This window comes from Stenotrophomonas sp. FR024, from assembly GCF_047500745.2.
Lineage (GTDB): Bacteria > Pseudomonadota > Gammaproteobacteria > Xanthomonadales > Xanthomonadaceae > Stenotrophomonas > Stenotrophomonas maltophilia_A.
Genome location: NZ_JAXAXM020000024.1, coordinates 1 through 55781 on the forward strand (window position 1 = coordinate 1; position 55781 = coordinate 55781).

At 64.5% G+C, this 55781-nt stretch carries 57 protein-coding genes and 5 tRNA genes (1 of these 62 running past the window's edge); 6 read left to right on the forward strand and 56 right to left on the reverse strand.

The annotated features are described in order from the left end of the window. Nucleotides 1-274 precede the first annotated feature (274 nt). Complete coding sequence (locus ACMZ91_RS19370; protein ID WP_049421673.1) at nucleotides 275-1666, reverse strand: class II 3-deoxy-7-phosphoheptulonate synthase; 1392 nt, start codon at nucleotides 1664-1666, stop codon at nucleotides 275-277. A 221-nt stretch (nucleotides 1667-1887) separates the two neighbouring features. Here ACMZ91_RS19370 and ACMZ91_RS19375 point away from each other — a divergent pair, with 221 nt between their 5' ends. Further along, nucleotides 1888-4014, forward strand: a complete 2127-nt coding sequence (locus ACMZ91_RS19375) for a TonB-dependent receptor (RefSeq protein ID WP_049463316.1) — start codon at nucleotides 1888-1890, stop codon at nucleotides 4012-4014. Nucleotides 4015-4109: 95 nt separating this feature from the next. On the opposite strand, the gene ACMZ91_RS19380 is transcribed toward ACMZ91_RS19375, so the two are convergent. The 47 genes from ACMZ91_RS19380 to ACMZ91_RS19610 form a co-directional block, all read right to left on the reverse strand. Then, nucleotides 4110-4616: a disulfide bond formation protein B gene (locus tag ACMZ91_RS19380; RefSeq protein WP_049463317.1), complete on the reverse strand. Its 507-nt coding sequence runs from the start codon at nucleotides 4614-4616 to the stop codon at nucleotides 4110-4112. Between the two features lie 186 nt (nucleotides 4617-4802). After that, entirely contained in the window at nucleotides 4803-5186 is a 384-nt protein-coding gene (gene rplQ, locus ACMZ91_RS19385) for a 50S ribosomal protein L17 (RefSeq protein WP_005408217.1), read from the reverse strand. Nucleotides 5187-5377: 191 nt separating this feature from the next. After that, nucleotides 5378-6376 (reverse strand): DNA-directed RNA polymerase subunit alpha, encoded by a 999-nt coding sequence (locus ACMZ91_RS19390; RefSeq protein ID WP_010483975.1) that lies wholly within the window; start codon nucleotides 6374-6376, stop codon nucleotides 5378-5380. Between the two features lie 55 nt (nucleotides 6377-6431). Continuing rightward, nucleotides 6432-7061 carry a 30S ribosomal protein S4 gene (gene rpsD / locus ACMZ91_RS19395; protein WP_004145446.1) on the reverse strand — a complete coding sequence of 210 codons (630 nt, stop codon included), beginning with the start codon at nucleotides 7059-7061 and terminating at the stop codon, nucleotides 6432-6434. A 15-nt stretch (nucleotides 7062-7076) separates the two neighbouring features. Then, nucleotides 7077-7466: a 30S ribosomal protein S11 gene (gene rpsK / locus ACMZ91_RS19400; RefSeq protein WP_004145443.1), complete on the reverse strand. Its 390-nt coding sequence runs from the start codon at nucleotides 7464-7466 to the stop codon at nucleotides 7077-7079. Between the two features lie 11 nt (nucleotides 7467-7477). Continuing rightward, a complete protein-coding gene (gene rpsM / locus ACMZ91_RS19405) occupies nucleotides 7478-7834 on the reverse strand; it encodes a 30S ribosomal protein S13 (RefSeq protein ID WP_004154500.1) in 357 nt (118 codons plus the stop codon). A 347-nt stretch (nucleotides 7835-8181) separates the two neighbouring features. Continuing rightward, nucleotides 8182-9549 (reverse strand): preprotein translocase subunit SecY, encoded by a 1368-nt coding sequence (gene secY / locus ACMZ91_RS19410; protein ID WP_005408215.1) that lies wholly within the window; start codon nucleotides 9547-9549, stop codon nucleotides 8182-8184. 7 nt (nucleotides 9550-9556) lie between these two features. Then, nucleotides 9557-10000 (reverse strand): 50S ribosomal protein L15, encoded by a 444-nt coding sequence (gene rplO, locus ACMZ91_RS19415; RefSeq protein WP_004154498.1) that lies wholly within the window; start codon nucleotides 9998-10000, stop codon nucleotides 9557-9559. Nucleotides 10001-10006: 6 nt separating this feature from the next. Further along, a complete protein-coding gene (rpmD, locus tag ACMZ91_RS19420; protein WP_005408214.1) occupies nucleotides 10007-10198 on the reverse strand; it encodes a 50S ribosomal protein L30 in 192 nt (63 codons plus the stop codon). Further along, nucleotides 10191-10733, reverse strand: a complete 543-nt coding sequence (gene rpsE / locus ACMZ91_RS19425) for a 30S ribosomal protein S5 (protein ID WP_005408213.1) — start codon at nucleotides 10731-10733, stop codon at nucleotides 10191-10193. Before rpsE ends, rpmD begins: the two co-directional genes overlap by 8 nt. Before the next feature lie 161 nt (nucleotides 10734-10894). Next, nucleotides 10895-11254, reverse strand: a complete 360-nt coding sequence (rplR, locus tag ACMZ91_RS19430; RefSeq protein WP_024957318.1) for a 50S ribosomal protein L18 — start codon at nucleotides 11252-11254, stop codon at nucleotides 10895-10897. Between the two features lie 80 nt (nucleotides 11255-11334). Next, the gene (rplF, locus tag ACMZ91_RS19435; RefSeq protein WP_005408211.1) at nucleotides 11335-11859 is read right to left on the reverse strand and encodes a 50S ribosomal protein L6; all 525 of its coding nucleotides are present in this window, start codon (nucleotides 11857-11859) and stop codon (nucleotides 11335-11337) included. An 18-nt stretch (nucleotides 11860-11877) separates the two neighbouring features. Further along, the gene (gene rpsH, locus ACMZ91_RS19440; RefSeq protein ID WP_005408210.1) at nucleotides 11878-12276 is read right to left on the reverse strand and encodes a 30S ribosomal protein S8; all 399 of its coding nucleotides are present in this window, start codon (nucleotides 12274-12276) and stop codon (nucleotides 11878-11880) included. Between the two features lie 259 nt (nucleotides 12277-12535). Next, complete coding sequence (gene rpsN / locus ACMZ91_RS19445) at nucleotides 12536-12841, reverse strand: 30S ribosomal protein S14 (protein ID WP_005408209.1); 306 nt, start codon at nucleotides 12839-12841, stop codon at nucleotides 12536-12538. Between the two features lie 18 nt (nucleotides 12842-12859). Continuing rightward, a complete protein-coding gene (rplE, locus tag ACMZ91_RS19450) occupies nucleotides 12860-13402 on the reverse strand; it encodes a 50S ribosomal protein L5 (protein ID WP_004154491.1) in 543 nt (180 codons plus the stop codon). 11 nt (nucleotides 13403-13413) lie between these two features. After that, nucleotides 13414-13731: a 50S ribosomal protein L24 gene (gene rplX / locus ACMZ91_RS19455; RefSeq protein ID WP_004154490.1), complete on the reverse strand. Its 318-nt coding sequence runs from the start codon at nucleotides 13729-13731 to the stop codon at nucleotides 13414-13416. A gap of 16 nt (nucleotides 13732-13747) precedes the next feature. Further along, nucleotides 13748-14116, reverse strand: a complete 369-nt coding sequence (gene rplN, locus ACMZ91_RS19460) for a 50S ribosomal protein L14 (RefSeq protein WP_004145357.1) — start codon at nucleotides 14114-14116, stop codon at nucleotides 13748-13750. Nucleotides 14117-14127: 11 nt separating this feature from the next. Further along, complete coding sequence (gene rpsQ, locus ACMZ91_RS19465; RefSeq protein ID WP_004154489.1) at nucleotides 14128-14397, reverse strand: 30S ribosomal protein S17; 270 nt, start codon at nucleotides 14395-14397, stop codon at nucleotides 14128-14130. Between the two features lie 11 nt (nucleotides 14398-14408). Next, the gene (gene rpmC / locus ACMZ91_RS19470; RefSeq protein WP_004154487.1) at nucleotides 14409-14594 is read right to left on the reverse strand and encodes a 50S ribosomal protein L29; all 186 of its coding nucleotides are present in this window, start codon (nucleotides 14592-14594) and stop codon (nucleotides 14409-14411) included. Continuing rightward, complete coding sequence (gene rplP, locus ACMZ91_RS19475) at nucleotides 14594-15007, reverse strand: 50S ribosomal protein L16 (protein ID WP_004154486.1); 414 nt, start codon at nucleotides 15005-15007, stop codon at nucleotides 14594-14596. The genes rpmC and rplP overlap by 1 nt, the downstream gene beginning before the upstream one ends. 5 nt (nucleotides 15008-15012) lie before the next feature. Then, complete coding sequence (rpsC, locus tag ACMZ91_RS19480) at nucleotides 15013-15747, reverse strand: 30S ribosomal protein S3 (RefSeq protein ID WP_004145350.1); 735 nt, start codon at nucleotides 15745-15747, stop codon at nucleotides 15013-15015. A gap of 18 nt (nucleotides 15748-15765) precedes the next feature. Then, nucleotides 15766-16101: a 50S ribosomal protein L22 gene (gene rplV / locus ACMZ91_RS19485; RefSeq protein WP_004145348.1), complete on the reverse strand. Its 336-nt coding sequence runs from the start codon at nucleotides 16099-16101 to the stop codon at nucleotides 15766-15768. 12 nt (nucleotides 16102-16113) lie between these two features. Continuing rightward, on the reverse strand, nucleotides 16114-16383 hold the full coding sequence (rpsS, locus tag ACMZ91_RS19490) for a 30S ribosomal protein S19 (RefSeq protein WP_004154485.1): 270 nt from the start codon (nucleotides 16381-16383) through the stop codon (nucleotides 16114-16116). A 6-nt stretch (nucleotides 16384-16389) separates the two neighbouring features. Next, nucleotides 16390-17217, reverse strand: coding sequence for a 50S ribosomal protein L2 (rplB, locus tag ACMZ91_RS19495; RefSeq protein ID WP_004145339.1), 828 nt, complete (start codon nucleotides 17215-17217; stop codon nucleotides 16390-16392). 10 nt (nucleotides 17218-17227) lie between these two features. Further along, on the reverse strand, nucleotides 17228-17527 hold the full coding sequence (gene rplW, locus ACMZ91_RS19500) for a 50S ribosomal protein L23 (protein ID WP_004145338.1): 300 nt from the start codon (nucleotides 17525-17527) through the stop codon (nucleotides 17228-17230). Next, entirely contained in the window at nucleotides 17524-18129 is a 606-nt protein-coding gene (gene rplD / locus ACMZ91_RS19505; RefSeq protein ID WP_004145337.1) for a 50S ribosomal protein L4, read from the reverse strand. Before rplD ends, rplW begins: the two co-directional genes overlap by 4 nt. A 12-nt stretch (nucleotides 18130-18141) precedes the next feature. Then, nucleotides 18142-18792 (reverse strand): 50S ribosomal protein L3, encoded by a 651-nt coding sequence (rplC, locus tag ACMZ91_RS19510; RefSeq protein WP_004145336.1) that lies wholly within the window; start codon nucleotides 18790-18792, stop codon nucleotides 18142-18144. Between the two features lie 11 nt (nucleotides 18793-18803). Then, on the reverse strand, nucleotides 18804-19115 hold the full coding sequence (gene rpsJ / locus ACMZ91_RS19515) for a 30S ribosomal protein S10 (RefSeq protein ID WP_005408208.1): 312 nt from the start codon (nucleotides 19113-19115) through the stop codon (nucleotides 18804-18806). 332 nt (nucleotides 19116-19447) lie between these two features. Next, on the reverse strand, nucleotides 19448-20638 hold the full coding sequence (gene tuf / locus ACMZ91_RS19520) for an elongation factor Tu (protein WP_049416993.1): 1191 nt from the start codon (nucleotides 20636-20638) through the stop codon (nucleotides 19448-19450). 52 nt (nucleotides 20639-20690) lie between these two features. Further along, a complete protein-coding gene (gene fusA, locus ACMZ91_RS19525; protein ID WP_049422946.1) occupies nucleotides 20691-22832 on the reverse strand; it encodes an elongation factor G in 2142 nt (713 codons plus the stop codon). Nucleotides 22833-22973: 141 nt separating this feature from the next. Beyond that, nucleotides 22974-23447: a 30S ribosomal protein S7 gene (gene rpsG / locus ACMZ91_RS19530; protein WP_004145321.1), complete on the reverse strand. Its 474-nt coding sequence runs from the start codon at nucleotides 23445-23447 to the stop codon at nucleotides 22974-22976. Between the two features lie 12 nt (nucleotides 23448-23459). After that, a complete protein-coding gene (gene rpsL, locus ACMZ91_RS19535; RefSeq protein ID WP_004145320.1) occupies nucleotides 23460-23834 on the reverse strand; it encodes a 30S ribosomal protein S12 in 375 nt (124 codons plus the stop codon). Nucleotides 23835-24117: 283 nt separating this feature from the next. Then, a complete protein-coding gene (gene rpoC, locus ACMZ91_RS19540; protein ID WP_049462863.1) occupies nucleotides 24118-28341 on the reverse strand; it encodes a DNA-directed RNA polymerase subunit beta' in 4224 nt (1407 codons plus the stop codon). Between the two features lie 89 nt (nucleotides 28342-28430). Next, nucleotides 28431-32585 carry a DNA-directed RNA polymerase subunit beta gene (gene rpoB, locus ACMZ91_RS19545; protein WP_049462864.1) on the reverse strand — a complete coding sequence of 1385 codons (4155 nt, stop codon included), beginning with the start codon at nucleotides 32583-32585 and terminating at the stop codon, nucleotides 28431-28433. A gap of 328 nt (nucleotides 32586-32913) precedes the next feature. Beyond that, nucleotides 32914-33282, reverse strand: a complete 369-nt coding sequence (rplL, locus tag ACMZ91_RS19550; protein WP_010480374.1) for a 50S ribosomal protein L7/L12 — start codon at nucleotides 33280-33282, stop codon at nucleotides 32914-32916. Nucleotides 33283-33345: 63 nt separating this feature from the next. Beyond that, nucleotides 33346-33882 (reverse strand): 50S ribosomal protein L10, encoded by a 537-nt coding sequence (gene rplJ, locus ACMZ91_RS19555; protein ID WP_010480377.1) that lies wholly within the window; start codon nucleotides 33880-33882, stop codon nucleotides 33346-33348. A 386-nt stretch (nucleotides 33883-34268) separates the two neighbouring features. After that, on the reverse strand, nucleotides 34269-34967 hold the full coding sequence (gene rplA / locus ACMZ91_RS19560; RefSeq protein ID WP_004154350.1) for a 50S ribosomal protein L1: 699 nt from the start codon (nucleotides 34965-34967) through the stop codon (nucleotides 34269-34271). 4 nt (nucleotides 34968-34971) lie between these two features. Beyond that, entirely contained in the window at nucleotides 34972-35400 is a 429-nt protein-coding gene (rplK, locus tag ACMZ91_RS19565; protein ID WP_004145248.1) for a 50S ribosomal protein L11, read from the reverse strand. A gap of 259 nt (nucleotides 35401-35659) precedes the next feature. Next, a complete protein-coding gene (gene nusG / locus ACMZ91_RS19570; RefSeq protein ID WP_004154362.1) occupies nucleotides 35660-36220 on the reverse strand; it encodes a transcription termination/antitermination protein NusG in 561 nt (186 codons plus the stop codon). A gap of 10 nt (nucleotides 36221-36230) precedes the next feature. Further along, nucleotides 36231-36644, reverse strand: coding sequence for a preprotein translocase subunit SecE (gene secE, locus ACMZ91_RS19575; RefSeq protein ID WP_049462865.1), 414 nt, complete (start codon nucleotides 36642-36644; stop codon nucleotides 36231-36233). Between the two features lie 49 nt (nucleotides 36645-36693). Further along, nucleotides 36694-36769: transfer RNA gene (locus ACMZ91_RS19580), tRNA-Trp, on the reverse strand. Between the two features lie 103 nt (nucleotides 36770-36872). Next, a complete protein-coding gene (gene tuf / locus ACMZ91_RS19585) occupies nucleotides 36873-38063 on the reverse strand; it encodes an elongation factor Tu (protein ID WP_049416993.1) in 1191 nt (396 codons plus the stop codon). Between the two features lie 41 nt (nucleotides 38064-38104). Next, nucleotides 38105-38180: transfer RNA gene (locus ACMZ91_RS19590), tRNA-Thr, on the reverse strand. A 49-nt stretch (nucleotides 38181-38229) separates the two neighbouring features. Next, nucleotides 38230-38303, reverse strand: a tRNA-Gly gene (locus tag ACMZ91_RS19595). A 24-nt stretch (nucleotides 38304-38327) separates the two neighbouring features. Then, a tRNA-Tyr gene (locus ACMZ91_RS19600) sits at nucleotides 38328-38413 on the reverse strand. A gap of 137 nt (nucleotides 38414-38550) precedes the next feature. Beyond that, nucleotides 38551-39567: an isoaspartyl peptidase/L-asparaginase family protein gene (locus ACMZ91_RS19605; protein WP_049462702.1), complete on the reverse strand. Its 1017-nt coding sequence runs from the start codon at nucleotides 39565-39567 to the stop codon at nucleotides 38551-38553. Between the two features lie 104 nt (nucleotides 39568-39671). Beyond that, a complete protein-coding gene (locus ACMZ91_RS19610; protein ID WP_049462704.1) occupies nucleotides 39672-40691 on the reverse strand; it encodes a cyanophycinase in 1020 nt (339 codons plus the stop codon). 170 nt (nucleotides 40692-40861) lie between these two features. On the opposite strand from ACMZ91_RS19610, the gene ACMZ91_RS19615 reads away from it, so the two are divergent. Next, nucleotides 40862-43594, forward strand: coding sequence for a TonB-dependent receptor plug domain-containing protein (locus ACMZ91_RS19615; RefSeq protein ID WP_049462701.1), 2733 nt, complete (start codon nucleotides 40862-40864; stop codon nucleotides 43592-43594). Nucleotides 43595-44198: 604 nt separating this feature from the next. Here ACMZ91_RS19615 and ychF read toward each other — a convergent pair. The 8 genes from ychF to ACMZ91_RS19655 all read right to left on the reverse strand — a co-directional run bounded on the left by ychF (nucleotide 44199) and on the right by ACMZ91_RS19655 (nucleotide 51157). After that, nucleotides 44199-45290: a redox-regulated ATPase YchF gene (gene ychF / locus ACMZ91_RS19620; RefSeq protein WP_049462700.1), complete on the reverse strand. Its 1092-nt coding sequence runs from the start codon at nucleotides 45288-45290 to the stop codon at nucleotides 44199-44201. Between the two features lie 117 nt (nucleotides 45291-45407). Further along, entirely contained in the window at nucleotides 45408-45986 is a 579-nt protein-coding gene (gene pth / locus ACMZ91_RS19625; protein WP_014036086.1) for an aminoacyl-tRNA hydrolase, read from the reverse strand. A 48-nt stretch (nucleotides 45987-46034) separates the two neighbouring features. Next, nucleotides 46035-46652: a 50S ribosomal protein L25/general stress protein Ctc gene (locus ACMZ91_RS19630; protein WP_005415401.1), complete on the reverse strand. Its 618-nt coding sequence runs from the start codon at nucleotides 46650-46652 to the stop codon at nucleotides 46035-46037. A 109-nt stretch (nucleotides 46653-46761) separates the two neighbouring features. Continuing rightward, nucleotides 46762-47721, reverse strand: a complete 960-nt coding sequence (locus ACMZ91_RS19635; protein WP_005415400.1) for a ribose-phosphate diphosphokinase — start codon at nucleotides 47719-47721, stop codon at nucleotides 46762-46764. Nucleotides 47722-47861: 140 nt separating this feature from the next. Continuing rightward, nucleotides 47862-47938: transfer RNA gene (locus tag ACMZ91_RS19640), tRNA-Gln, on the reverse strand. 11 nt (nucleotides 47939-47949) lie between these two features. Then, nucleotides 47950-48819 carry a 4-(cytidine 5'-diphospho)-2-C-methyl-D-erythritol kinase gene (gene ispE, locus ACMZ91_RS19645; protein WP_049462699.1) on the reverse strand — a complete coding sequence of 290 codons (870 nt, stop codon included), beginning with the start codon at nucleotides 48817-48819 and terminating at the stop codon, nucleotides 47950-47952. Continuing rightward, nucleotides 48816-49475 (reverse strand): lipoprotein insertase outer membrane protein LolB, encoded by a 660-nt coding sequence (lolB, locus tag ACMZ91_RS19650; RefSeq protein ID WP_049462698.1) that lies wholly within the window; start codon nucleotides 49473-49475, stop codon nucleotides 48816-48818. Before lolB ends, ispE begins: the two co-directional genes overlap by 4 nt. Continuing rightward, nucleotides 49472-51157: a tetratricopeptide repeat protein gene (locus ACMZ91_RS19655; RefSeq protein ID WP_177179528.1), complete on the reverse strand. Its 1686-nt coding sequence runs from the start codon at nucleotides 51155-51157 to the stop codon at nucleotides 49472-49474. The genes lolB and ACMZ91_RS19655 overlap by 4 nt, the downstream gene beginning before the upstream one ends. Nucleotides 51158-51220: 63 nt before the next feature. On the opposite strand from ACMZ91_RS19655, the gene hemA reads away from it, so the two are divergent. The 4 genes in view from hemA to ppk2 are tightly spaced (at most 46 nt apart) and all read left to right on the forward strand, a layout consistent with a single transcriptional unit that may run on beyond the window. Beyond that, nucleotides 51221-52504, forward strand: coding sequence for a glutamyl-tRNA reductase (gene hemA, locus ACMZ91_RS19660; protein WP_010481752.1), 1284 nt, complete (start codon nucleotides 51221-51223; stop codon nucleotides 52502-52504). After that, nucleotides 52482-53564, forward strand: a complete 1083-nt coding sequence (gene prfA, locus ACMZ91_RS19665) for a peptide chain release factor 1 (RefSeq protein WP_049462696.1) — start codon at nucleotides 52482-52484, stop codon at nucleotides 53562-53564. The genes hemA and prfA overlap by 23 nt, the downstream gene beginning before the upstream one ends. Nucleotides 53565-53569: 5 nt before the next feature. After that, on the forward strand, nucleotides 53570-55276 hold the full coding sequence (locus ACMZ91_RS19670) for an O-linked N-acetylglucosamine transferase, SPINDLY family protein (protein WP_049462695.1): 1707 nt from the start codon (nucleotides 53570-53572) through the stop codon (nucleotides 55274-55276). Between the two features lie 46 nt (nucleotides 55277-55322). Further along, nucleotides 55323-55781 carry the 5' portion of a polyphosphate kinase 2 gene (gene ppk2 / locus ACMZ91_RS19675; protein WP_049462703.1) on the forward strand. Its footprint extends 324 nt past the window's final position, so the window shows 459 of its 783 coding nt (coding positions 1-459); it begins with the start codon at nucleotides 55323-55325; the stop codon falls past the right edge of the window.

The window sequence follows — 55781 nt, forward strand, 5'->3', positions numbered from 1 at the left end:
GGAAGCGAAATGCATCCACGCATGGCGTGGATCTACCGTGTCGACCAAGGTCGACACCTACCAACAGCCGCCGGAATCTGTCAGAGGCGGGGCGGTGTCGGAGTGCGGGGTGTCAGCCGCATGGATGCGGCTGCCAAGCCTACAAGGACGTACTTGCGGCGCCCCCGCACTCCGATACCACCCCGCCATCCCACGGAATGCATGCCGTTGTCGTTGCTTCGGCCGTTGCCGTTGCGTCAGCAGGTGCAGGGCTGCAAGCCCTGCCGAAGCCCCCTTACCGCACTTGCTCCTGCTTGCGCACGATCGCCATCGCGATCTCCAGCGACTGCTCGTAGTTCAACCGCGGGTCCACGGTCGAACGGTATGCACGCTCGAGGTCACGCTCGGTCAGTTCGCGCGCGCCACCGGTGCATTCGGTCACGTCTTCGCCGGTCAGCTCCAGGTGCACACCGCCCAGTCGCGTGCCTGCGGCCGCATGCAGATCGAATGACATCTCCACTTCGCCACGCACGTTGTCGAAGCGGCGCGTCTTGAAGCCATTGGCGGTGCTTTCGGTATTGCCATGCATCGCGTCGCACACCCACAGCACGCGACGGCCATCGCGCTTGACCGCGTCCAGCAGCGGCGGCAGCTTCTCGGCAATCTGCGCCGCACCCATGCGGTGGATGAAGCTCAGTCGACCGGGCTCGTCATGCGGGTTGAGCACATCGATCAGGCGCAGCAGCTGGTCCGGCGTCACCGACGGGCCCACCTTGATCGCAATCGGGTTGCGCACGCCACGCAGGTATTCCACGTGCGCGCCATCGAGCGCGGCCGTGCGCATGCCAATCCACGGGTAATGCGTGCTCAGGTTCAACCAGCCCTGCTGGCGCGGCACCTGCCGGGTCAGCGCCTGCTCGTAGGGCAGCAGCAGCGCTTCATGCGAGGTGTAGAAGTCGATGCGGTTGAGGTTGTGCACGCGGGCCCCGGCCAGGGTTTCCATGAAGTGCACCGCATCGCCGATCGACGCCACCATCTTCTGGTACTCGGCGGCCAGCGGCGAATGCCGCACCCACTCCAGGTTCCAGTACTCCGGATGATGCAGGTCGGCGAAGCCGCCATCGATCAGCGCACGCACGAAGTTCATGGTCATCGCCGAATGTGCGTGGGCCTGCAGCATCCGCTTCGGATCCGGCAGGCGCGCCGCCTCGGTGAACGCCGGCGCATTGATCACATCGCCGCGATAGCTGGGCAGGGTCACGCCGTCGCGGGTCTCGGTATCGGCCGAACGCGGCTTGGCGTACTGGCCGGCAAAGCGCCCAACACGGATCACCGGCTGGCGCAGGCCATGCACCAGCACCAGGCTCATCTGCAGCAGAACTTTCAACCGGTTGGAAATGGTGCCCGATTCGCAGTCGCTGAAGTTCTCCGCGCAGTCGCCGCCCTGCAGCAGGAAGCGCTTGCCTTCCTGCGCCTCGGCCAGCTGCTGCTTCAGCGCCAGGATTTCCCAGGAGGTGACCAGCGGCGGCAGCCGCTTCAGTTCGTGCAGAGCGGCGTCCAGCGCCACCGGGTCCGGGTAGGTCGGCATCTGCAGCGCGGTCTTGCCACGCCAGCTCTCCGGCGACCAGGCGGCGCCAGTGGCCGCTGCGGCGGGATCGGGCACGGGCGGAACGGCGGACAGGCTCATTGCAGACTTCCGGGATGGGGGGCGGTCATGGTCGCAGAGCCGGCCGCTGACGCAAAGGGCCGGTCCGGCCGACCTGCTCGCCTGAACGGCAGAGAAAGGCCGACGCCAGCGGCCAGATCCTGCATGGTCAGCCGCCCGGGACAGGCGCATGCTTTGTTATGGAGTAACACTTCCATGTCATGGACCGGCCCCTTCCACATCCAGCCGCCACCTCTCCCACCATGAAGCCCTCGCCCCTCGCTACCGGCATCACCTTCGCCCTGGCCCTGGCCAGCCTGCCCGCCCTCGCCTCGGCAGCCGACGACACCTCTTCGTCCGTCAAGGATCTGGATGCGGTCACCGTCCACGCCCAGCTCGACCAGGCCCGCAACACGCTGTCGCCGGACATCGGCAGCAGCCAGTACCAGATCACCGCCGAGGACATCCAGAAGCAGCCGCTGGGTGCCTCCGCACCACTCAGCCAGGTACTGCTGCAGGCCCCCGGCGTGGTCCAGGATTCCTATGGCGGCGTGCACGTGCGCGGCGACCACGCCAACCTGCAGTACCGCATCAACGGCGTATTGCTGCCCGAATCGATCTCCGGCTTCGGCCAGACCCTGGATGCGCGCACCATCAAGAGCATCCGTCTGATGGACGGCGCGTTGCCGGCGCAGTTCGGCGAGCGCACCGCGGCGGTGGTCGACATCACCACCCGCAATGGCGCCGAGCTGGGCAACGGTGGCAGCGCCGGACTGACCACCGGCTCGTTCGGCAAGGTGAACCCGAATGCCTCCTGGTGGGGCAACCAGGGACGCTGGAGCTGGTTCCTGACCGGCAACTACGACCAGAACGAAGTCGGCCTGGAGAATCCGACCAACTCGCGCAAGCCGCTGCACGACGATACCCACCAGGGCAAGGCCTTCGCCGACCTGACCTACCTGGTCAACGACAACACCCGCCTGAGTGTGTTCGCCGGTTTCGCCAACAACCGTTTCCAGATTCCGGTCAATCCAGGGCAGACGCCGCAGTTCGGTTACCTGGACACCACCACCTTCGATTCCAGCCAGCTGGATGAGACCCAGCGCGAGACCACCCGCTTCGGCATGCTGGTACTGCAGGGCACGCTGGGCAGCACCGCGTACCAGCTATCGGCCGGGCAGCGCTACAGCGATGCAGCGTTCAACCCGGACGTCGTCGGCGATCTGGTGTTCAGTGGCGTCGCCTCGAAGGTGCAGCGCAGCAACCGTGCCAACACCCTGCAGGCCGACTTCTCCACACCACTGGGCAACGACCACACGCTGCGCTACGGCTTGTACGGCAACTACGAGAACGCACGGGCCAGCAGCAACAGCTGGGTGTTCCCGGTTGATGACGGCGGCCAGCAGTCCAGCACCACGCCGCTGCTGATTCCTGACCACAGCGCCTTCCATGCCAGCACGCTGGCGTTGTACGTGCAGGATGAATGGAAGATCGGCGACGACTGGACCGTCAACTACGGTCTGCGCGGTGACCGCTACAAGGCCTTCGGCCGCACCGAGGGCCAGCTCAGCCCGCGCGTGGGCGTGGTCTGGAATGCCAGCGATAGCACCACCGTGCACGCCGGCTACTCGCGTTACTTCACGCCACCGGCCAGTGAGCTGATCGCCAGCAGCGATATCGCCCTGTATGACGGCACCACCAACCAGCAACCCAGTGGCGGCAACAACACGCCACTGGCCGAGCGCAGCGACTACTACGACATCGGCGTCTCGCAGCAGCTGGGTGAACACCTGACCCTGGGCCTGGACGCTTACGACCGCCGCGTCGCCCGCCTGCAGGACGAAGGCCAGTTCGGCGCCGCCTACATCTACTCGACCTTCAACTACCGCCGCGGACACATCCGTGGTCTGGAGTTCAGTGCCGACTACAGCAACGGTCCGTTCAGTGCCTACTTCAATGCCGCGCTGAACAAAGCCATCGGTACGGATGTCATCACCAGCCAGTACAACCTCGATCCCGAGGCGCTGGCCTATGTGGCCAACCACTGGATCCACCCCGACCACGACCAGAAGCTGACATCATCGGGTGGTCTCAGCTACGCCTTCGCCGGACACAACCGGATCGGTGCAAACTACGTGTTCGGCAGCGGCCTGCGTTCGGACATCGAAGGCGTACCCAACGGCGGCGAGCTGCCGTCGTACCTGCAGGTGAACCTCAGCGCCGGGCACGATTTCAATGCCGACAGCGGCCATCCATTGCACGTGCAGCTGGCGGTGATCAACGCTTTGGACCGCAGCTACCAGCTGCGCGATGGCGGTGGCGTCGGCGTGTTCGCTCCGCAATGGGGACCGCGCCGCGGCGCCTACCTGAGCCTGCAGCAGGATTTCTGAGAACGGACCGTGGTAGTGCCGGCCGCTGGCCGGCATCTACGGGAAAGCTGCCGTCGTTCACGAGGTTGCCGGCCAGCGGCCGGCACTACCTTGCCTCAGCGCTTGACCTTGCGCAGCGGCACCACCAGCGCCCACAGCGCCAGCAGCACGAACCACACGCCCGACCACATCGGCATGGTCAGACCCAGGAAGGTCCAGTCGATGTTGCCGCAGTTGCCAGTGCCGGTCAGCACCGTGCGGAACACTTCCAGCGGCCCCATGGTCTCGCTCAGGAAGGCCAGCGGCGGGCCACAGGTGGACCCCATTTCCGGCGGCAGCATCTGCACGTAGACGTGGCGCGCGGCGATGCCGACACCCACTGCGGCGGCAATGAACGCCAGCACGCCATAGGTCGCGCGTCCCGGGCGGTTGGACGGACCATGCAGTGCACCGATCAGGAACAGCAGGCCAAGCGCGGCGAACGCCAGGCGCTGGAAGATGCACAGCGGACACGGCTCCAGGCCCATCTTCAGCTGCAGGAAGATCGCGTAGCCAAGCAGGCCCGCGCAGATCAGGAAGCCCAGGAAGAACTGGGCGCGGAAGGGCCAGCGCAGTGGATTCATCGTCAACGCTCGAATGGATCAGGCGCCAAGCGTAACCGAGAGTGCGCGCCATTCGAACCGCCACAGGTGACGCCTGTCGGAACGGTGTGGGTCAGAGCCCTGTCCTGCGGAAAGGGATCCGCCCCCGGAAACGCAAAAGCCCGGCAGAGGCCGGGCTTTCGCTGTGTCGCATTTGGAGCGGTCCGATTACTCGGCCACTTCCTCGGCCACGACCGGACGGTCAACCAGCTCGACGTAGGCCATCGGCGCGTTGTCGCCAGCGCGGAAGCCGCACTTCAGCAGACGCAGGTAGCCGCCCGGACGGTTCGCGTAGCGCGGGCCCAGGATGGTGAACAGGTTGCCCACGGCTTCGTTGTCGCGCAGGCGGGCGAAGGCCAGACGGCGGTTGGCGACGGAGTCGACCTTGGCCAGGGTGATCAGCGGCTCGGCAACGCGGCGCAGTTCCTTGGCCTTCGGCAGGGTGGTCTTGATCAGCTCGTGCTTGAACAGCGAGGCGGCCATGTTCTTGAACATCGCTTCGCGGTGGGCGCTGGTACGGCTGAACTTACGGCCAGACTTCTGGTGACGCATGGTGATATTCCTTGGTTAATGATGAGACTGTGCGGATCGTTGTCGCCATCCTGGCGTTGCTGCGCGGACTGCGGTTGGTCCTGGCCACCCGTCCTGGGCGACCTGCCGCGCGAACCTGGGGTTCGTCATGGCATGGTGTGTTGCGTTGAAGGCCCCACCGCGAACGGTGGAGCCTTCAGGCATTACCGATATCAGCCCAGCATGCCGTGGCTGGCGACACCGGCCGGCGGCCAGTTCTCCAGCTTCATGCCGAGCGACAGGCCGCGCTGAGCCAGCACTTCCTTGATCTCGGTGAGCGACTTCTTGCCCAGGTTCGGGGTCTTCAGCAGCTCCACTTCGGTCTTCTGGATCAGATCGCCGATGTAGTAGATGCTTTCAGCCTTCAGGCAGTTGGCCGAACGCACGGTCAGCTCCAGATCGTCGATCGGGCGCAGCAGCACCGGATCCACGCCATTGTTGGCCGGCTTGGCTGCACCGCGGTCGCGGTGGGTGAAGTCACCGAACACCGACAGCTGGTCGCTGAGGATGTCGGCGGCGGTGCGCACGGCTTCCTCGGCGTCGATGGTGCCGTTGGTCTCGATATCGATGACCAGCTTGTCCAGGTCGGTACGCTGTTCGACGCGGGCCGCTTCCACGGCATAGGCGACGCGGCGGACCGGCGAGAACGAGGCATCCAGGACCAGACGGCCGATGGCACGGGTTTCTTCGTCCGGACGACGACGCGCGGCAGCCGGCTGGTAGCCGAAACCACGTTCGATCTTCAGACGCATGTTGATCGCCGTATCCTTGGTCAGGTGGCAGATCACGTGTTCGCCGTTCAGGATCTCCACATTGTGGTCGACCTTGATGTCGGCAGCGGTGACAACGCCCGGGCCCTGCTTGGACAGGGACAGGGTGGCGCTGTCGCCGGAGTGCATACGGATGGCCACGTCCTTGAGGTTCAGCAGGACTTCGAGCACGTCCTCCTGCAGACCTTCGACCGTGGTGTACTCATGCAACACGCCGTCGATTTCGACTTCCGTGATGGCGAAGCCCGGGATGGACGACAGCAGCACGCGACGCAGGGCATTACCCAGCGTATGCCCGTAACCCCGCTCCAAAGGTTCGATAACGACCTTTGCACGGGTGTCGGTAAGGCGTTCGATCTGCGGACCGCGAGGACGCAGAACCTGGTTGGCGGTAACCGTCATGTTGCGGGTTCTCCTAGTGAACCCCCGGCCGTCGCCGGGGGCTCTCCAATGTGAATTACTTCGAATACAGCTCGACGATCAGCGCTTCGTTGATGTCCGCAGGCAGATCCGAACGATCCGGAACAGCCTTGAAGATGCCGGTGAACTTGCCGGAATCCACTTCAACCCACGACGGGCTCAGGTCATGCTGGGCGGCGACGGTCAGGGCTTCCTGGACGCGCAGCTGCTTGGCAGCCTTTTCAGACAGAGCGATGGCGTCGCCAGCCTTGACCTGGTACGAAGCCAGGTTGACCGACTTGCCATTCACGGTGACGCCGCGGTGCGACACCAGCTGACGGGCAGCCGGACGGGTCACGGCGAAGCCCATGCGGTAGACGACGTTGTCCAGGCGGGTTTCCAGCAGCTGCAGCAGGTTCTCGCCGGTGTTGCCCTTCTTGGTCGAGGCCTTCTTGTAGTAGTTGCGGAACTGACGCTCCAGCAGGCCGTAGATACGCTTGACCTTCTGCTTTTCACGCAGCTGGGTGGCGTAGTCGGACAGCTTGCCCTTGCGGGCAGTGGCGCCGTGCTGGCCGGGCTTCTGCTCCAGCTTGCACTTCGAGTCCAGCGCACGCGCCGGGCTCTTCAGGGACAGGTCGGCGCCTTCGCGACGGGCGAGCTTACAGGTAGGACCGATATAACGAGCCATTTCTTATCGCTCCCTTTAGACGCGACGCTTCTTCGGCGGACGGCACCCGTTGTGCGGGATAGGCGTCACGTCGATGATGTTGGTGATCTTGTAGCCGACGTTGTTCAACGAACGCACGGCCGACTCACGGCCCGGACCCGGGCCCTTGATGCGGACTTCCAGCGACTTCACGCCGTAGTCCAGCGCAGCACGACCGGCCTTTTCAGCGGCCACCTGGGCAGCGAACGGGGTCGACTTGCGCGAACCGCGGAAGCCAGCGCCACCGGAGGTCGCCCACGACAGAGCGTTGCCCTGGCGGTCGGTGATGGTGACGATGGTGTTGTTGAACGAAGCGTGGACGTGGGCAACGCCGTCGGTGACGACGCGCTTGATCTTCTTCTTGGTCTTAGCAGCGGGCTTAGCCATTTCTCAGTCCCTTACTTCTTGATCGCCTTGCGCGGACCCTTGCGGGTGCGGGCGTTGGTACGGGTGCGCTGGCCACGCAGCGGGAGGCCACGACGGTGACGCAGGCCGCGGTAGCAGCCCAGGTCCATCAGGCGCTTGATCGCGATGCCGATCTCACGGCGCAGATCGCCTTCCACGATGTACTTGCCGACTTCGGCGCGCAGGCGCTCGATTTCCGGCTCCGACAGATCGCGGATCTTGGTGGTCGAAGCAACGCCTGCGACTTCGCAGACCTTCTTCGAACGGGTACGGCCGATGCCGTAAATGCTTTGCAACCCGACCCAGACATGCTTCTGGGCTGGCAGGTTGACGCCTGCAATACGCGCCATGACGCGGTTCTCCAGCTGAGTGATGGCCGACAGCGCGCCTCGGGCACGCCAATCCGGCAGGATGGATCAAAAAAGTGAACTAGCGATACTAACAAGGTTCCGGTTTACATGGAAGCCCGTGAAACCATTGGTTTCATGAACCCGGCCTGGGGAGTGTGCCCAGGCTCCGGCGCCGGATGGGGTTGGACCTGGGGTTTCCCCCGGGGCCGCCCGCGCTACTCCAGCGCGGGACCACCTCATCACACCCCCACCCGGAACCGCTGCGGGGACCGCCCTTCGTTTGTGTGGCCGGAGTCCGCGAAGCGGAGGGACCATCACGTCAGGAAGACGAAAGTATAACAGGCCAATCAGCCGCGGGCAAAACCGCCGCGGTTGCCGCCCTTCAGGTTGGCCTTCTTCAGCAGGCTCTCGTACTGGTGGGACATCAGGTGCGCCTGCACCTGGGCGATGAAGTCCATCACCACCACCACCACGATCAGCAGCGAAGTACCACCGAAGTAGAACGAGGCGTTCAGCTGCGTGCGCATCAGTTCCGGCAGCAGGCAGACGATCACCAGGTAGGCCGAGCCGGCTGCGGTCAGGCGGGTCAGCACGCCATCGATGTAATCGGCGGTGGCCTTGCCCGGACGGATGCCCGGAATCAGCGCGCCCGACTTCTTCAGGTTGTCGGCGGTTTCCTGCGAGTTGAACACCAGCGCGGTATAGAAGAACGCGAAACCGGTGATCAGCGCAGCGAACACGATCATGTGCAGCGGCTCGCCCGGGCCGAGAGCATTGGCCACCTTCTGCAGGACCTGGCCGAAGCTGCTCTGGTTGGCAGCCTGGCCGGACCACATGGCCAGGGTGGCCGGGAACGCCAGCAGGCTCGAGGCGAAGATCGCCGGGATGACGCCGGCCATGTTGAGCTTCAGCGGCAGGAACGAGGTCTGGTTCATGTACGCGTTACGACCGCCCTGGCGGCGCGCGTAGTTGACCGTGATCCGGCGCTGGCCACGCTCGACGAACACCACGAAGAAGGTGAAGGCGAGCACGACGATGGCGATCAGCAGCAGCTGGATGAACTGGATGTTGCCGTCGCGGTAGGCGTCGAAGGTGTGGATGATCGCACCCGGCAGGCCAGCGACGATACCGGCGAAGATGATCAGCGACACGCCGTTGCCGATGCCGCGTTCGGTGACCTGCTCACCGACCCACATCAGGAACATGGTGCCGGCGGTCAGCGCGACCACGGCGGTGAGCACGAAGCCCATGCCCGGCGCGTACACGACCGGAGCGCCCGACGGCGAGACCTGGCCCTGCAGGGCCAGTGCGATCGAGCCGCCCTGCACCACTGCCAGCAGCACGGCGCCGATGCGCGAATACTGGGTGATCTTGCGGCGGCCGGACTCACCTTCCTTCTGCATCGCCTTCAGGGCGGGGAAGATGTGCACGGCCAGCTGCATCACGATCGATGCCGAAATGTACGGCATCACGTTCAGCGCGAAGATGCTGAAACGGTGCAGGGCGCCGCCCGAGAACATGTTGAACATGTCCACGATGCCGCCGCCCTGCTGTTGCATCATGGCAAGCATGGCATCGGGATTGACGCCTGGCACCGGCACGTAGCAGCCGATGCGATAGACGATCAAAGCCCCGACGACGAACAGCAAACGTTGGCGAAGTTCAGTGAACTTGCCCATTCCGCCCGCGAGGTTACCGATGCCAGCTTGCGCCATGATTTTCTTACTCCGTTACGCTGCCGCCGGCAGCTTCGATCGCAGCCTTGGCACCCGCCGTGGCAGCGATACCCTTCAGGGTGAACGCCTTGGTCACTTCGCCCTTGACGACGACCTTGGCCTTCTTTGCAGTGCTCGGGACCAGCTTGGCAGCACGCAGGGCGGCGAAGTCGATCTCACCGGCCGGCAGCTTGTCCAGCGCGTACAGCAGCACTTCAGCGGTGTCCTTGGCGATCGGCGAACGGAAGCCGATCTTCGGCAGACGACGCTGCATGGGGGTCTGGCCGCCTTCGAAGCCAGCCTTGATCTTGCCGCCACCCTTGCGGGCGAACGAACCCTTGTGGCCGCGGCCGGCAGTCTTGCCCAGGCCCGAGCCGATACCGCGACCGACGCGGGTACGCTCGGTGCGGGCGCCCGGTGCCGGGCTCAGTTCATTGAGACGCAGAGTCATGGTCGATTACTCCTCAACCTGGACGAGGTACTGAACCTTGTTGATCAGGCCGCGCACCTGCGGGCTGTCCTTCAGTTCACGCACATCGTTGAGCTTGTTCAGGCCCAGGGCACGCACCGACAGGCGGTGACGCGACTGGGTGCCACGCAGGCCACGCACCAGGCGGACCTTGACAGTCTTGTTGGACTCATTAGCCATGGTTGAGTTCCTCCACCTTCTTGCCGCGCTTGGCCGCGATGCGGGCCGGCGACTGCGCAGCAGACAGGCCCTTCACGGTGGCACGCACCAGATTGATCGGGTTGCGCGAACCGGTGGCCTTGGCCAGCACGTTCTTCACGCCAACCGCTTCCAGCACGGCGCGCATGGCACCGCCGGCGATGACGCCGGTACCTTCCGAAGCCGGCTGCATGAACACGCGGGCTGCGCCGTGACCATCCTTGATGGTGTGCCACAGGGTGCCGTTGTTCAGGTCAACACTGACCAGGTTCTTGCGGGCCTGTTCCATCGACTTCTGGATGGCGACCGGCACTTCGCGGGCCTTGCCATAACCGAAACCGACCTTGCCTTCGCCGTCGCCGACAACGGTCAGGGCGGTGAAGGTGAACTGGCGGCCACCCTTGACGGTCTTGCTGACGCGGTTGACCGCGACCAGCTTTTCGATCATGCCGTCGTCGATCTTCTCTTCGCGGTTACGGTCGCGATCGCGACCCCGCTGCTGACGCTCTTCTGCCATGTTGATTCCTTGGTTGTTTGGGTATGTACGGCTCGAAGCCGCTTATGGTTGTGGCGTGACGCGGCGTTCCGGTGGGCCGCTGCAGAAGAGCGGCGCCGTCCAGCCTCACTCAGGCTGGCGAGCAGGCAGGCAGGAGGCCAATGGCCCCCTGCCCTTGTCCCTTAGAACTGCAGGCCGGCTTCGCGGGCGGCTTCTGCCAGGGCCTTGATGCGGCCGTGGTAGCGGTAGCCCGAACGATCGAAGGCAACCTTCTCGACGCCGGCGGCCTTGGCGCGCTCAGCGACGATACGGCCGACCTTGGCGGCGGCGTCGGCGTTCTTGCCGTTCTTCAGGCCTTCCATGACGTCGGTCTGGGTGGTGTTGGCAGCAGCCAGCACCTTGGAACCGTCGGCGGTGAAGACCTGGGCGTACAGGTGCTGGCCGGTGCGCAGCACCGACAGGCGGGCGACGCCGAGCTCACGGATGTGGGCGCGGGTCGACTTGGCGCGACGCAGGCGGGCGATGTTCTTGTTCATTTTGATTATTCCTTGAAAGCTGAAGGTTGGGCTTTTCCCTGAGGAGTCCGCACAAGGATGTGCGGGCTCTTGCGAGGGACTCGCACTTACGCCTTCTTGGCTTCCTTACGGATGATGACTTCGTCGGAGTACTTCACGCCCTTGCCCTTGTACGGCTCCGGCTTGCGGAACGCACGGATCTTGGCGGCAACTTCACCGACGACCTGCTTGTCAGCGCCCTGGACCAGGATCTCGGTCTGGGTCGGGGTCGACAGGGTGATGCCTTCCGGCGCCACGAACACGACCGGATGCGAGAAGCCCAGCGACAGGCTCAGGTCCTTGCCCTGCATGGCAGCGCGGTAACCCACGCCGACCAGCTCCAGCTTGCGCTCGAAGCCTTCGGACACGCCCTTGACCATGTTGGACAGGATCGCACGCACGGTACCGGTCAGTGCGACCAGGTCGGCGTTCTCGGTGCTCAGGGTGGCAACGCCGTTGTCGACGTTGATGGCAATACCGGCCGGCTTGGCCAGCGACAGGGTGCCCTTCGGGCCCTTGGCGGTGACGCTGTCCGACTGGACGTTCAGTTCAACCTTACCCAGGTCGATCGGCTTCTTGGCTACGCGGGACATAGTTCTACTCCTTTCGCCTTAGGCCACGAAGCACAGGACTTCGCCGCCGACGCCCAGCTGGCGCGCCTGCGCATCAGTCATGATGCCCTTGGAGGTGGAAATGATGGAGATACCCAGGCCGTTCATGACCTTCGGCAGTTCGCTCTTGCCGCGGTACTGGCGCAGGCCCGAACGCGAGAAGCGCTTCAGGGTCGCGATGACCGGCTTGCCTTCGAAATACTTCAGCACGATTTCCAGCTCGGACTTGTTGTTTTCCAGCTGGGTCACGCGCAGGTCGGTGATGTAACCCTCGTCCTTCAGGACCTGGGCAATCGCAACCTTGATCTTGGACGACGGGGCTTTCACCGTCTGCTTGCCAACCGCGGCCGCATTCTTGATGCGGACCAGCAGGTCGGCGATGGGATCAGTCATGCTCATATGAGTACCTTTGAGTGCACCGATATCCGCTTTCGCGAAAATCTGTTGTCTCCTGGAAACGGGCCAGGTCCCTTGTTGCAGCGGGCCGAAAGCCCACTCCTACAACCCCGTCTGCACAGGGCAAGACGCGGGAGTATACGCCAAAAGAGCCCGGCTTGCGCCGGGCTCTTCGGTTTTTTTTGCGTCGGGAAAGCTGAATGCCTCCCCTGCCCGGTTCAGGCACCCCCGAAGGGGCGCCTGATCGCAGGGCCGGCTGGGATTACCAGCTGGCCTTGCGCAGACCCGGGACGTCGCCACGCATGGTGGCTTCACGCAGCTTGTTACGGCCCAGGCCGAACTTGCTGTAGACGCCACGCGGACGACCCGACAGCTCGCAACGGTTGCGCTGGCGGCTCGGCGACGAATCGCGCGGCAGCTTGGCCAGCTTGGTTGCGGCGTCGATCTTCTCTTCGTAGGTCGCGTCCACGGAGGACACGATCTTCTTCAGAGCTGCACGCTTTTCAGCGTACTTCTTTGCCAGCTTTTCCCGCTTGATGTCGCGGTTGACCATGGAGGTCTTTGCCATTTCGGTTTCCTCGACAGATCAGTTACGGAACGGGAACTTGAACGCTGCCAGCAGCGCCTTCGCTTCCGCGTCGGTCTTCGCAGTGGTGGTGATGGCGATATCCATACCGCGGATCGCGTCGACAGCGTCGAAGTCGATTTCCGGGAAGATGATCTGCTCCTTCACACCCATGTTGAAGTTGCCGCGGCCGTCGAAGGAACGACCGGAAACACCACGGAAGTCGCGCACGCGCGGCAGCGAGATGTTGATCAGGCGATCCAGGAACTCGTACATCTTGTGGCGACGCAGCGTGGTCTTGCAGCCGATCGGCCAACCATCGCGGATCTTGAACGACGCAACCGACACACGCGACTTGGTGACAACCGGCTTCTGGCCGGAAATCTTGGTCATGTCGCCGACGGCGTTTTCCAGGATCTTCTTGTTGGTGGCCGCTTCGCCGACACCCATGTTCAGGGTGACCTTGACCAGCTTCGGCACTTCCATCGGATTGGTGTAGCCGAACTGCTTCATCAGCGCCGGCACCACTTCGTCCTTGTAGAACTTTTCGAGACGGGAACTCATCTTCTCATTCCTCAGGCGTCGAGCGCCTCACCGCTGGAGCGGAACACACGCAGTTTGCGTCCATCCTCCAGCACCTTGAAGCCAACGCGTTCGCCCTTGCCCGAAGCCGGGTTCAGAACATTCACGTTGGAGATATGGATCGAAGCTTCGCGCTCGACCACGCCGCCGGCAACACCTGCCTGCGGGTTCGGCTTGGTGTGGCGCTTGACGATGTTCACGTTGGCGACGACCACACGGTCGCCGTCGACGCGGACGACTTCGCCCTGCTTGCCCTTGTCCTTGCCAGCGTTGACGACAACCTGGTCGCCCTTCTTGATACGGTTAGCCATGATTATCTCCTGTCGCTCACAGCACTTCGGGAGCGAGCGAGACGATCTTCATGAACTTCTCCGAACGAAGTTCACGGGTCACCGGCCCGAAGATACGGGTACCGATCGGCTCCTGCTTGCTGTTCAGCAGAACGGCAGCGTTGCCGTCGAAGCGGATCAGCGAGCCGTCGGCGCGACGCACACCCTTGCGGGTACGCACCACGACGGCGTCATACACTTCACCCTTCTTGACCTTGCCGCGCGGAATCGCATCCTTCACGGTGACCTTGATGATGTCGCCGATGCCGGCGTAACGGCGCTTGGAACCACCCAGCACCTTGAAGCACATCACCTGCTTGGCACCCGAATTGTCCGCGACGTCAAGGTAGCTCTGCATCTGGATCATGATTCAGCTCCTTATTCAGCCGCGCGCGTGATGACTTCCACCACGCGCCAGTTCTTGGTCTTGGACATCGGAGCAATCTCGGTCACGCGGACGACATCGCCTTCCTTGCAGGCGTTGTCGGCATCGTGGGCGTGCAGCTTCGTCGAGCGCTTGATGTACTTGCCGTACAGCGCGTGCTTGACCTGACGCTCAACCAGGACGGTAACCGTCTTGTCCATCTTGTTGCTGACGACACGGCCTTCGACCGTGCGCAGCGTCTTCTTTTCAGTATTGTCGCTCATAGCGGCCATCCTTACTTCGTGCTGCCGAGCAGGGTCTTGACGCGAGCAATCTCGCGGCGGACCCGGCGAATGTCGTGGGTCTTCGGCAGCTGGCCGGTGACCTGCTGCATACGGACAGAGAACTGTTCCTTACGCAGGTCGATCAGGTGGGCCTTGAGTTCGTCAGCCGACTTTTCACGGAGAGTTTTGATATCCATCAGCGCACCGTACGGGTCACGAAAGTGGTGGTGACCGAGAGCTTGGCGGCGGCCAGGCGGAACGCCTCGCGAGCCACTTCCTCGGAAACACCCTCGATTTCATAGATCATGCGGCCGGGCTGGATCTGGGCCACCCAGTATTCCACGTTGCCCTTACCAGAACCCATTCGGACTTCGATGGGCTTCTTGGTGATGGGCTTGTCGGGGAACACGCGGATCCACATCTTGCCGCCGCGCTTGACGTAGCGGCTGATCGAGCGGCGGGCCGCTTCGATCTGACGCGCGGTCAGCTGACCGTGTGCGGTTGCCTTCAGGCCGTATTCGCCGAAGCTGACAGCGTTGGCGCTCCAGCTCAGGCCATCGTTACGGCCCTTGTGTACCTTGCGGTACTTGGTTCGCTTGGGTTGCAACATTGTCGTTACCTCGCTTCACGGGCCGGGCGCTGACGGTCACCACGGTCGCCGCGATCGTGACGATCGTTGCGCGACGGGGTGTCGTCCTGCTTTTCCTGGCCAACCTGGGAGAAATCGAAGACCTCGCCCTTGTAGATCCAGACCTTGATGCCGATGATGCCGTAGGTCGTCTTGGCTTCAGCGAAGCCATAGTCGATGTCGGCACGCAGGGTGTGCAGCGGCACGCGGCCTTCGCGGTACCACTCCGAACGGGCGATTTCTGCACCGTTGAGGCGGCCACCGACGTTGACCTTGATGCCCAGGGCACCCAGGCGCATCGCGTTGCCGACCGAGCGCTTCATTGCACGGCGGAACATGATGCGACGCTCCAGCTGCTGGGCGATCGACTCGGCAACGAGCTGCGCGTCCAGTTCCGGCTTGCGCACTTCGGTGACGTTGATGTGCGCCGGGACGCCCATCATCTCGCTCACTTCCTTGCGCAGCTTCTCGATGTCCTCACCGCGCTTGCCGATCACCACGCCCGGACGGGCGGTGTGGATCGTCACGCGAGCGGTCTTGGCCGGACGCTCGATCAGGATCTTGCTGATGCCGGCCTGAGCCAGCTTCTTGCGCAGCATTTCGCGCACTTTCAGGTCGGCTGCCAGGTAACCAGCGAACTCGGCCTTGTTGGCGTACCACTTGGAGTTCCAGTCCTTGGAAATGCCGAGGCGGATACCAATCGGATGAACTTTATGACCCATGGTCTTTTCCTTATCCGCTTACTTGGCGGCGCCCACAACCACAGTGATGTGGCTGGTGCGCTTGAGGATGCGGGTACCGCGGCCTTTCGCCCGCGCCATGAAACGCTTCAGGGTCGGACCTTCATCAACCATGATGGTCTGAACCTTCAGCTCGTCGACGTCGGCGCCCTGGTTGTTCTCGGCGTTGGCAATTGCCGACTCCACCACCTTCTTGATCAGGTGGGCAGCCTTCTTGTCCGAGAACTTCAGCAGGTTGACCGCACGCTCGGCCGGCAGACCGCGCACCTGGTCAGCGACCAGACGAGCCTTCTGCGGGGAGATGCGCGCAGTGCGCAGGATGGCTTTCGCTTCCATTGTCATCTCTCCTTACTTGCCCGACTTCTTGTCACCACCGTGACCCTTGAAGGTCCGGGTGATGGCAAATTCGCCGAGCTTGTGGCCGACCATGTTCTCGTTGACGAGAACCGGGATGTGGTTCTTGCCGTTATGCACGGCAATGGTGACGCCTACCATGTCAGGCAGGATCATCGAACGGCGCGACCAGGTCTTGATCGGCTTCTTGCTGCCCGCAGCGGCCTCCACCTTCTTGACGAGGTGGTGATCGACGAACGGGCCCTTCTTGAGTGAACGTGCCATGGTCGATTAGCCCCTACGATCGCGGACGATGAACTGCTGAGTGCGCTTGTTATGGCGCGTCTTGTAACCCTTGGTCGGGACACCCCACGGGGTGACCGGATGCGGGTTACCCTGGCCGGCCTTCGCCTCACCACCACCGTGCGGGTGGTCAACCGGGTTCATGGCAGCACCACGAACGGTCGGGCGGACGCCGCGCCAACGCTTGGCACCGGCCTTGCCCAGCTTTTCCAGGCTGTGCTCGTCGTTGCCGACTTCGCCGATGGTGGCGCAGCACTCGACCGGAACCTTACGCATTTCACCCGAGCGCAGGCGCAGGGTGGCGTAGATGCCTTCGCGAGCCACCAGCTGCACGGCCGCACCAGCGGCGCGAGCGATCTGAGCGCCCTTGCCCGGCTTCAGTTCGATGCAGTGGATGGTGGTGCCGACCGGAATGTTGCGCAGCGGCAGGGTGTTGCCAGCCTTGATCGGGGCATCCGAACCAGCGATCACCTGATCACCAGCCTTCAGGCCCTTCGGGGCGATGATGTAGCGACGCTCACCGTCGACGTAGCACAGCAGAGCGATGTGCGCGGTGCGGTTCGGATCGTATTCGATGCGTTCCACGCGCGCCGGGATGCCCAGCTTGTTGCGCTTGAAGTCGATGATGCGGTAGTGCTGCTTGGCACCACCACCGACGTGACGCACGGTGATGCGGCCATGGTGGTTACGACCACCCGAGCGGCTCTGCGACTCGACCAGCGCAGCGTGCGGAGCACCCTTGTGCAGGTCGGGAGTGACCACGCGCACGGCCGAACGGCGGCCGGGGGAAGTGGGCTTGAATTTCATCAATGGCATGGGATGTACCTCAGGCCTTGGCCGTTACATCGATCGACTGGCCATCGGCCAGGCGAACGTACGCCTTGCGCCAATCGCCGCGGCGGCCAGCACGGTTACGGAAGGACTTGTTCTTGCCCTTGACGTTGACCACGTTGACGGCTTCGACCTTGACGTCGAACAGCTGCTCAACCGCGGCCTTTACATCGGCCTTGGTGGCTTCGTTCGAAACTTCGAAGACATACTGGTTGGAGAGTTCCTGCAGGCGCGCGGTCTTTTCGGAGACACGCGGGGCACGCAGCACGCTGAAGATTTTTTCGTTGCTGTTCATGCCAGCCACTCCTCGACCTTCTTGACCGCGTCAGCGGTGATGACGACCGTGTCGGCACCCACCAGCGAGACCGGATCCAGACCCTGGACGTCACGCACCTGCACGTACGGCAGATTGCGGGCGGACAGGTACAGGTGCTCGGACGCTTCTTCGGTGACGATCAGCGGGCGCTTGCCCACTTCCAGGCCGGCCAGCTTGGCGATCAGACCCTTCGTGTTGGTCACTTCGACGTCGAAGGACTCCACGATGGTCAGACGGCCCTGACGGTTCAGCTCGGACAGGATCGCGCACATGGCGGCACGGTACTGCTTGCGATTGACCTTCTGCTCGAAGCTGCGCGGCTTGGCCGCGAAGGTGACACCGCCGCCGACGAAGATCGGAGCCGTCAGTGCGCCATGACGCGCGCCGCCGCCCTTCTGCTTCTTCGACTTCTTGGTGGTACCAGCCACTTCGGAGCGAGTCTTCTGTGCCTTGGTGCCGGCGCGACCGGCGTTGCGGTAGGCAACGACGACCTGGTGGACCAGATCTTCGCTGAAATCGCGACCGAACACGGCGTCGGAGACCGAGACCTTGTTGTTGCTACCCGTGATAACGAGTTCCATCGTCATCTCTCCTTATGCCTTGCTCGCCGGACGGACGATCACGTCGCCACCCGCCGCGCCCGGAACGGCGCCGCGAACGGCGATCAGACCGCGCTCGACGTCGACCTTGACCACTTCCAGGTTCTGGGTGCTCTGCTGCACCGCGCCCATGTGGCCCGACATCTTCTTGCCCGGGAAAACGCGACCCGGGGTCTGGCGCTGACCCAGCGAACCCGGCGCGCGATGCGACAGCGAGTTACCGTGGGTTGCATCGCCCATACGGAAGTTGTGGCGCTTGATGGTGCCCTGGAAGCCCTTACCCTTGGTGACACCCTGGACGTCGACGATCTGGCCGACTTCGAAGATGTCCGCCTTGACTTCGCCGCCAACGGCGAAATCGCCGAGCTGCGCGTCTTCAACGCGGAATTCCCACAGGCCACGACCCGCTTCCACCTTCGCCTTGGCGAAGTGGCCGGCTTCCGGCTTGTTGACCAGGGCAGCGCGACGCGCGCCGACGGTCACCTGCACGGCGCTGTAGCCGTCGGTTTCGACGGTCTTGATCTGCGCGATGCGGTTCGGGGTTGCTTCGATCAGGGTCACCGGGATGGAGCGGCCATCTTCAGTGAACACGCGGCTCATGCCAGCCTTGCGGCCCACGAAGCCCAACGAATACTTCTTCGTCATGGTCGTAGTCCTCAGGTCAGCTTGATCTGAACGTCGACGCCGGCAGCCAGTTCGAGCTTCATCAGCGCGTCCACGGTCTTGTCATTCGGGTCAACGATATCGAGCACGCGCTTGTGCGTGCGGGTCTCGTACTGGTCACGCGCGTCCTTGTCGACGTGCGGGGAAACGAGAACGGTGTAACGCTCGATCTTGGTCGGCAGCGGGATCGGGCCACGCACTTGCGCGCCGGTCCGCTTTGCCGTTTCAACGATCTCGCTGGCCGAACGGTCGATCAGACGATGATCGAACGCTTTCAGCCGGATCCGGATCTTTTGGTCCGCCATGGCGGTAGGTTCCTTCGTTAAAAGAGCGACAGACAAAGCCTCTGGGTTGCTTTGTCCCATGAAATTCCTGAATACGGACAGCCCGCAGTCCTGCAGGCCGCCAAGGTCAATCCATCGACCTCAAAAACGTAGGCAGACCAGTTACCCGGCCTGCCCAGACGTAGAAGCATAATGGCACGCAAGGCAGCTGTCAACAGTCGCCTGTTGACGCCGCCTGAATGGCATTGACCCTTCCTGGTCCGGGGAACACAAGGCACATCCTGTGCCTGCTTTCCCATTTGATACGCCCCGATGCCCTACCCAGGCAACATCGGGGCGCTGATACTACCAGATTACTCGATGATCTTCGAGACCACGCCGGCGCCGACGGTACGGCCGCCTTCGCGGATGGCGAAGCGCAGACCTTCGTCCATGGCCACCGGGTTGATCAGGGTGACTTCCATCTTGACGTTGTCACCCGGCATCACCATTTCGACGCCTTCCGGCAGCTTGGCGGCGCCGGTGATGTCGGTGGTGCGGAAGTAGAACTGCGGACGGTAGCCGTTGAAGAACGGGGTGTGGCGGCCGCCCTCGTCCTTCGACAGGACGTACACTTCGCCTTCGAACTTGGTGTGCGGCTTGATCGTGCCCGGCTTGGCCAGCACCTGGCCACGCTCGACGTCGTCACGCTTGGTGCCGCGCAGCAGCAGGCCAGCGTTGTCGCCTGCCTGACCCTGGTCCAGCAGCTTGCGGAACATTTCAACGCCGGTCACGGTGGTCTTCTGCACCGGACGGATGCCGACGATTTCGATTTCGTCGCCAACCTTGATCACGCCGCGCTCGATACGACCGGTCACCACGGTGCCGCGGCCCGAGATCGAGAACACGTCTTCCACCGGCATCAGGAACGGCTTGTCGATCGCACGCTCCGGCTCCGGAATCCAGCTGTCCAGCGCGTCGACCAGCTTCAGGATGGCCGGCACGCCGATGTCGCTCTGGTCGCCTTCCAGCGCCAGACGGGCCGAACCGGCGATGATCGGGGTGTCGTCGCCCGGGAACTCGTACTTGCTCAGCAGCTCGCGCACTTCCATCTCGACCAGCTCGAGCAGCTCGGCGTCGTCCACCATGTCGGCCTTGTTCAGGAACACGACGATGTACGGCACGCCGACCTGGCGCGACAGCAGGATGTGCTCACGGGTCTGCGGCATCGGGCCGTCAGCGGCCGAGCACACCAGGATCGCGCCGTCCATCTGGGCGGCACCGGTGATCATGTTCTTGACGTAGTCAGCGTGGCCCGGGCAGTCAACGTGGGCGTAGTGACGGATCGGGGATTCGTATTCGACGTGCGCGGTCGAGATCGTGATGCCACGCGCCTTTTCTTCCGGCGCGGCGTCGATCGAGGAGTAGTCCTTGAACTCGCCACCGAAGCGCTCGGCACCGATCTTGGTCAGTGCGGCGGTCAGCGTGGTCTTGCCGTGGTCGACGTGACCGATGGTGCCGACGTTGACGTGCGGCTTGGTGCGTTCGAACTTACCCTTTGCCATTGTTCTATACCTTGATTGTTCGTAAGTGGTTTCAAGAGAGGCTGAGCGAGGCTCAGCCCTTCTTCATGACGGCTTCGGCGATGTTGGTCGGAGCCGGCTCGTAGTGATCGAATTCCATGGTGAAGGTGGCGCGGCCCTGGGTCTGCGAACGCAGTGCAGTGGCGTAGCCGAACATTTCACCCAGCGGGATCATCGCGTTGATGATGCTGGCCGAACCGTCACCGGTGGTGTCGGAACCCTGCAGCACGCCGCGACGACGGCTGACGTCGCCCATCACGTCACCCTGGTAATCCTCCGGGGTCACGATCTCGACCTTCATGATCGGCTCCAGCAGCACCGGCTTGGCCTTGGCGAAGCCCTGCTTGAAGGCCATCGACGAAGCCAGCTTGAACGCCATTTCCGAGGAGTCGACGTCGTGATACGAACCGAACACCAGCTTCACCTTGACGTCCACGACCGGGAAGCCAGCCAGCGGGCCGCTGGTGATGGTTTCGCGCAGGCCCTTCTCGACCGACGGGATGAATTCCTTCGGGATCACGCCGCCGGTGATGTCGTTGATGAACAGGAAGTCGTCCTTGATCATCGGAGCGATCTTCGGATCGGCACGGTCGGCAGCAGTGATCGGCGACAGTTCGATCACGACGTGACCGTACTGACCCTTACCACCGGACTGCTTGGCGTGCTTGTAGTCCGACTTGACGTCAGCCAGGGTGATGGTTTCGCGGTAGGCCACCTGCGGCGCGCCAACGTTGGCTTCAACGTTGAACTCGCGCTTCAGGCGGTCAACGATGATGTCCAGGTGCAGCTCGCCCATGCCCGAGATGATGGTCTGGCCGGATTCTTCGTCGGTCTTGACGCGGAACGACGGATCTTCCTGTGCCAGACGGCCCAGGGCCAGGCCCATCTTTTCCTGGTCCGACTTGGTCTTCGGCTCGACGGCCATCGAGATCACCGGCTCCGGGAACGTCATGCGCTCCAGGATGATCGGGGCGTCCACGGCGCACAGGGTGTCACCGGTGGTGGTGTCCTTCAGGCCCACGGCAGCGGCGATGTCACCGGCCAGAACTTCCTTGATTTCCTCGCGGTTGTTCGAGTGCATCTGCAGGATGCGGCCGATGCGCTCCTTCTTGCCCTTCACCGAGTTCAGCACGGTGTCGCCACCGTTCAGGGTGCCCGAGTAGACACGGAAGAAGGTCAGCGCGCCGACGAACGGGTCGGTGATGATCTTGAAGGCCAGCGACGAGAACGGAGCCTTGTCGTCCGACTTGCGGGTCATTTCGACGGTGTCGTCGTCAACGTCCACGCCCTTCACGTCCGGCACGTCGACCGGCGACGGCAGCAGCTGGATCACGCCATCCAGCATGGCCTGCACGCCCTTGTTCTTGAAGGCCGAGCCGCAGTACATCGGCACGATCTCGGTGGCCAGGGTGCGGGTACGCAGGGCATTGATGATTTCAGCCTCGGCCAGCTCTTCGCCGCCCAGGTACTTTTCCATCAGCTCTTCGCTGGCTTCGGCAGCGGTCTCGACCATGAACTGGCGAGCCTCTTCAGCCGGGCCCTGCAGTTCGGCCGGGATGTCGCCGTATTCGAACTTCATGCCCTGCGAAGCTTCATCCCAGTGGATGGCCTTCATCTTCAGCAGGTCGACGACGCCCTTGAAGTTGTCTTCAGCGCCGATCGGCAGCTGCATCGGCACGGCAACCGCGCCCAGCTTGGCCTTCAGCTGGCCGACGACCTTCTGGAAGTTGGCACCGGTACGGTCCATCTTGTTGACGAACGCGATGCGCGGCACGTGGTACTTGTTGGCCTGGCGCCACACGGTTTCCGACTGCGGCTGCACGCCACCGACGGCGCACAGGACGAAGACGGCACCGTCGAGCACGCGCAGCGAGCGCTCCACTTCGATGGTGAAGTCGACGTGCCCGGGGGTGTCGATGATGTTGAAGCGGTGCTCCGGCAGGGACTTGTCCATGCCCTTCCAGAACGCGGTGGTGGCAGCGGACTGGATCGTGATGCCACGCTCCTGCTCCTGCTCCATCCAGTCCATGGTGGCGGCGCCGTCATGCACTTCACCGATCTTGTGGCTCTTGCCGGTGTAGAACAGGATGCGCTCGGACGTGGTGGTCTTGCCGGCATCGATGTGAGCCATGATGCCGAAGTTACGGTAACGCTCGATGGGAGTGGAACGGGCCACGGGAGCCTCTCAGATTTCTTGGATTTCGGATGGCCGAACGCCGCCTTTCGGCGGCCTTCGGATTGGCGCAGCCCTTCTGGGACCGCGAGGCAGCACGCACCGAAGTGGTGCTGCCCTGCCTGTTTTACAAGGCCGTCAAACTCACCAGCGGTAGTGGGCGAATGCCTTGTTGGCTTCGGCCATGCGGTGGGTTTCTTCGCGCTTCTTGATGGCGCCGCCACGGTTTTCCGAGGCGTCGATCAGTTCAGCAGCCAGCTTCTTCGGCATGGTGTTCTCGCCACGCTTGCGCGCGGAGTCGATCAGCCAGCGCATGGCCAGGGCCATCTTGCGCGACGAACGCACTTCGACCGGCACCTGGTAGGTGGCACCACCGACGCGGCGCGACTTGACTTCGACCGCCGGAGCGACGTTGTCCAGAGCCTTCTGCACCAGTTCAATGGCGTTGGCGCTGCTGTTCTTCTCGGTGATCACGTCCATGGCGCCGTACACGATCTTTTCGGCGACGGACTTCTTGCCGCTCTGCATGACCATGTTGATGAAGCGGGCGATGGTTTCGCTTCCGTGCTTCGGATCGGGCAGGACGGAACGCTGCGGAGTATTACCCTTACGCGACATAGTGCTCTCTCCTTATGCCTTCGGACGCTTGGCGCCGTACTTGGAACGGGCCTGGCGACGCTTGGCAACGCCGGCGGCGTCGAGCGAGCCACGAACGGTGTGGTAACGCACACCCGGCAGGTCCTTGACGCGACCGCCGCGGATCAGGACCACGGAGTGCTCCTGCAGGTTGTGGCCTTCACCACCGATGTAGGAAATCACTTCTTCCTGGTTGGTCAGGCGGACCTTGGCAACCTTGCGCAGAGCCGAGTTCGGCTTCTTCGGAGTGGTGGTGTAGACACGGGTGCAGACGCCACGGCGCTGCGGGCACTTGTCGAGCGCCGGCGAGGCACTCTTGTAGGTGGTCGCTTGCCGCGGCTTGCGGACCAGCTGGTTGATCGTCGCCATCAGTAGGTTCTTCTGATTGGTGGCCGGAAAATCCGACCAGAGATGCGGAAATGTTAAAGCAGGCCGAAATTCTGGCCTGCTGAGACAGACGATTGTAGCAACCTGCCAGGAAAGCAGTCAAACGCCTCCTGTCAAGCCCGTCCCTGATCCCGGGACGTTACTGGGGGGCCTCCATGTACCCCGTTCAGATTGACAGGGTCGATCGCGGACGATCTCCCTGCCCTTTCCCACTCCCATCGATGGACCGACGGGGTGGTCCGGCCTTGCAGCCGGACCGGATACCTCATTCTTCGCCCGACGCCTGTTCAGCTTCGGCTTCAACCACCGGTGCCTCGACCGCGGCCGGGGTGCCGGCAAGGGTCTGCATTTCCGACTCGGTGAGGCCGGAAGCGCCGCGACGGCGGTTGCTGTGGTACGCCAGGCCGGTACCGGCCGGAATCAGGCGACCCACGATGACGTTTTCCTTCAGGCCACGCAGGTTGTCCGAGGTGCCGCGGACGGCCGCTTCGGTCAGCACGCGGGTGGTTTCCTGGAACGAAGCGGCCGAGATGAACGATTCGGTCGCCAGCGACGCCTTGGTGATACCCAGCAGGACCGGATCGAAGTGCGCCGGCAGCTCATTGCGGGCTGCAAGGCGGGCATTCTCCTCGATAACGCGCTGGCGCTCCACCTGTTCGCCGTTCAGGAACTTGCTGCTGCCCTGGTCGGTGATCTCGACCTTGCGCAGCATCTGGCGGGTGATCACCTCGATGTGCTTGTCGTTGATCTTCACGCCCTGCAGGCGGTACACGTCCTGGATTTCCTTCACCAGGTAGGCGGCCAGCGGTTCGACACCCAGCAGGCGCAGGATGTCCTGCGGGCTCGGCTCGCCGTCCACGATGGTTTCACCCTTGGTGACATGCTCGCCTTCGAACACGATGACCTGGCGGTACTTCGGGATCAGCTCTTCGTGCTCCGAACCATCGGTGTCCTTGATGATCAGGCGCTGCTTGCCCTTGGTGTCCTTGCCGAAGCTGATGATGCCCGAACGCTCGGCCAGCACCGCCGGATCCTTCGGCTTGCGCGCTTCGAACAGATCGGCCACGCGCGGCAGACCACCGGTGATGTCGCGGGTCTTCGACGCTTCCTGCGGGATCTTGGCGACCACGTCACCCACACCGACGGCAGCGCCGTCCTGCAGGTTGACGATCGAGCGCGGCGGCAGCAGGTACTGCGCCGGCAGGTCGGTGCCCGGAATCGACAGGTCGTTGCCCTTGGCGTCGACGATGCGCACGATCGGGCGCAGGTCCTTGGCCTGGGTACCACGACGCTTCGGATCGGTGATTTCGCGCGACGCCAGGCCGGTCAGCTCGTCGGTCTTCTCGATGACGGTGATGCCGTCGACGAAGTCGATGAAGCGGATGAAACCGGCCACTTCCGACACGATCGGGTGGTTATGCGGATCCCAGTTGGCCACGGTCTGGCCAGCCTTGATCGCATCACCGTCCTTGGACGTGATGGTCGCACCGTACGGCAGCTTGTAACGTTCACGCTCACGGCCGTGGGCATCGAGCACCGAGATTTCGCCCGAGCGCGACACTGCCACCAGCGAGCCGTTGGCATGCTCGACCGACTTGAGGTTGCTGAACTTGACCGAGCCGGTGGTCTTGACGGTGATGTTGTCGACCGCAGCAGCTCGCGACGCCGCACCACCGATGTGGAACGTACGCATGGTCAGCTGGGTACCCGGCTCACCGATGGACTGGGCGGCGATGACGCCGACCGCTTCACCGATGTTGACCAGGTGGCCACGGGCCAGGTCGCGGCCGTAGCAGCGCGAGCAGACGCCGAAGGCCGATTCGCAGGAGATGGTCGAGCGGACCTTGATGGTCTGCACGCCGGCGTCTTCCAGCTTGGCAACCCAGGCTTCGTCCAGCAGGGTGTTGCGGGTGACGATCGGATCTTCGTCGTTGCCCGGCAGGAACACGTCCTCGGCAACCACGCGACCCAGCACACGGTCCTTCAGCGGTTCGACCACGTCGCCGCCTTCCACGATCGGGGTCATGATCAGGCCTTCGGTGGTACCGCAATCCACCTCGGTGATCACCACGTCCTGTGCCACGTCGACCAGACGACGGGTCAGGTAACCCGAGTTCGCGGTCTTCAGCGCGGTATCGGCCAGACCCTTACGGGCACCGTGGGTGGAGTTGAAGTACTCCTGCACGTTCAGGCCTTCGCGGAAGTTCGCCTTGATGGGCGTCTCGATGATCGAGCCGTCCGGGCGGGCCATCAGGCCACGCATGCCGGCCAGCTGACGGATCTGCGCCTGCGAACCACGCGCACCGGAGTCGGCCATGATGTACAGCGAGTTCATCGACTTCTGGTCGATGGTCTCACCCTTGGCATTGACCACCTTCTCGGTACCGATGGTGTCCATCATCGCCTTGGCGATGCGCTCGTTGGTGCGCGACCAGATGTCGACCACCTTGTTGTAGCGCTCGCCGGCGGTGACCAGGCCCGACTGGTACTGCTCCTGGATTTCCAGCACTTCGGCTTCGGCCTCGGTGAGGATGCCCTTCTTCTCGTCCGGGATCAGCATGTCGTCGATGCCGATCGAGACGCCGGCGCGGGTCGCGTACGCGAAGCCGGTGTACATCAGCTTGTCGGCGAACACGACCGTGTCCTTCAGGCCCAGCTGGCGGTAGCTGGAGTTGATCAGGCGGCTGATGTTCTTCTTGGTCAGCTCGGTGTTGGCCAGCGCGAACGGCAGGCCTTCCGGCAGGATTTCAGCCAGCAGGGCGCGACCGATCGTGGTGTCCACGATCGAGGTCTTGTTCTGCTTGTTGCCGTCTTCGTCGGTCACCACTTCGGTGATGCGGACCTTGACGCGCGCGTGCAGTTCCACCACGCGGTTGTCGTAGGCACGCTTCACTTCGGCGATGTTGGCGAAGGCCATGCCCTCGCCCTTCTTGTTTTCCAGCGAGCGGGTCATGTAGTACAGACCCAGCACGACGTCCTGCGACGGCACGATGATCGGCTCGCCGTTGGCCGGCGACAGGATGTTGTTGGTCGACATCATCAGCGCACGCGCTTCCAGCTGGGCTTCCAGCGAGAGCGGCACGTGGACGGCCATCTGGTCACCGTCGAAGTCGGCGTTGAACGCGGTGCAGACCAGCGGGTGCAGCTGGATGGCCTTGCCTTCGATCAGCACCGGCTCGAACGCCTGGATGCCCAGACGGTGCAGGGTCGGCGCACGGTTCAGCATCACCGGATGCTCGCGGATGACCTCTTCCAGGATGTCCCAGACTTCGGCTTCTTCGCGCTCGACCAGCTTCTTGGCGGCCTTGATGGTGGTGGCCAGGCCACGACGCTGCAGCTTGGCGAAGACGAACGGCTTGAACAGCTCAAGCGCCATCTTCTTCGGCAGGCCGCACTGGTGCAGGCGCAGGTACGGACCGACCACGATGACCGAACGGCCCGAGTAGTCGACGCGCTTGCCCAGCAGGTTCTGGCGGAAGCGGCCCTGCTTGCCCTTGATCATGTCGGCCAGCGACTTCAGCGGGCGCTTGTTGGTGCCGGTGATGGCACGGCCACGACGGCCGTTGTCCAGCAGCGCATCGACCGATTCCTGCAGCATGCGCTTTTCATTGCGCACGATGATATCCGGCGCGCTCAGTTCGAGCAGGCGGCGCAGGCGGTTGTTACGGTTGATGACGCGGCGGTACAGGTCGTTCAGGTCGGAGGTCGCGAAGCGGCCGCCATCCAGCGGGACCAGCGGACGCAGGTCCGGCGGCAGCACCGGCAGCACGGTCATGACCATCCACTCCGGACGGTTGCCCGATTCCAGGAAGGCTTCGATCAGCTTGATGCGCTTGGTGAGGCGCTTGAGCTTGGTTTCCGAACCGGTAGCGGCGATTTCCTCGCGCAGGCGGGTCATTTCCGACTGCAGGTCGATCGTGCGCAGCAGTTCGTACACGGCCTCGGCGCCCATCGCGGCGTCGAAGTCGTCACCGTGCTCCTGGCGGGCCTGCAGGTACTGTTCTTCGGTCAGCAGCTGGCGGCGCTCCAGGGCGGTCAGGCCCGGCTCGGTCACCACGTAGGCTTCGAAGTACAGCACGCGCTCGATGTCGCGCAGGGTCATGTCCAGCATCAGGCCGATGCGCGACGGCAGCGACTTCAGGAACCAGATGTGCGCGACCGGCGAAGCCAGGTCGATGTGGCCCATGCGCTCGCGACGCACCTTGGCCAGGGTCACTTCGGTGCCGCACTTTTCGCAGACCACGCCGCGGTGCTTCATGCGCTTGTACTTGCCGCACAGGCACTCGTAGTCCTTCACCGGGCCGAAGATGGCGGCGCAGAACAGGCCGTCGCGTTCCGGCTTGAAGGTACGGTAGTTGATGGTTTCCGGCTTCTTCACTTCGCCGAAGGACCACGAACGGATCAGGTCCGGCGAAGCCAGCGCGATCTTGATCGCGTCGAAGTCCAGCGTCTGGCGCTGCTGGTTGAAGAGGTTGAGCAGGTCTTTCATGGTGTTCTCCAGAAGGAGGAATGCTGTGTCGATGGGCTTTCAGTTCACTGCCAGCGGCGCGGCGGCGTTGACCGCCGCGCCGGCATGGATCAGTTGTCTTCCAGTTCCATGTTGATGGCCAGCGAGCGGATTTCCTTCACGAGCACGTTGAAGGATTCCGGCATGCCCGCGACCATCTCGTGCTCACCGTCGACGATGTTCTTGTACATCTGGTTGCGGCCCTGCACGTCATCGGACTTCACCGTCAGCATTTCCTGCAGGGTGTAGGCCGCGCCGTAGGCTTCCAGCGCCCAGACTTCCATTTCACCGAAGCGCTGGCCGCCGAACTGCGCCTTGCCGCCCAGCGGCTGCTGGGTGACGAGCGAGTACGGGCCGGTCGAACGGGCGTGCATCTTGTCGTCGACCAGGTGGTTCAGCTTCAGGTAGTGCATGTAACCCACGGTGGTGTGGCGATCGAACGCTTCACCGGTGCGGCCGTCGTACAGCTGGGTCTGGCCACTGCTCGGCAGGTCGGCCAGTTCCAGCATGCGCTTGATTTCCGCTTCGGTGGCGCCGTCGAACACCGGGGTGGCCATCGGCACGCCGTCGGTGAGGTTACGGGCCAGACGCAGCAGTTCCTCGTCGCTGAACTGCGACAGGTCGACACGGTTGGCCACGTTGGTGTCGTCGTGGTTGTAGATGTCGTCCAGGAACTTGCGCAGGTCGGCGACCGCCGCCTGGGCTTCCATCATCGCCTGGATCTTGCGGCCCAGGCCCTTGGCAGCCCAGCCCAGATGCACTTCCAGGATCTGGCCGATGTTCATACGCGACGGCACGCCCAGCGGGTTCAGCACGATGTCCACGGTTTCGCCCGAGGCCATGTACGGCATGTCCTCGACCGGCACCACGTTGGAGACCACACCCTTGTTACCGTGGCGGCCTGCCATCTTGTCGCCCGGCTGGATGCGGCGCTTCACGGCCAGGAACACCTTGACCATCTTCAGCACGCCCGGGGCGAGGTCGTCGCCGGCGGTGATCTTGCCGCGCTTGTCGGCGAAGCGACGCTCGAATTCCTTCTCGTGCGCCTGGATCTGCTTCTGGGCGCGCTCGATGGCTTCCGAAGCGTCCTCGTCCTTCATGCGCAGGGCGAACCAGTCAGCCTTCTTCAGGCCGTCCAGGAAGGCGTCGCTGATCACGTCGCCCTTCTTCAGGCCAGCGCCACCGTTGACCACCTTGCCCACGATCTGCGAACGCAGACGCATGTAGATGGCGGCTTCCAGGATGCGGAACTGGTCGTCGAAGTCCTTCTTGACGCGCTTGATTTCAGACTCTTCGATCTGGCGGGCGCGCTTGTCCTTCTCGATGCCGTCGCGGGTGAAGACCTGCACGTCGATGACGGTACCGTCCATGCCCGGCGGAACGCGCAGCGAGCTGTCCTTCACGTCCGAAGCCTTCTCGCCGAAGATCGCGCGCAGCAGCTTTTCTTCCGGGGTCAGCTGGCTTTCGCCCTTCGGCGTGACCTTGCCGACCAGGATGTCGCCGGCACGGACTTCCGCACCGATGTACACCACGCCGCTCTCGTCCAGGCGGTTCAGCGCCTGCTCGGAGACGTTCGGGATGTCGGCGGAGATTTCCTCCGGCCCCAGCTTGGTGTCACGCGCGACGCAGGTCAGCTCTTCGATGTGGATCGTGGTGTAACGATCCTCTTCCACCACACGCTCGGAGAGCAGGATGGAGTCTTCGAAGTTGTAGCCGTTCCACGGCATGAACGCGATCAGCATGTTCTGGCCCAGGGCCAGTTCGCCGATGTCGGTGGACGGACCGTCGGCCAGCACGTCGCCGCGGGCGATGACGTCACCCACCTGGACCAGCGGACGCTGGTTGATGCAGGTGTTCTGGTTCGAACGGGTGTACTTGACCAGGTTGTAGATGTCCACGCCTGCGTCGGTGGCGCCAACGATCTCTTCCTCGTTGACCTTGACCACGATACGGGCGGCATCGATCTGCACGATCTCGCCACCACGACGGGCATTCACGGTCACACCGGAGTCACGCGCCACGGCGCGCTCGATGCCGGTACCGACCAGCGGCTTCTGCGCACGCAGGGTCGGCACGGCCTGACGCTGCATGTTGGCGCCCATCAGTGCGCGGTTGGCGTCATCGTGCTCCAGGAACGGAACCAGCGCGGCCGCGATCGACACGGTCTGCATCGGCGAGACGTCCATGAAGTGGACTTCCGCCGGCGGCTTCAGCAGCGACTCACCCTGGAAGCGGCACGGAACGAACTGCTCGGTCAGCACGCTGTCGGCATTGGTCAGCGCGTTGGCCTGCGCAATGACGTACTCGTTTTCTTCGATGGCCGACAGGAACTCGACTTCGTCATAGACCTTGCCGTCCACGACCTTGCGGTACGGAGTCTCGAGGAAACCGTACTGGTTGGTGCGGGCGTACACGGCCAGCGAGTTGATCAGGCCGATGTTCGGGCCTTCCGGGGTTTCGATGGTGCAGACGCGGCCGTAATGGGTCGGGTGCACGTCGCGCACTTCGAAGCCGGCGCGCTCACGGGTCAGGCCGCCCGGGCCCAGGGCCGAGACGCGACGCTTGTGGGTCACTTCCGACAGCGGGTTGTTCTGGTCCATGAACTGCGACAGCTGCGAGGAGCCGAAGAACTCCTTGATGGCAGCGGCGACCGGCTTGGCGTTGATCAGCTCCTGCGGGGTCAGGCCTTCCGACTCGGCCATCGACAGGCGCTCTTTGACCGCGCGCTCGACGCGGACCAGGCCCACGCGGAACACGTTCTCGGCCATTTCGCCGACCGAACGCACGCGACGGTTGCCCAGGTGATCGATGTCATCGACCACGCCACGACCGTTGCGGATCTCGGTCAGGACCTTGATCACGTCCAGGATGTCGGAGCTGTCGCCATGGGCGGCAACCAGGCGCTTGGACTCTTCGTCGTTGCGCTCACCGTAGTACTTGCGGTCGTACAGCACGGCTTCGCCGGTGGTTTCCTTGCGGCCCACGCGACGGTTGAACTTCATGCGGCCGACCGCGGACAGGTCGTAGCGCTCGAAGGTGAAGAACAGGTTGTGGAACAGGTTCTGCGCGGCGTCCTTGGTCGGCGGCTCGCCCGGACGCATCATGCGGTAGATCTCGACCAGGGCTTCCAGCTGGGTCTTGGTCGGGTCGATGCGCAGGGTGTTGGACAGGTACGGGCCACGATCCAGATCGTTCACCCACAGGGTGCCCACGGCATCCACACCGGCCTTGCGGAAGGCCTGCAGCTGCTCGTCGGTGATCTCGTCATTGGCCTGGGCCAGCAGTTCGCCGGTCGAAGCATCGACCACGTCGTGCGACAGGATGCGGCCGACGATGTAGTCGTCCGGCACGGCCAGAGCGGCGATGCCCGAGGCTTCCAGCTGCTTGATGTGGCGCGCGGTGATGCGCTTGCCGGCTTCCACGATGACCTTGTCGCCGTCGGCGAGGTCGAAGCCCAGGGTTTCGCCGCGCAGGCGCTCCGGCACCAGCTCCAGCTGGACGCCTTCATCCGGGTTGATGTGGAAGGTGTTGATCTCGAAGAACTCGGCCAGCATCTCTTCGTTGCTGTAGCCGAGCGCGCGCAGCAGGATCGACACCGGCAGCTTGCGGCGGCGGTCGATACGGGTGAACAGCGCGTCCTTCGGGTCGAACTCGAAGTCCAGCCAGGAGCCGCGGTAAGGAATGATGCGGGCGCTGTACAGCAGCTTGCCCGAGCTGTGGGTCTTGCCACGGTCGTGGTCGAAGAACACGCCCGGCGAACGGTGCAGCTGCGAGACGATGACGCGCTCGGTGCCGTTGACGATGAAGGTGCCGTTCTCGGTCATCAGCGGGATTTCGCCCAGATAGACCTCCTGCTCCTTCACGTACTTGATGGCCTTGGTCGACGACTCACGGTCGTAGATCACCAGGCGCACGGTCACGCGCAGCGGCGCGCCGTAGCTCATGCCACGCTGGCGGCACTCACGCTCGTCGAAGACCGGTTCGCCCAGCTTGTAGCCGACGTATTCCAGGGCAGCATTGCCGCTGTAGCTGGCGATCGGGAAGACCGACTTCAGCGCAGCGTGCAGGCCGTGGTCCGTGCGCTTGGCCGGATCGACGTTTTCCTGCAGGAATTCACGATAGGAATCCACCTGGATGGCGAGCAGGAACGGCACTTCGAGAATCGAGCGCTGCTTGCCGAAATCCTTGCGGATACGCTTTTTTTCGGTGAACGAATAGGACGTCATGAGGTCTTCCACCTTGTTGTGCGGATCGTGCGCCCACGATCCGAAGGGAACTTGAAATTGTCAGTTGGAAGTCGCTGGTATTGCCGGCACCAGCACGCCTTCTCCCGCTACTTCCAACTGCCAACTCGTCTGCATCCACTCCCCCGCTGCCGCGCTCTGCGCTGGCCTGCCGGGGTCTGACCGCAGCCCGTGTTGGGCTTTTTCTGCTTTTGAAACAGTCGACCAACAGTCGACCCTACCGGTACTGCAACAACGACCAAAGGCCGGGGGCTTACGCCCCCAGCCTTGGCTGCATCGCCGTGAATCGGTGACGATGCAAGGTAACTGTTTACTTGACTTCGACAGTCGCGCCAGCAGCTTCCAGGTCCTTCTTCATCTTCTCGGCGTCGTCCTTCGAAGCGCCTTCCTTCAGGACGCCACCGGCTTCGGCCAGGTCCTTCGCTTCCTTCAGGCCCAGGCCGGTGATGGCGCGGACGGCCTTGATGACTTCGACCTTCTTGTCGCCGGCCGACTTCAGGGTGACGGTGAACTCGGTCTGCTCTTCAACAGCAGCGGCCGGGCCAGCGGCAGCAGCCACGGCAACAGGAGCAGCGGCGGAGACGCCGAACTTCTCTTCGATGGCCTTGACCAGCTCCATCACTTCCATCAGGGACTTCTCGGCGATGGCGTCGACGATCTGTTCGTTGGTAAGGGACATGATTAATACCTTTGGATGATTTTCTGGGTTGAGGTTCCGTCAGGAACCACGGTAAGTCGAAACTCAGGCGGTCTCGGCGGCCGGCTCGGCAGCGTCGGCGGCGACGTCGCCACCACCCTGCTTCTCGCCAACGGCCTTGATGGCGCGGGCAAACATCGTGACCGGCTCGGTCAGGACGCGGGCCAGCATGGCCAGGGCCTGGTCGCGGGTCGGCAGCGAGGCCAGCACTTCGACGTGGCTTGCCGGGAACACTTCGCCACCGATGGCGACGACCTTAGCCTTCAGCTTGTCGTTGCCCTTGGCGGCTTCCTTGATCAGGCGACCGGCAGCGCCGGGCTCCTCGAGCGAGAACGCGTACAGCAGCGGACCAACCATCTGGTCCTGGGCGACTGCGAACTCGGTGCCTTCAACGGCGCGCGAAGCCAGGGTGTTCTTGACAACCTTCAAGAAAACACCGGTTTCACGAGCCTGCTTGCGCATCGCGGTCATCTGGGCGACCGTGGTGCCAGCGTATTCGGCTGCGATCAAGGAGTGGGCCTTGGCGGCGACGTCTGCCAGCTCGGCGACTACTTCTTGCTTCTGGGACAGATTGAGAGCCATTGCACTCCTCCTATTGAACTCCGCTTACGGCTCCTGCCGTGTGCGGTCCTGTGCGGCATCCGTCCTGGACGCCGGGAACATCGGGATGATGTTCCGGGGGTGGGCCGTTCTAGACCTGGAGTGGGCCAACCTGGGAAACCCAGACGTGCGTGAACCAGAAAAACTCCAGAAGGGCACCATCTACGCAGGGTGATTCCGGGGAATCGATTAAGCGCTCATGACTGCTCCGGCGGCGACTCCTTGCCAGATCGAGCTTCCGTGCCCGTCGCCGGTATTGCCACGACCGCGCCTGCGGTCTTTGACGGCTACCGCGGGCGATGTAAGGCCAGCGATGCCTTCAAATGTCACGGTCACGGCACCGAAGGTACCGTGACCGCTTGAAACAATTACTTCAGGGTCAGCGACGACTGGTCGACGGTGACGCCCGGGCCCATCGTCGAGCTGACCGAAACCTTCTGCAGGTAGGTGCCCTTCGAGGTGGCCGGCTTGGCCTTGATCAGGTCCAGCAGCAGCGCGGTCAGGTTCGACTTCAGCGCGTCTTCGGCGAAGTCGGCCTTGCCGATGGTGCAGTGGATGATGCCGGCCTTGTCGGTGCGGTAACGGACCTGACCCGACTTGGCGTTCTTCACGGCTTCACCCGGGTTCGGGGAAACGGTGCCGACCTTCGGGTTCGGCATCAGGCCGCGCGGGCCCAGCACGGTGCCCAGCTTACCGACGACGCGCATGGCGTCCGGGGTCGCGATGACGACGTCGTAGTTCAGATCGCCGGCCTGCATCTTCTCGGCCAGATCATCCATACCGACGGCTTCGGCGCCAGCGGCCAGGGCTTCGTCAGCCTTGGCACCGGCCGGAGCGAACACGGCGACGCGGACCGACTTGCCGGTACCGGCCGGCAGCACGGTGGAGCCACGGACCTGCTGGTCGGACTTCTTCGCATCGACGCCCAGGCGCACAGCGACGTCGATCGACTCGACGAACTTGGCCTTGGTGGCGCTCTTCAGGATGTTGATCGCGTCCTCGAAGGCGTATGCCTTGCCCGGAACGACGGCGGCCTTGATGGCCTTCTCACGCTTGGTCTGTGCCATCTTATTAACCCTCCACCACGAGGCCCATGGAACGGGCAGAGCCAGCGATGGTACGCACGGCGGCGTCCAGGTCGGCGGCAGTCAGATCCGGTTCCTTCGCCTTGGCGATCTCTTCCAGCTGCTTACGGGTGACCTTGCCGACCTTCTCGGTGTTCGGGCGCTTGGAGCCCGACGAGATGCCAGCGGCCTTCTTCAGCAGGGTGGTGGCCGGGGTGCTCTTGGTGATGAAGGTGAACGTACGGTCCGAGTAGGCCGTGATGATCACCGGAACCGGCAGGCCCGGCTCGAGCTTCTGCGTGGCAGCGTTGAACGCCTTGCAGAATTCCATGATGTTCAGACCGCGCTGACCCAGCGCAGGACCGACCGGCGGCGAGGGGTTGGCCTGACCGGCCTTCACCTGCAGCTTGATGTAACCGACAACTTTCTTTGCCATGTGAGTACTCTCCGGGTGCTAGCGCCTTTCGACAACAGGCTCCCCATCGGACCGGGAATCACGCGTCCCGGCATCGCGTTTTGAAATCATGCTGAAGGCCACCTTGCGGCGGCCTCGTCCTGCTGGCTTCCCAGCGGGGAGCCGCGCACTATATCAGGTTTTTTCTTCACATGCCTGAAGCGGCACGTAAACGAGAGAAACCGGGCAGCGCCCGGTTTCTGGTCCCGTAGCGGTCGAGCTTGCTCGACCCACGGCCGGATCAGACGGCCTTTTCGACCTGGCCGAACTCGAGTTCGACCGGAGTGGCACGACCGAAGATCAGCACCGAGACGCGCAGACGGCTCTTCTCGTAGTTGACTTCTTCGACGACGCCATTGAAATCGTTGAACGGGCCGTCGGTAACGCGGACCATCTGGCCCGGCTCGAACAGCACCTTCGGACGCGGCTTCTCGACACCTTCCTGAACGCGATTCAGGATGGCTTCGGCCTCGGAATCGGCGATCGGCAGCGGACGGTCGGCGGTGCCGCCGATGAAGCCCATCACGCGCGGGGTTTCCTTGACCAGGTGCCAGCTTTCGTTGTCGATGCGCGGAATACCGGCTTCTTCGTGGGTCTCGATCTGGACCAGCACGTAACCCGGGAAGAACTTGCGCTCGGAGCGGCGCTTCTGGCCAGCGCGCATCTCGACCACTTCTTCGGTCGGGACCAGGACATCGCCGAAGCGCTCTTCCATGCCGTCACGGACGATGCGATCGCGCAGAGCCTGCGCCACCGACTTCTCGAAGCCCGAATAGGCGTGAACGACGTACCAACGCTTCATGCAATTCTCCTTAGCGGCTCAGGAACAACTGAACCAGCCACTGAATGACGTAATCGAACCCACCCAGCAACAGACTGAGAATGGTCACCACCACCATCACGACCCAGGTCATGCGGATGGCTTCCTGGCGCGTCGGCCAGACCACCTTGCGCAGTTCGAAGCGCGACTCGGAGAGGAATTCGCGGGTGTCGCGCCCCTTGCCGGTCAGCATGAACACGCCGATACCGCCAACCAGACCGACCACGACCGCCAACGCACGCAGCTGACCCGCCCACGCACCCAGCTGGGTGGCGCGACCGGAGTCGGCGGAGAACCAGAACCAGACGAACAGACCGGCCAGCACCAGCAGCGATGCGGCGACGTACTTGACGATATCCCCGCCGTTGGCGGAGCTGTCCTTGGAGTGTTCGATCTTGCTATTCATCCGACTGTGTCTGCTTTAGCGGCCCAGGCCGCTGGATAAGGTGGGCAGATGGCACGCCAGGAGGGACTCGAACCCCCAACCTGCGGTTTTGGAGACCGCTGCTCTGCCAATTGAGCTACTGGCGTACGTATTGAAACTTGCCTTCCCTTAGACGGCGAAGGCGGACCGAGGTTCCCGGCCCGCCATTCGCGTAACCGGCGGCGCTATGCAACCACCGGTACTGCAGGCTTACTCGATGATCTTCGAGACCACGCCGGCGCCGACGGTACGGCCGCCTTCGCGGATGGCGAAGCGCAGACCTTCGTCCATTGCCACCGGATTGATCAGGGTGACTTCCATCTTGACGTTGTCACCCGGCATCACCATTTCGACGCCTTCCGGCAGCTTGGCGGCGCCGGTGATGTCGGTGGTGCGGAAGTAGAACTGCGGACGGTAGCCGTTGAAGAACGGGGTGTGGCGGCCGCCCTCGTCCTTCGACAGGACGTACACTTCGCCTTCGAACTTGGTGTGCGGCTTGATCGTGCCCGGCTTGGCCAGTACCTGGCCACGCTCGACGTCGTCACGCTTGGTGCCGCGCAGCAGCAGGCCAGCGTTGTCGCCTGCCTGACCCTGGTCCAGCAGCTTGCGGAACATTTCAACGCCGGTCACGGTGGTCTTCTGCACCGGACGGATGCCGACGATTTCGATTTCGTCGCCAACCTTGATCACGCCGCGCTCGATACGACCGGTCACCACGGTGCCGCGGCCCGAGATCGAGAACACGTCTTCCACCGGCATCAGGAACGGCTTGTCGATCGCACGCTCCGGCTCCGGAATCCAGCTGTCCAGCGCGTCGACCAGCTTCAGGATGGCCGGCACGCCGATGTCGCTCTGGTCGCCTTCCAGCGCCAGACGGGCCGAACCGGCGATGATCGGGGTGTCGTCGCCCGGGAACTCGTACTTGCTCAGCAGCTCGCGCACTTCCATCTCGACCAGCTCGAGCAGCTCGGCGTCGTCCACCATGTCGGCCTTGTTCAGGAACACGACGATGTACGGCACGCCGACCTGGCGCGACAGCAGGATGTGCTCACGGGTCTGCGGCATCGGGCCGTCAGCGGCCGAGCACACCAGGATCGCGCCGTCCATCTGGGCGGCACCGGTGATCATGTTCTTGACGTAGTCAGCGTGGCCCGGGCAGTCAACGTGGGCGTAGTGACGGATCGGGGATTCGTATTCGACGTGCGCGGTCGAGATCGTGATGCCACGCGCCTTTTCTTCCGGCGCGGCGTCGATCGAGGAGTAGTCCTTGAACTCGCCACCGAAGCGCTCGGCACCGATCTTGGTCAGTGCGGCGGTCAGCGTGGTCTTGCCGTGGTCGACGTGACCGATGGTGCCGACGTTGACGTGCGGCTTGGTGCGCTCGAACTTACCCTTGGCCATGGCTGCTTATCTCGAATTCGTCTGAGAGGTGATGCTTAAGATGGTGCTCACGAAAGGAATCGAACCTTCGACCTCTTCCTTACCAAGGAAGTGCTCTACCGACTGAGCTACGTGAGCCGAGTTTTGCATTATGACATGAACTCGATAATATTCAAAGTTCATTCAATGGAGCGGGAGACGGGAATCGAACCCGCACCATCAGCTTGGAAGGCTGAGGTTCTACCATTGAACTACTCCCGCGCCGGGAATGTCACAACGTGAAACTGGTGGAGGGAGGTGGATTCGAACCACCGAAGGCGTAAGCCAGCAGATTTACAGTCTGCCCCCGTTGGCCGCTTGGGTATCCCTCCTTACCACCCCATTCCGTTGCCGCCGAAGCGTTGCGGTGTGTGGTGGTGAGCCGCTTATTCTGCTGATGGGACGGGGGGCTGTCAACGCTTTTTTCCATTTTTTTCACACGCTGTCGCAAACCCATTGATACGCAAGGTTATTGCCCGGGAACCGGCAGGGTCTCGTTGGCGAAAATTGCGACATGAGGGACGCCGTCGCCGCCGATCCAGCCCCGATACATGCCCTGGGTGTTGAATGGCGTGGCCATTTTTCCGTCTGCAGCGAGCACGATCGCACCGCCGTCACCCCCCATCTGCGGAATCGTCTCGTTGATCACGCCCTTGCCGGCCTGTTCCGGCGTCTGCCCCTGGTAGCGCATGCGTGCGCAGATCTCGTGCGCGGCCGCGGTGCGGATGTAGTACTCGCCCCAGCCGGTGCCGGACACCGCACAGCGCGCATCGGCCCAGGTGCCTGCACCGATGATCGGCGAGTCACCCACCCGGCCATAGCGCTTGTTGGTCATGCCACCAGTGGAGGTACCGGCGGCCAGGTGCCCCTGCGCATCCAATGCGACCGCACCGACGGTCCCGAAGTGCTTTGCAGTCTCCAGGTCGGCATGCGCCTGGCCACTGGCCTCTTCTTTCAGTGCACGCTGCAGCTGCTGCCAACGCTTCTCCGTACGGAAGTAGGAGGGATCGACCAGAGACATCCCCTGCTCGACCGCGAAGGCTTCGGCGCCCTGCCCGACCATCATCACGTGCCTGGATTTCTGCATCACGGTCTGCGCCAGCAGGATCGGGTTGCGCACCCGCTGCACGCCGGCCACCGCGCCTGCAGCCTGGGTGGCCCCGTCCATCACTGCGGCATCCAGCTCGTTGTGGCCGTCATGGGTGAACACCGCGCCCTTGCCGGCGTTGAAGGTGGGATCGTCCTCCAGGACGGTGATCGCAGCGGTGACTGCAGCCAACGCGGGGCGACCCGCCGCCAGCTCCGCATGCCCCTTCAACAGGGCCGCCCGCAGCGCGTCACGTGCGGCCTTTTCCTCGGCCGGCGACAGGTCCTTGCGCTCGACGCCGGCGCCGCCGTGGATGACCAGCAGCGGTGAAGCCGCCGGTGCGGCCTGGGCAAGCATGGGCAGGGACAACAGTGCGGACAGCGCCAGGCGCAGTTTCATCGGTTACGTCTCCAGCAGAACGAGGGAATGGATTGCGGGGTAGTGCCGGCCGCTGGCCGGCAGGGGCGCATCAGGGAAGGTGAGTTGCCGGCCAGCGGCAGGCACTACCGAAGCGTGAACTCAATCTCGCCGTCGCTGACGTCGGCCACGGCCTGGTAGTCGGCGTCGGCCTGGAAGTCATCCAGGCGCATGCGGCTGCCGCTGGCGACCACCGTTACCGGTACCGCGTGGAAGCGCAGCGGCTCGCCCTCGACCAGACGGTCGGCATCGCGGCCGGGGCTGACCACCCAGACCTTGCCTTCGCCGTCGGCGCTGTAGACCTGCGCCTGGCCATCGGGCTCCACGCACAGGGCGGTGTCCTCGTCGACGCCGATGCCGACGATGTCGGGGTCGCCACTGTCCTGCGCGGCGCGCGCCACGAACACGATCAGGCGGCCGAGCCGATCGCGCTTGTCGAAGTGGGTGTCGGTGACCACGCGCTGCAGGTAGGGCATCTGCAGGAAGCCACTGTCCATGGTCACCGCACTGCCCATCGGGTCGGCCAGCGCACCGGCGGAGGTGATGCTGCCGCCGTCCATCGCGCCGTAGGCGTAGCCACCGAGGATGGCCAGCCCGGCGCTGGTACCGGCAATCGGCTTGCCGGCGCGCACATGGGCATTGAGCGCGCGGTTGAGCGCGGTGCCCTTCCAGAAGCGGATGTAGCGCGACTGGTCACCACCGGCAATGAAGATGGCATCGGCCGCAGCCACCACGCGCAGCACGGCCGGATCGTCGGCGCCGCGGCGGCTGTCGAAGACCAGCGTCTGCACTGCGGTGGTCCCGCCAATCTCGCGATACAGGCGGTCCTGCAGTTCATCACTGCCAGAAGCGCGCAGGATCAGCACGCGGCCGTTGCCGGCCTGCTTCAGCCACCAGTGAAAGGCCTCCGGCACCCATTCGCCACCGCCCATCAGCATCATGGCCGGCGCGCGCGGGCCGGGCCGGGGTGCGTCGAGATCCCCGGCTTCGTAGTAGGCGAAGCCCGGGCCCTGCAGGTCCTGCGCAAGGGCGGCCAACGGCACGGCCAACACCAGCAGCGCCAGCCAGGCGAAGGGGGCACGCAGGGTGCAATGGAGGCGTCGCATCTTGATCTCCCTGAACAAAATCGACTTGCAAGCGTTTTCACTCTTTGCCAGATAGGGACCCAGTAGTCAAGGGCATGAAAAAGGCGTTAAATGCGCGCGCCCATTCCGGAAATCTGAATGGGGGACAGGGCCCCTCCTCTGCGGGCCGGCTTCATTTTCGAGAATTCCTCATGCGTAGAAAGGCGATGGCGTGGTCGATCCAGCTGGCGTTGATGGGCGTGGCTGCTTCCGCGGCGGCCCAGGCACCGGCTTCCTCTTCGGTTCAACAACTGGATGCGGTGCAGGTCACCGGTTCGCGCATTCCGCGCGCCCAGGTGGAAGGCCCCGCCCCGATCACGGTGATCAGCGCCGAGCAGATCCGCTCCAGCGGCTTCACCAGCGTGCCCGACGTGCTGCGCTCGATGACCCAGAACGGCGGTGAGACGCAGAGCCAGCAGTCGTCCAGCGGCGCCGACTTCTCGCCGGGCGCCCAGCAGGTGGACCTGCGCGGGCTGGGCCCGAATCACACGCTGGTGCTGGTCAATGGCCGCCGCATCGCCGACTTCCCGATGCCGTTCAAGGGCCGCAGCAACTTCACCGACGTCTCCAACATCCCGCTGGGCATGATCGAGCGCATCGAAGTGCTGACCGGCAGTGCCTCGGCCATCTACGGTTCGGACGCGATCGCCGGCGTGGTCAACTTCATCCTGAAGAAGAAGGCCGACGGCACCACCGTCGACATGCGCATGGGCACCACCAGCGAAGGCGGTGGCGAGTCGTTCGACATGAGCCTGGCCAGTGGCTTCAGCCGTGGCAACTTCAACGCCGTGTACAGCGTTGAACTGCAGTCGCAGACCCCGCTGTGGGCGTACGAGCGCGATATCCAGGATTCGACCCAGGACGGCCCCACCGAGGGCTCACGCATCGCACGCCGCGCTTACCTGCGCACGGACTACAACGACGACTACCTGGATCCGGGCGCGGCCACCTGCGAAGCGCTGGCCGGGCAGAACCAGGGCAGCACCTACCGCGCCTACCGCCCGCGCTACGGTTACTACTGCGGCAGCGACAGTTCGATCGGCTACGGCACCATCCTCAGCAAGCGCCGCGGCGCCAATGGCTACGCCTCGCTGAGCTACGACTTCGACAACGGCCAGCAGTGGTTCGCCGATGTGCAGCTGGGCTACCACACGATGTCGCTGATGCGCGACGTCACCAAGTGGGGCCGCATGGACGCCAACGGCGATGAGTCGGGCTATTTCAACAACCAGGCCACCGGCGAGATCGAGTTCTGGCAGCGCCAGTTCTCGCCCGAGGAGATGGGTGGCCTGCGCAATGCAATGGTGCGCAGCACGCAGAAGACCTTCAGCGTGACCACCGGCTTCAAGGGCAACCTGGCCGGCAACTGGGACTACGAAGCGGCCCTGAGCCATTCGCAGTACCAGTCGCGGATCAGCTGGGCACAGATCATCGCCGCCAAAGCCAATGACCTGTTCCTGGGCCCACAGCTGGGCGTGGACGACGACGGCTTCCCGATCTACAACGCCGACCCGTCGCGCCTGTACCGGCCGCTGACCCGCGCCGAGTACGATTCGATCGCGGCGCGCACCACCTACACCCCGAAGTCGCGCACCGAGACGGCTGCGTTCACGCTGACCAATTCCGCGCTGTTCGGCCTGCCGGGCGGTGATGCTGGCTTCGCCGCGACCGTGGAAGTGGGCCAGCAGGCGTACTCGCTCAATCCCGATCCGCTGGCGACCCAGTACTACTACTACAGCTGGAAGGATTCGGACGGCAACGGTTCGCGCAACCGCTGGGCGACCGCTGCGGAGCTGCGCATGCCGCTGCACGAGACGGTCAACCTGAGCGTGGCCGGCCGCTACGACCAGTACCGCTATTCCGGCCACACCATCGGCAAGGCGACCTGGAGCGGTGGCCTGGAATGGCGCCCGATCGACACCCTGCTGGTGCGTGGTTCGTACGGCACCGCGTTCCGTGCGCCGGACCTGCACTACGTGTTCGCCGGCCCGGGCAACGACGAGACTGACGTAGTGGATCTGTACGACTGTCGCGTCAATGGCACCGAATGCGACGAAGACGTCAGCATCATCCGCAGCCGCACCGGCAACCGCCAGCTCGACCCGGAAACCAGCACCTCGTGGAGTGCCGGCTTCGTCTGGTCGCCGGCAATCGGCCTGGACCTGTCGGTGGACTGGTTCGACATCGACATGCGCAAGCAGGTGCAGGACATGGACGTGCGCACGATCCTGGCCAGCGAAGCGAACTGCCGCCTCGGCAGTGCCGACATCAACTCGCCGACCTGCGTGGACGCGCTCGACCGCATCACCCGCACCAGTGATGGCCGCCTGTACGGCGTGCGTGTCGCCCCGATCAACGTCGCCCGCGAATCCACCTCCGGCATCGACATTGGCCTGCGCTACCGCCTGCAGACCGGCATCGGCGACTTCATCCTCAACGGCACCCACACCTGGGTGAAGAAGCACGATTTCCAGCGCTACCCCGGTGATCCGATCCAGGACCAGTTCGCGGTCAACAGCAACTTCGACATCCCGCGTACCAAGACCAGCCTGAGCGTGACCTGGGAGAAGGACGCGTGGTCGGCCACGGTCTATGGTTCGCGCCTGGGCAAGCTGCCGACCTCGGACAGCTACGACCAGGTATTCAAGTGGGACAGCGGTGACAGCCCGTACATCAAGGCAACCTACCGCTACAACGCGTCGCTGCAGTACCGCTTCGACGACCACTCGCGCCTGTCGCTGTCGGTGGTCAACGTGTTCAACAAGATGCCGCCGAAGGACGCCACGTACACCGCGTATCCGTACTACGACGTGTCCTGGTTCGACAGCGTCGGCCGCACCATCAACCTGCAGTACACCCACAAGTTCGGTGGCAGCGCGCTGTAAGGCACGCCGCATTGCAGAACGTGGACGACAAGGCCCGCCATTGGCGGGCCTTGTTGTTCATGCACACCGCACCCGGTAGATGCCCACCTTGGTGGGCATTCGTTGCCGCGCACTCGCCCTGGGTTTTCCACACCGCACGTGGAAAGCGATGGGGGTTTGGTGTGGACAAGTCCCTGCGAGCCACGCATTGCAATGGTTTCGAAGGGTGGCAATTTTTTGTCCAGACAGAATCCGGGTTTTCCACATGCGCCGTGGAAAGCGATGGGAACTAGGTGTGGACAAGTAAGTGGGAGTGTTGCCACGCAAGCGTTTCGAAGCATGGCGAAAATTTATCCACACTGCCCGGGCAATCCCTGTAGAACCGCCCCCATGCTCGGCTCCGGCTGGCATCAGCCGAGCATGGGCTCGGCCCTGCAGCGATACGCAGGGTTTTCCACACCGTGCGTGGAAAGCGGTGGGGGTTTGGTGTGGACAAGTACTTGCGAGCCCTGTGCCGCAGGCGCTTCAGAGCATGATCAATTTTTGTCCACGCATGCAACCGACGCCGGAAACGCGAACGCCCCGCACAAGGCGGGGCGTCCTGGGTCGATCCGCTGCTGCTGGATCAGACGTTGAAGCGGAAGTGCAGGATGTCGCCTTCCTGCACGCGGTATTCCTTGCCCTCCAGGCGCAGGCGACCGGCTTCCTTGGCGCCGGCTTCGCCCTTGTACTTGATGAAGTCGTCATACGCGATGGTTTCGGCGCGGATGAAGCCCTTCTCGAAGTCGGTGTGGATGACCGCGGCAGCCTGCGGGGCGGTGGCGCCCTTGCGCACGGTCCACGCGCGGACTTCCTTCACGCCGGCGGTGAAGTAGGTCTGCAGGCCGAGCAGGCTGTAGGCCGCGTTGATCACGCGGTTCAGGCCCGGCTCGCTCAGGCCCAGGTCGGCGAGGAAGGTATCGCGGTCTTCGTCGTCGAGCTGGGACAGCTCTTCTTCGATCGCGGCCGACACCGGCACCACCTGCGCGCCTTCAGCGGCGGCATGCGCGCGCACGGCTTCCAGGTGCGGGTTGTTGTCGAAACCGTCTTCCAGCACGTTGGCGATGTACATCACCGGCTTCAGGGTCAGCAGGAACAGATCGCGCACCAGCGCCTTCTCTTCCTCGTCCAGGCCCACCGAACGGCCGGACTTGCCGTCGGACAGCGCCGCCTGCAGCTTGGCCAGCACCGGCTTGCGCGCCGCGGCGTCCTTGTCGCCGCCCTTGGCCGCACGCTCGGCACGGTTCAGCGCCTTCTCGACGCTGTCCAGGTCGGCCAGCGCCAGCTCGGTATCGATGGTTTCGATGTCCGAGATCGGGTCGACCTTGTTGTTGACGTGGATGACATCGGCGTTCTCGAAGCAGCGCACCACGTGGGTGATCGCATCGACTTCGCGGATGTGCGCCAGGAACTTGTTGCCCAGGCCTTCACCGCTGGCGGCACCGGCCACCAGGCCGGCGATGTCGACGAACTCGACCGCGGTCGGGATGACCTTCTGCGGGTTGATGATCGCTGCCAGCTCGTTCAGGCGCGGATCCGGCACCGGCACGATGCCGACGTTCGGCTCGATGGTGCAGAACGGGAAGTTCGCTGCGGCGATACCCGCCTTGGTCAGCGCATTGAACAGGGTCGACTTGCCGACGTTGGGCAGGCCGACGATGCCGCATTTGATACCCATGGGTGACAGCTCTCTGGGGTGAAAGTGATTGGTGAAACAGCGCGCGCGCTGCTTGGCCAATCCATCTCGGTGTCGATCATTGTGTGCCAACCAAGGTTGGCACCTACCGAAAGCGGGCTATTTCGGGGTATGAAGCCGCTTCATCGCTTCGCTGAAGTCGCCCTGCACTGCCAGCGGCAGCACGTCGATGGCATCGTCGATGGCGCGCGAAATCAGTACGTCATCATCCTTGGAAGGGCGTCCCAGCACCCAACCCACCACGCGGTCCTTGTGGCCAGGATGGCCGATACCCACGCGCAGGCGATGGAACTTGCCGTGGCCGAGCAGGCGGATGGTGTCGCGCAGGCCGTTCTGGCCACCGTGGCCACCGTCGAACTTCAGCCGCGCCACGCCGGGCGCCAGGTCCAGTTCGTCGTGGGCCAGCAGGGTTTCTTCCGGCTCGATCTTCCAGAACCGCTGTGCGGCGGTGACCGACTTGCCGCTGAGGTTCATGAAGGTGGCGGGCTTGAGCAGCCACACCGTCTGCCCGGCGATCTCGACCTTGGCGGTCTCACCGAACAGCTTGCTGTCCACATTCCATCGTGCACCGGCTTTTTCCGCCAGGGCCTCAACGAAATGAAACCCGGCATTGTGCCGGGTCCGGGCGTGTTCCGATCCGGGGTTGCCCAGACCGACGATCAGTCGCAGTCCTGCCATGGTTCCTTCCAATACGGTGCCTGCCCGGAGGCAGGCACCGTAGCGGTATTACTCGGCGGCAGCCGCTTCTTCGTCAGCCGCGTCGGCCTTGCCGGCCTTAGCGGTGACGATGGCGTCGTCGTGGTCCTTGCCCAGCGCCAGGGCCGGGATTTCCACGCCCTTCGGCAGCTTGATGTCGGACAGGTACACCACGTCACCGGCCTTCAGCTCGCCCAGGTCGACTTCGATCGACTCCGGCAGGTCCTTCGGCAGGCAGGTGATGGTCACTTCCTTCAGTTCGTGGGTGACCACGACGTCGGCAGCCTTGCCGGCCGGCGAGGTGTCTTCGTTGACAAAGTGCAGCGGGACCGAAGCGGTCAGGGCTTCGTTCTCGTTCACGCGCTGGAAGTCCAGGTGCATGATCAGCTGCTTGTACGGGTGGCGCTGCATGTCACGCAGCAGGACCTTCTGCACCTGGCCATCCAGGTTCAGGTCCAGGATCGAGGCATAGAACCACTCGTTCTGCTGGGCCAGCCAGATTTCGTTGTGGTCCAGGCTGATGGCGACCGGCTCGGCGTTGCCGCCGTACACGATGGCCGGGATCACACCGGCGTGACGCAGGCGGCGGCTCGCACCCTTACGCTGCAGTTCACGCTTGGTGACCTTGATTTCATGGGTCTTCGACATTTTCGACTACTCAGGTTGTTGCCGCGCCCTGCGGCGTGGCGGTTGAAGATGCTTCCGCGACCAGAAGCATCCGGGTATGCCCCCGCCGTTGCCGGCAGGGGCGAAGAACTCAGTCGACGTACAGCGAGCTGACCGACTCGCCGAAGGCGATGCGGCGCATCGTTTCGGCCAGCATTTCCGCCACGCTCAGCTGGCGGATCTTGCTGCACACCCGCGCCGCGTCCTTCAGCGGGATGGTGTCGGTCACCACCAGCTCGTCGAGCTGGGAATTGGTGATGTTGTCCACCGCCGGGCCCGACAGCACCGCATGGGTGCAGTAGGCAGCGACCTTGAGCGCACCGCGCGCCTTCAGGGCAGCAGCAGCGGCGCACAGGGTGCCGGCGGTGTCGACGATGTCATCGACCATCACGCAGGTCTTGCCTTCGACGTCACCGATGATGTTCATCACGGTGGAGACGTTGGCGCGCGGGCGGCGCTTGTCGATGATCGCCAGGTCGGCGTCATCCAGGCGCTTGGCCACCGCACGGGCGCGGACCACGCCGCCCACGTCCGGCGAGACAACAATCAGGTTCTCGGTGCCGTAGGCGCGCCAGATGTCGGCCAGCAGCAGCGGGGACGCATACACGTTGTCCACCGGAATATCGAAGAAGCCCTGGATCTGGTCGGCGTGCAGGTCGACGGTCAGCACGCGATCAGCGCCAGCGGTGCTGAACATCTTCGCCGCCAGCTTGGCGGTGATCGGCACGCGCGAGGAACGCATGCGGCGATCCTGCCGCGAGTAACCGAAGTACGGCACCACGGCGGTCACGCTGGCCACCGATGCGCGCTTGAGCGCGTCGATCAGCACCAGCAGTTCCATCAGGTTTTCCGCGCTCGGCGCGCAGGTCGGCTGGATCACGAACACGTCCTGCTTGCGGACGTTCTCTTCGATCTCCACCTGCACTTCACCATCGGAGAAGTGCGAGACCAGCGCCTTGCCCGGGCGAACCCCCAGTTCCTTGCAGATGTTCTGCGCCAGACGTTTGTTGGCGTTGCCGGAAAAGACCAGCAGGTTCGGGGACTCTTGCATCATGATTGTCTCGGGCGGGGACGAGTGGCGGGGATCCGGAGTCGGCAAGGACCCCGATGGACCCTTGCTGCTGACAACACCGCGGTTGTTTCCACGTCCCGCGCGGGCGATGCGCTGGAAGGCGCGGACACAGCCGCTATTGGCAGGGGCGGTAGGATTCGAACCTACGAATGCCAGGATCAAAACCTGGTGCCTTGGGCCTCTTGGCGACGCCCCTGCATTGATAAATCAGTGTTGCTCGAGTGCATCCAGCAGTGGCGAACGCGCAACGCCCGCTGCCACCCTTGCCCGCAACTCCTTCGGCAACTTCGACCGTCCCTGCTCTGCGGCAGACTGCGATGCGAACTCGACGAAACAACCACTTCCCGAACCGGTCAGCCGCGCCGTGCCGATATCGCTCAACGCGGCGAACGCTGCCTCGACGGCAGGCTCACGGCGGCGCAGCACCGGTTCGAACGCGTTCCCGACCAGGGTTCCGGAAGCGAAGTCCTCTATTTTCGCCACTGGGCTGTCGCGCGTCAAATCCGGGTCTGCGAACAGGGCCGGGGTGGGAACATGAACGCCCGGTTCAACCACCACATACCAGGCCGGTTCCAGCGCGATCGGCTGCAGGCGCTCGCCCACCCCTTCGGCCCAGGCATTGCGCCCGCGCACGAACACCGGCACGTCCGCCCCCAGGCGCAGGCCCAGCGCGGCAAGCGCGTCCTCGTCCAGACCGGCCCGCCACAGGCGGTTCAGCACCACCAGCACGGTGGCGGCATCGGACGAACCGCCGCCGAAGCCACCACCGGCAGATACATGCTTTTCAACGACGATGTCAGCACCTTGCGCGACATTTGCCACTTCTTTGAGCAATCGCGCGGCACGCACCGCCAGATCATCGGCCTCGGCCACGCCAGCCAGCCCCTCGCCCTGCCGGCGCACCTGGCCGTCTTCACGCAGGCGCAGGCCGATGCGGTCGCCCCAGTCCAGCAGCCGGAACACGGTCTGCAGCTCGTGATAACCGTCGGCGCGGCGGCCGGTGATGTGCAGGAACAGGTTCAGCTTGGCCGGGGCCGGCCACCAGGACCAGCCCGCGTCGTCGACTGCCCCGCTCATGGCGCGCCCTGCCCCCACTGGTCCACCAGCAGGCGTACCTTGGCGTCGCCATTGCTGGCTTCGATCCGGCGCGGCAACGCCTGGTGCCCGGCCTCGGCCGGGTACCAGTCCAGGTACTGCACCTGCCAGCCCATCTGCTGCATGCGACGCGGCCGGCCTTCACCGTCGCGCTCGACCTTTTCCGGGCCAGCGGCGTCGCCGACCACCAGGCCACGGATCCACTCCGGCAGCTGGTTGACCGGAATGTCCCAGCCGGTCGCCTCCAGCAGCAGCTGCTGGGCGTCCTCGCCATCGCGCGGACCGCCGGCCAGCCCTTCCAGGCGGCCAGCTTCGGAATGGGTATCGCCGGTCAGCTTCCAGCTCTGCCGGGTCACCGGCGCGCTCAGCTCGACCACATAACGGCGCCCTTCCTGCTTCCAGTCGATGCGACCGCTGCCACCGTCCTTGCCCTTGCTGACCGCGACCCGGCCCTGGAAGGCCCAGTCCGGCTGTGCCTGCAGCGCGGCCACGCGTGCGGCCTCGGCCTGCGCCGCTTCGGCCGAAACGATCTCGACCACCGCCGGCGCCGGGATCTTCTGCGTGCCCACGCTGGTGCAGGCGCTGACCGCCAGGGTCGCGGCCGCCAACAGCAGCGGCCGGATCAGGGAAACACTCATGGATTGAATTTCTCGCGGGCGCGCAGCAGCGCGCGGTTTTCAGGGTCGAGCCTGGCCGCTTCCTCGAAGAAATGACGGGCCTCATCGTGCTTGCCCAGCACCCATAGCACTTCGCCAACGTGCGAAGCGATCTCCGGGTCCTTGGCCAGGGTCCAGGCCCGGCGCAGCTGCACCAGTGCCTCTTCCTTGCGGCCCAGGCGATACAGCACCCAGCCGTAGCTGTCGACGATGGCGGCGTTGTCCGGTTCGGCCACGCGGGCGCGGTCGATCAGCTCCAGTGCTTCCTGCAGGCGGCCGGTGCGATCGGCCAGGGTGTAACCCAGCGCGTTCAAAGCCGGCACGTTCTCCGGCTCGGTCACCAGGATCTTGCGCAGATCCGCCTCGGCGCGCGGGATGTCGTCGCGGCGTTCCCAGGTGAGCGCACGGGCGTACAGCAGGCCGTTGTCATCCGGGTAAGCGGCCAGGCCGCGGGCCAGCGCATCCAGTTCACCGGCGCTGTCGTCGGCGCGCTGGCGCAGTTCGGCTTCCAGCAGGTAGGCGTCGCGGCGCACATCGTCGTCGACCACAGCATCGGACTGGATCGCATGCACTTCTTCCAGCGCCAGCGGCAGGCGCCCGGCCAGGGCCTGGGCATTGGCTGCGCGCAGGCGCGCTTCGCTCAGCTCATCGCCACCGGGCACGCTGTGGTACCACTGCACCGCCTCGGGATAACGCTTCAGGTACTCGGCGATCTTGCCCAGCAGCAGGCGCTGCGCCGGGTCCGGCTTGGCCGCCTGCCGCGACAGTTCGTTGTAGAGATTGGAAAGCGCGGCCTTGTCGCCCTGCTTGGCCAGCAGCGAGGCGCGCATGCCCCAGGTCTGCACGTCCTGCGGGCCGAACGCCAGCACGCGCTCGGCGGCGGACGGCTGGCCGAGACTGTCATAGGCAATGGCCACCGCATTGCGCAGCTCCGGGTCCTGGCGGGTCTTCGGCTCCACATCGTGCAGCAGCGACAACGCCTTGCCGGTCTCGCCCGCCTGTTGCAGCTGGCTGGCACGCAGCAGCGCCACACGTGGCTCTTCCGGGAAGCGCTTGACCACTTCATCGATCATGCGCCGGGCCAGCTCGGGCTTTTCCATGCGCAGGGCAAGGCGGCCAAACTCCTGCCAGGCTTCGATCTTCGGCGGAATGGCATTGGCGTCGACCAGCTCACCCAGCACCTGCGCGGGCACCGCCGGATCACGGCCGCCACCGATCAGTGCGGCCAGGGCGAACTTCCAGCCGCGCTCGTCGGGGTCGGCCAGCAGGCCCTGCAGTTCGGTGCGGGCCGCCTTCACATCGCCCTGGCGCATGGCCAGTGCACCGGCCGCACTGCGCATGGTCAACGAACGCGGGGCGCGCTGCTGCCACAGGGCCAGGCCCTTGGCGGCGCTGGCATCATCGTTGGCGAGCATGGAAATGCGGGTCGCGCGCTCGGCCAGGCCGGCGTCGCCGTCGGTCTGCTGGGCCGCCTGCAGGTACCAGCGCGCGGCCTCGGCCAGCTTGCCGGCCTGCAGGGCGAACTCACCGGCCATCACCGGTTCCAGCGCCAGTTCCTCAGTGGCCGCAGCCCGCACGGGGGCCTTGGCCGGCACCGCCGCCAGGGCCTGGCTGCAGGCCAGGGACAGCAGCAGAACACTGGGGATGCGAATCAATGCGGGCATCGTCGGCATCGGGGCCTTAAAATGTCGTCCAATGGCCAGCAGCTTATCGCAAGCAACTGAACAATGACCCTGTGGGTGCTCGGACTGAATCACCAGACCGCACCGGTGGAGCTGCGCGAGCGCGCGGCCTTCGCCGGTGAGGCGTTGCCGCGCGCGCTCGGTTCGCTGCGCGATACTCCGCAGATCGCCGAGGCGGTGCTGCTGTCCACCTGCAACCGCACCGAGCTGTACGCCGTGGCCGATTCGGCACAGGCGCTGGACCAGTGGCTGCACACCCAGGCCGGCGACCTGCAGGGCTACCTGTACCAGCACGCTGACGCCGAGGCCGTGCGCCACCTGTTCCGGGTCGCCACCGGGCTGGACTCGATGGTGCTGGGTGAACCGCAGATCCTCGGCCAGGTGAAGGATGCCTGGTCGACCGCGCGCGACCATGGCCTGCTCGGCCAACGCCTGGACCGCCTGTTCCAGCAGACCTTCTCGGTGGCCAAGCGTGCGCGCACCGATACCCAGGTCGGCGCCAACCCGGTATCGGTGGCGTCGGCTGCGGTGCGCCTGGCGCAGAACGCGTTCGCGCGGCTGGACGATTCCACCGTACTGCTGGTCGGTGCCGGCGAGACCATCGAACTGGCTGCACGGCACCTGAGCGAAGGCAAGGTACGCCGGCTGCTGATCGCCAACCGCACCCTCGCCCACGCGCAGGAACTGGCCAGCCGACATGGTGGCGTGGCGCTGCCGCTGACCGAACTGGACCGCCACCTGGGTGAGGCCGACGTGGTGTTCTCGGCCACCGCTGCGCGCGAACCGGTGATCCATCGCGAAATGGTGGCCAAGGCCCTGCGCGCGCGCCGGCACAAGCCGATGCTGCTGTTCGACCTGGCCGTACCGCGCGACATCGAGGCCGAGGTCGGCACGCTCAACGACGCCTTCCTCTACACCGTGGACGATCTCGAACGCGCGGTGGAAGACAACCGCCGTGGTCGCCGCGAAGCGGCCGCCGAGGCCGAAGCGATCATCGACCTTCAGGTGTCGCGCTTCGTCGAGACCCAGCAGGCCAGTGCCCACCAGGCGCCGCTGCGACAGCTGCGCGCGTTCGGCGAAGCCACCCGTGCCGAGCTGCTGGAGCGCGCACGCCAGCAACTGGCCAACGGCAAGCCGGCCGACGAAGTGCTGGAGCTGCTTGCCCACGGCCTGACCAACCGCCTGCTGCATCCGCCGACCGCCGCCCTGCGTGCGGCCGCGCTGAGTGGCGATGCCGACCTGACCCGCGCCGCCGAGCGCCTGTTCCCGGCCACGCCGGGTTACCGCCACCCACCCGTGAGACCCGATGACGCCGACCCTGCGCCGTAAGCTGGAAGCGCTGGCCGAGCGCCGCGAAGAACTGGAACGCCTGCTCGCCGAACCCGATGTGGTCGCCGACAACACTCGTTTCCGCGACCTTTCGCGCGAATTCGCCCAACTTGAACCGATCGCCATCGCCCTGGCCGATGAAGCCCGTGCCAAGGCCGATCTGGCCGCCGCCGAAGGCATGCGCGCCGACCCGGACCTGCGCGAGCTGGCCGATGAGGAAATCGCTGCTGCACAGGCGCGCCTGCAGGAACTGGAGCAGGAGCTGGCGCTGCTGCTGGTGCCGCGCGACCCGCGTGACGAAGGCAACCTGTTCCTGGAAGTGCGCGCCGGTACCGGCGGCGACGAGGCCGCGATCTTTGCTGGCGACCTGTTCCGCATGTACGCCCGCTACGCCGAGCGCCAGGGCTGGAAGGTCGAGATCGAATCGGACAGCCCGGGCGAGCATGGCGGCTTCAAGGAAGTGGTGGCGCGCGTGGTCGGGCGTGGCGCGTTCTCGCGCCTGAAGTTCGAATCGGGCACGCACCGCGTGCAGCGCGTGCCGGCCACCGAATCGCAGGGCCGCATCCATACCTCGGCGGCCACCGTGGCGATCATTCCCGAGGCCGATGAGGTTGATGACATCGTCATCAACCCGGCCGACCTGAAGGTGGATACGTTTCGTTCGTCCGGTGCCGGCGGCCAGCACGTCAACAAGACCGAATCGGCCATCCGCATCACCCACGTGCCGACCGGCGTGGTGGTGGAATGCCAGACCGAGCGCAGCCAGCACGCCAACCGCGACAAGGCGATGAAGCGCCTGAAGGCACAGCTGCTCGATGCCGAGCGCCAGCGCCAGGACGCGGCGCAGGCCGAGTCGCGGCGCCTGCAGGTGGGCAGCGGTGACCGCAGCCAACGCATCCGCACCTACAACTTCCCGCAGGGCCGGATCACCGACCACCGCGTGGAAGGCCTGACCCTGTACGACCTGCCCAACGTGCTGGCCGGCGACCTCGACCCGCTGCTGCAGCGGCTCAGCCACGAGCACCAGGTCGACGCCCTGGCCCAGTTGTCGGCGGGCTGAGTCGCATGTCGGCCTGGCAGCAGCGGCAGCACCTGCAACAGGCGATTGCACGCCAGCCGGGCGACTTCGTCGCCTGGGTGATGCTGGCGGACCTGGAACTGGAAGCCGGCGACATAGCCGCCGGCGAGCAGGCCGCGCGCCGTGCACTGCAGCTGCGCCCGAACCACCCTGAAGCGCTGGCGCGGCTGGGCCGCGTGGCCTGGATGGCCGGCGCGCATGCCGATGCGGCGAAACTGCTCGGCCAGGCCTCGGCGTTGGCCCCGCAGCACCCGGGCATTGCCCTGTGGCTGGGCCATGCGCTGGAAGATGCCGATGATGCCGAAGGCGCGGCGGCAGCCTATCGCCGTGCGCATGCACTGATGCCGGGCGAACCCTATATCGCCGCCCAGCGCCTGGCCTGGCAGCGTCGCCTGTGCGACTGGCAGGACGTGGACGTGCTGGCGGCACAGGTACGTGGTGCACTTGCCTCTGGGCAGGGCGTGGTCGAACCGTTCGCGTTCCTCAGCGAAGATGCCAGCGCAGCCGAGCAGTTGGCCTGCGCGCGTGCCCGTGCATCCGCCGTTGCCGCTTCTGTGCGGCCGTTGCCGCCAGTGAAGGTGCGTTCCCAGGGCCCGCTGCGGGTCGGCTTCCTTTCCAATGGTTTCGGCGCCCATCCCACCGGATTGTTGACCGTGGCCCTGTTCGAGCAGTTGCGTCATGACCCGGCGTTGCAGCTGCACCTGTTCGCGTTGAACCACGATGACGGCAGCCGCATCCGCCAGCGCCTGCAGGTGGCCACGCAGCTGCATGATGTGGCCGCGCTGCGCCATGCAGACACTGCTGCACGCATCCGCGCACAGGGCATCGACCTGCTGTTCGACCTGCGCGGCTGGGGCGGCGGCGGTACGCCGGAAGTGCTGGCGATGCGCCCTGCCCCGCTGCAGTTGAACTGGCTGGCCTATCCCGGCACGTCCGGTGCGCCGTGGATGGATGCGGTGATCGGCGACAGCTTCGTTCTGCCGCCGTCACTGGAACCCCACTACAGCGAGCGCGTACTGCGCCTGCCGCGTGCGTTCCAGCCCTCGGACAACACCCGCTTGCTGGAACTGGCACCGTCCCGGGCCGAGTGCGGCCTGCCCGAACAGGGCGTGGTGTTCTGCTGCTTCAACAACAGCTACAAGCTCAATCCACGCAGCATGGGCCGCGCCTTCGCGGTGCTGCAGGCGGTGCCCGGCAGCGTGCTGTGGCTGCTGTCCGGTCCCGGCCAGGCCGACGCGCGCCTGCGCAGCGCCGCACAGGCCGCTGGCCTGGATCCGGCACGCCTGGTGTTCATGGCCAAGCTGCCACATCCGCAGTACCTGGCTCGCTATCCGCTGGCCGACCTGTTCCTCGACACGCATCCGTACAACGCGCACACCACCGCGTCCGACGCACTATGGGCCGGCTGCCCGGTGCTGACCTGCCCCGGCGACACCTTCGCCGCGCGCGTGGCCGGCAGCCTCAATCACCATCTGGGGCTGGCACGGATGAATGTCGCCGACGATGCGGCATTCATCGCCACCGCCAGCGCGCTGGGCAACGACCCGGCAGCACTGGCAGCGTTGCACGCCGAGCTGGCGCAGGCACGCGAGCGCAGTGGATTGTTCGACATGGCCAGCTTCGCCCGCGACCTGTCGGCGCTGCTGCAGCGACTGGCCGGCGAGCATGGCTGGCAGGGCCTCGACATCGCCTGAGCGATCCCTGCGCTACGCTCGGGCTCCCTCCCCGCGTGGTGTGATGATGGCCAAGCTCAAGCGCAAGGACTACGACGAACTGCTGCTGCCGCTGCAGCTGGAACTGACCGCGATGGCGCGCTGGGTGCAGCACAGCGGGCAACGCCTGCTGGTGCTGTTCGAAGGCCGTGATACCGCAGGCAAAGGCGGCGCGATCCAGGCCATCAGCCAGCACCTCAACCCGCGTCAATGCCGGGTGGTGGCACTGCCCAGGCCCACCGACCGCGAAGCCACCCAGTGGTATTTCCAGCGCTATGCCTCGCATCTTCCGGCCGCCGGCGAGATCGTGCTGATGGACCGCAGCTGGTACAACCGTGCCGGCGTGGAGCGGGTGATGGGCTACTGCAGCGAAACCGAGTACCAGCAGTTCCTGCATCAGGCGCCGGTATTCGAGCAACTGCTGGTGGACGACGGCATCCTGCTGTTCAAGTACTGGCTGTGCGTGGATCAGGAACAGCAGGAAAAA

Bases quoted from the DNA above. Each gene is read 5' to 3' on its own strand.
- rplE (WP_004154491.1), bottom strand. From the start codon at position 13,402: ATGAGTTCCCGTCTCGAAAAGTTCTACAAGGACGAAGTGGTGCCGGCG.
- rplD (WP_004145337.1), bottom strand. From the start codon at position 18,129: ATGGAACTCGTTATCACGGGTAGCAACAACAAGGTCTCGGTCTCCGAC.
- tuf (WP_049416993.1), bottom strand. From the start codon at position 20,638: ATGGCAAAGGGTAAGTTCGAACGCACCAAGCCGCACGTCAACGTCGGC.
- rpmC (WP_004154487.1), bottom strand. From the start codon at position 14,594: ATGGATATCAAAACTCTCCGTGAAAAGTCGGCTGACGAACTCAAGGCC.
- ACMZ91_RS19610 (WP_049462704.1), bottom strand. From the start codon at position 40,691: ATGCGACGCCTCCATTGCACCCTGCGTGCCCCCTTCGCCTGGCTGGCG.
- prfA (WP_049462696.1), top strand. From the start codon at position 52,482: ATGACGCCGACCCTGCGCCGTAAGCTGGAAGCGCTGGCCGAGCGCCGC.
- rpoC (WP_049462863.1), bottom strand. From the start codon at position 28,341: ATGAAAGACCTGCTCAACCTCTTCAACCAGCAGCGCCAGACGCTGGAC.
- rplW (WP_004145338.1), bottom strand. From the start codon at position 17,527: ATGAACAGCAACGAAAAAATCTTCAGCGTGCTGCGTGCCCCGCGTGTC.
- pth (WP_014036086.1), bottom strand. From the start codon at position 45,986: ATGGCAGGACTGCGACTGATCGTCGGTCTGGGCAACCCCGGATCGGAA.
- rplV (WP_004145348.1), bottom strand. From the start codon at position 16,101: ATGGAAGCGAAAGCCATCCTGCGCACTGCGCGCATCTCCCCGCAGAAG.
- ACMZ91_RS19635 (WP_005415400.1), bottom strand. From the start codon at position 47,721: ATGCAAGAGTCCCCGAACCTGCTGGTCTTTTCCGGCAACGCCAACAAA.
- ACMZ91_RS19615 (WP_049462701.1), top strand. From the start codon at position 40,862: ATGCGTAGAAAGGCGATGGCGTGGTCGATCCAGCTGGCGTTGATGGGC.
- rplX (WP_004154490.1), bottom strand. From the start codon at position 13,731: ATGGCTAACCGTATCAAGAAGGGCGACCAGGTTGTCGTCAACGCTGGC.
- ACMZ91_RS19375 (WP_049463316.1), top strand. From the start codon at position 1,888: ATGAAGCCCTCGCCCCTCGCTACCGGCATCACCTTCGCCCTGGCCCTG.
- ispE (WP_049462699.1), bottom strand. From the start codon at position 48,819: ATGAGCGGGGCAGTCGACGACGCGGGCTGGTCCTGGTGGCCGGCCCCG.
- ACMZ91_RS19630 (WP_005415401.1), bottom strand. From the start codon at position 46,652: ATGTCGAAGACCCATGAAATCAAGGTCACCAAGCGTGAACTGCAGCGT.
- rpsJ (WP_005408208.1), bottom strand. From the start codon at position 19,115: ATGGCGGACCAAAAGATCCGGATCCGGCTGAAAGCGTTCGATCATCGT.
- rpsM (WP_004154500.1), bottom strand. From the start codon at position 7,834: ATGGCGCGTATTGCAGGCGTCAACCTGCCAGCCCAGAAGCATGTCTGG.
- ACMZ91_RS19605 (WP_049462702.1), bottom strand. From the start codon at position 39,567: ATGAAACTGCGCCTGGCGCTGTCCGCACTGTTGTCCCTGCCCATGCTT.
- tuf (WP_049416993.1), bottom strand. From the start codon at position 38,063: ATGGCCAAGGGTAAGTTCGAGCGCACCAAGCCGCACGTCAACGTCGGC.
- rplN (WP_004145357.1), bottom strand. From the start codon at position 14,116: ATGATCCAGATGCAGAGCTACCTTGACGTCGCGGACAATTCGGGTGCC.
- secY (WP_005408215.1), bottom strand. From the start codon at position 9,549: ATGGCGCAAGCTGGCATCGGTAACCTCGCGGGCGGAATGGGCAAGTTC.
- ACMZ91_RS19370 (WP_049421673.1), bottom strand. From the start codon at position 1,666: ATGAGCCTGTCCGCCGTTCCGCCCGTGCCCGATCCCGCCGCAGCGGCC.
- ACMZ91_RS19390 (WP_010483975.1), bottom strand. From the start codon at position 6,376: ATGACGGTTACCGCCAACCAGGTTCTGCGTCCTCGCGGTCCGCAGATC.
- rplC (WP_004145336.1), bottom strand. From the start codon at position 18,792: ATGACGAAGAAGTATTCGTTGGGCTTCGTGGGCCGCAAGGCTGGCATG.
- rpsG (WP_004145321.1), bottom strand. From the start codon at position 23,447: ATGTCGCGTAAGGGTAATACTCCGCAGCGTTCCGTCCTGCCCGATCCG.
- rpsS (WP_004154485.1), bottom strand. From the start codon at position 16,383: ATGGCACGTTCACTCAAGAAGGGCCCGTTCGTCGATCACCACCTCGTC.
- ACMZ91_RS19670 (WP_049462695.1), top strand. From the start codon at position 53,570: ATGTCGGCCTGGCAGCAGCGGCAGCACCTGCAACAGGCGATTGCACGC.
- lolB (WP_049462698.1), bottom strand. From the start codon at position 49,475: ATGAGTGTTTCCCTGATCCGGCCGCTGCTGTTGGCGGCCGCGACCCTG.
- rplB (WP_004145339.1), bottom strand. From the start codon at position 17,217: ATGCCATTGATGAAATTCAAGCCCACTTCCCCCGGCCGCCGTTCGGCC.
- ACMZ91_RS19655 (WP_177179528.1), bottom strand. From the start codon at position 51,157: ATGCCCGCATTGATTCGCATCCCCAGTGTTCTGCTGCTGTCCCTGGCC.
- rpsK (WP_004145443.1), bottom strand. From the start codon at position 7,466: ATGGCTAAGCCCGCTGCTAAGACCAAGAAGAAGATCAAGCGCGTCGTC.
- rplK (WP_004145248.1), bottom strand. From the start codon at position 35,400: ATGGCAAAGAAAGTTGTCGGTTACATCAAGCTGCAGGTGAAGGCCGGT.
- rpsD (WP_004145446.1), bottom strand. From the start codon at position 7,061: ATGGCTCGTTATATCGGTCCTACCTGTAAGCTCGCCCGTCGCGAAGGC.
- rplO (WP_004154498.1), bottom strand. From the start codon at position 10,000: ATGACTCTGCGTCTCAATGAACTGAGCCCGGCACCGGGCGCCCGCACC.
- rpoB (WP_049462864.1), bottom strand. From the start codon at position 32,585: ATGACGTCCTATTCGTTCACCGAAAAAAAGCGTATCCGCAAGGATTTC.
- rplQ (WP_005408217.1), bottom strand. From the start codon at position 5,186: ATGCGTCACCAGAAGTCTGGCCGTAAGTTCAGCCGTACCAGCGCCCAC.
- rpsL (WP_004145320.1), bottom strand. From the start codon at position 23,834: ATGGCGACGATCAACCAGCTGGTCCGCAAGCCGCGGCAAGCGACCACC.
- rplP (WP_004154486.1), bottom strand. From the start codon at position 15,007: ATGTTGCAACCCAAGCGAACCAAGTACCGCAAGGTACACAAGGGCCGT.
- rpsE (WP_005408213.1), bottom strand. From the start codon at position 10,733: ATGGCAGAAGAGCGTCAGCAGCGGGGTCGCGATCGCGACCGTAACCGC.
- ACMZ91_RS19380 (WP_049463317.1), bottom strand. From the start codon at position 4,616: ATGAATCCACTGCGCTGGCCCTTCCGCGCCCAGTTCTTCCTGGGCTTC.
- rplA (WP_004154350.1), bottom strand. From the start codon at position 34,967: ATGGCACAGACCAAGCGTGAGAAGGCCATCAAGGCCGCCGTCGTTCCG.
- nusG (WP_004154362.1), bottom strand. From the start codon at position 36,220: ATGAAGCGTTGGTACGTCGTTCACGCCTATTCGGGCTTCGAGAAGTCG.
- rplJ (WP_010480377.1), bottom strand. From the start codon at position 33,882: ATGGCTCTCAATCTGTCCCAGAAGCAAGAAGTAGTCGCCGAGCTGGCA.
- rpsH (WP_005408210.1), bottom strand. From the start codon at position 12,276: ATGAGCATGACTGATCCCATCGCCGACCTGCTGGTCCGCATCAAGAAT.
- hemA (WP_010481752.1), top strand. From the start codon at position 51,221: ATGACCCTGTGGGTGCTCGGACTGAATCACCAGACCGCACCGGTGGAG.
- rplL (WP_010480374.1), bottom strand. From the start codon at position 33,282: ATGTCCCTTACCAACGAACAGATCGTCGACGCCATCGCCGAGAAGTCC.
- rpmD (WP_005408214.1), bottom strand. From the start codon at position 10,198: ATGGCTAATGAGTCCAACAAGACTGTCAAGGTCCGCCTGGTGCGTGGC.
- rpsN (WP_005408209.1), bottom strand. From the start codon at position 12,841: ATGGCAAAGACCTCCATGGTCAACCGCGACATCAAGCGGGAAAAGCTG.
- rplF (WP_005408211.1), bottom strand. From the start codon at position 11,859: ATGTCCCGCGTAGCCAAGAAGCCGATCGACCTGGGTAAGGTTGAACTG.
- ychF (WP_049462700.1), bottom strand. From the start codon at position 45,290: ATGGGTATCAAATGCGGCATCGTCGGCCTGCCCAACGTCGGCAAGTCG.
- secE (WP_049462865.1), bottom strand. From the start codon at position 36,644: ATGAATAGCAAGATCGAACACTCCAAGGACAGCTCCGCCAACGGCGGG.
- rpsQ (WP_004154489.1), bottom strand. From the start codon at position 14,397: ATGAGCGACAATACTGAAAAGAAGACGCTGCGCACGGTCGAAGGCCGT.
- rpsC (WP_004145350.1), bottom strand. From the start codon at position 15,747: ATGGGTCATAAAGTTCATCCGATTGGTATCCGCCTCGGCATTTCCAAG.